This is a genomic window from Streptomyces chryseus, from assembly GCF_014650755.1.
Classification (GTDB): Bacteria; Actinomycetota; Actinomycetes; order Streptomycetales; family Streptomycetaceae; genus Streptomyces; species Streptomyces chryseus.
The window spans coordinates 340,330-397,681 of record NZ_BMVO01000002.1; the positions used below are offsets into that span (position 1 = coordinate 340,330).

Genomic DNA, 57,352 nt, shown 5'->3' on the forward strand with positions numbered 1-57,352 from the left:
ATTACCTCGGCCGGGTGAACAGCTAACCGTGGCTGCCCGGAACACGGCGCGCAAGCGCGCCTTCCAGATCCTCTTCGAGGCCGACCAGCGCGGTGAGTCCGTGCAGACGGTCCTCGCGGACTGGATGCGGCACGCCAGGACCGACACCCGTCAGCCGCCGGTCAGCGAGTACACGATGCAGCTCGTCGAGGGGTACGCGCAGTACGCGGACCGCATCGAGGACCTCATGGCCACGTACGCGGTCGACTGGGAGATCGACAGGATGCCGGTCGTCGACCGGAACATCCTGCGGCTCGGCACGTACGAGCTGGTGTGGATGGACGAGACGCCCGACGCGGTGGTGATCGACGAGGCGGTGCAGCTCGCCAAGGAGTTCTCCACCGACGACTCACCGTCCTTCGTGAACGGTCTCCTCGGCCGTTTCAAGGACCTCAAGCCGAATCTGCGGCGCGAATAGGTCCGTCGCCCGGCCCAAGACGGCTGAAAGGCCCCCGGCACGCCTCACGGCATGCCGGGGGCCCTTTCGTCTTTGCCGGGTCGGTGCCCGGGCAGTGTTCTGAGGGGCAGCGGGGCGGGCAAAGCGGCAAAAGCGACGAGAAAACGCCGGGGCGGACGGAAGTGAAAGCTTCCGCCGACCCCGGCGTTACGTTTCTGCTGGCGCCGCTCGACCTAGATGTCGTCGTGGGAGACCGCGCGGCGCGCGTCCGCGTCGAGCACACCCCAGCTGATGAGCTGCTCGGTCAGGACCGAGGGCGACTGGTCGTAGATGACGGCGAGCGTGCGCAGGTCGTCCTGGCGGATCGACAGCACCTTGCCGTTGTAATCGCCGCGCTGTGACTGGATCGTCGCCGCGTAGCGCTGGAGCGGGCCCGCCTTCTCGGCCGGCACGTGGGCCAGGCGCTCGAGATCCAGGCGGAGCTTCGGCGGCGGCTCGGCGGCGCCGCCGGGCGTCGTGCCCGGCAGCAGCTCCTGCACCGGTACGCCGTAGAAGTCCGCGAGCTCGGCAAGGCGCTGCACGGTCACGGCGCGGTCGCCGCGCTCGTACGAGCCCACCACGACGGCCTTCCAGCGGCCCTGGGACTTCTCCTCGACACCGTGGAGGGAAAGGCCCTGCTGGGTGCGGATGGCGCGGAGCTTGGCCCCGAGCTGTTTTGCGTATTCGCTGGACATATGGCTCCCCGGACGCAGACTGGTAACTCACTGTGAGGTTACGCAGCGTTACTTGGGTGCGTCAAGCCGAATGGGGCCAGACCGCCTACTCGTGGGGTCTCGCAAGGGTTGCCGAATAGTGCTGGTACCGTGGTGACGCAATTTCGACGTCCTTTAAGGTCCGTCCCGTGAGGCGGAGAAGGAGGTCCGTTTCCAATGGACACGGTTGAATCCGATGCTCCGCGCCCCGTACTCGAGGGCCCTGACATCGAGCGGGTACTGACCCGCATCGCCCACGAGATCGTCGAGCGCGCCAAGGGCGCGGACGACGTGGTGCTCCTCGGCATCCCCACCCGCGGTGTCTTCCTGGCCCGCCGGCTGGCCGCCAGGCTCGAACAGATCACCGGCCGGAAGATGCCGGTGGGCTCCCTCGACATCACCATGTACCGCGACGACCTGCGCATGCGCCCCGCGCGGGCCCTCGCCCGCACCGAGATCCCCGGTGACGGCATCGAGGACCGGCTCGTCGTCCTCGTCGACGACGTGCTGTTCTCCGGCCGTACGATCCGCGCCGCGCTCGACGCGCTCGGCGACATCGGCCGCCCGCGCGCCGTGCAGCTCGCCGTCCTCGTCGACCGGGGCCACCGCGAACTGCCGATCCGCGCCGACTACGTCGGCAAGAACCTCCCCACGTCGCTGCGGGAGACGGTCAAGGTCCAGCTCTCCGAGGAGGACGGCCGCGACGCCGTGCTGCTCGGCCTCCAGCAGACCGCTCAGGTCGGCGAGCAGTAGCGCATTCCCGTACGGGCCCGGACCACCCGGGGCCGCGCACCGGTCTGCCCTCCTGCCCGCCTCCCCACACGCCCCTGACGAACCACGGAGCACCAGATGAAGCGTCACCTCATCTCGGCCGCCGACCTCACCCGCGACGACGCCGTGCTGATCCTCGACACCGCCGAGGAGATGGCCCGCGTCGCGGACCGGCCGATCAAGAAGCTGCCGACCCTGCGCGGACGTACGGTCGTCAACCTCTTCTTCGAGGACTCGACCCGCACCCGCATCTCCTTCGAGGCCGCCGCCAAGCGCCTCTCCGCCGACGTCATCAACTTCTCCGCCAAGGGCTCGTCCGTCTCCAAGGGCGAGTCGCTCAAGGACACCGCGCTGACCCTGGAGGCGATGGGCGCCGACGCCGTCGTCATCCGGCACCACGCCTCCGGAGCCCCCTACCGCCTCGCGACGTCCGGCTGGATCGACGGCGCGGTCGTCAACGCGGGCGACGGCACGCACGAGCACCCCACCCAGGCGCTCCTCGACGCCTTCACCATGCGCCGCAGGCTCGTCGGCCCCGACGCCGGAATAGGGCGTGACCTGGACGGACGCCGGATCACCATCGTCGGCGACGTACTGCACAGCCGCGTGGCGCGCTCCAACGTCCACCTGCTGCACACCCTCGGCGCCGAAGTGACCCTGGTGGCCCCGCCCACGCTGGTCCCGATCGGCGTCGAGCACTGGCCGTGCCAGGTTTCGTACCACCTCGACGAGGTGCTGCCGAAGTCGGACGCGGTCATGATGCTGCGTGTGCAGCGCGAGCGGATGAACGCCGCCTTCTTCCCGACCGAGCGCGAGTACTCGCGGCGCTACGGCCTGGACGGCGACCGGATGGCCCGGATGCCCGAGCACGCCATCGTCATGCACCCCGGCCCGATGAACCGCGGCATGGAGATCACCGCGCAGGTCGCCGACTCCGACCGCTGCACGGCCGTCGAGCAGGTCGCCAACGGCGTCTCGACCCGGATGGCCGTGCTGTACCTCCTGTTGGGCGGCAACGAGTCCGCCATCAGCCCTGCCCCCGCACGCACCGAGGAGAACAAGTAACGATGAGCAAGATCCTGATCCGCGGTGCGAAGGTACTGGGCGGCGAGCCGCAGGACGTCCTGATCGACGGCGAGAGCATCGAGGCGGTCGGAACCGGCCTGAGCGCCGAGGGCGCGACCGTCGTCGAGGCCGAGGGCAAGATCCTGCTGCCCGGCCTCGTCGACCTGCACACCCACCTGCGCGAGCCGGGCCGCGAGGACTCCGAGACCGTCCTGACCGGTACGAAGGCCGCCGCCGTCGGCGGCTTCACCGCCGTGCACGCGATGGCCAACACCTTCCCGGTCGCCGACACCGCCGGCGTCGTCGAGCAGGTCTGGCGCCTCGGCAAGGAGTCGGGCTACTGCGACGTGCAGCCCGTCGGCGCCGTCACCGTCGGCCTGGAGGGCAAGAAGCTCGCCGAGCTCGGCGCCATGCACGACTCGGCCGCCGGGGTGAAGGTCTTCTCCGACGACGGCAAGTGCGTCGACGACGCCGTGATCATGCGCCGCGCGCTGGAGTACGTGAAGGCCTTCGACGGCGTCGTGGCCCAGCACGCCCAGGAGCCCCGCCTCACCGAGGGCGCCCAGATGAACGAGGGCGTCGTCTCCTCCGAGCTGGGTCTCGGCGGCTGGCCGGCCGTCGCAGAGGAGTCGATCATCGCCCGCGACGTCCTCCTCGCCGCCCACGTCGGCTCGCGCGTCCACATCTGCCACCTGTCCACGGCCGGCTCGGTGGAGATCGTCCGCTGGGCCAAGTCCAAGGGCTGGAACGTCACCGCCGAGGTCACCCCGCACCATCTCCTGCTCACGGACGAGCTGGTCCGCACGTACAACCCGGTCTACAAGGTGAACCCGCCGCTGCGCACCGAGGCCGACGTCATGGCCCTGCGCGAGGCGCTCGCCGACGGCACCATCGACTGCGTCGCCACCGACCACGCCCCGCACCCGCACGAGGACAAGGACTGCGAGTGGGCCGCGGCCGCCATGGGCATGGTCGGTCTGGAGACCGCCCTGTCCGTCGTCCAGCAGACGATGGTCGACAGCGGCCTCCTCGACTGGGCGGGCGTCGCGGACCGCATGTCGTTCCGCCCGGCGGCCATCGGACGCCTGGAGGGCCACGGCCGTCCCGTCTCGGCAGGCGAGCCCGCCAACCTCACGCTGGTCGATCCGGCTTACCGTGGAGCCGTGGACCCCTCGGGCTTCGCCTCCCGCAGCCGCAACACCCCCTACGAGGGCCGTGAGCTGCCGGGACGCGTCACCCACACCTGGCTGCGGGGCCGCGCAACGGTCGTCGACGGGAATCTGGCGTGACACCTCTCATCCATCTGGCCGCAGGCGCCGTCGCCGCGGAGCGCAAGTCGGCCGAAGTGACCGACTGGGCCGCCCGCATCGGCTGGGTCGTCGGGCTGCTGCTCTTCATCGCGCTCGTGTACTGGCTGATGCGCCAGGGCTGGAAGTGGCGCGCCGTCCTCCAGTCCGACCTGCCGGAGCTCCCCACCGCGCCCGACGCGCCGGGTGAGGCGAAGCTGAGCATGAGCGGCCGGTACCACGGCTCCACGACCGCCGGGCAGTGGCTCGACCGGATCGTGGCCCACGGCCTCGGCACGCGCAGCCGCGCCGAGCTGACCCTGACCGACGCGGGACTGGACGTCGTACGCCCCGGGGCGGCCGACTTCTTCGTACCGGCCGGGCAGCTCCGCGAGGCGCGGCTCGACAAGGGCATCGCGGGCAAGGTCCTCGCCGAGGGCGGCCTGCTGGTCGTCACCTGGCAGCACGGCGACAAGCTGATCGACTCCGGCTTCCGCTCCGACCGCGCGGCCGAGCACACGGCCTGGGTCGAGGCCATCAACTCCATGACACGTATTTCTACGGAAGGCACCGCACGATGACGATCTCCACCCGGGGAGCCGCCAAGGCTCCCGCCGTACTCGTCCTGGAGGACGGCCGCAGCTTCCGCGGCCGTGCCTACGGGGCCGTGGGGGAGACCTTCGGCGAGGCGGTTTTCAACACCGGCATGACCGGCTACCAGGAGACCCTCACCGACCCGTCGTACCACCGCCAGGTCGTCGTCATGACGGCCCCGCACGTCGGCAACACCGGTGTGAACGACGAGGACGACGAGTCGAAGAAGATCTGGGTCGCCGGATACGTCGTACGCGACCCCGCCCGCATCCCGTCCAACTGGCGCTCCAGCCGCTCGCTCGACGAGCAGCTCACCGAGCAGGGCATCGTGGGCATCAGCGGCATCGACACCCGCGCCCTCACCCGCCACCTGCGCGAGCGCGGCGCGATGCGCGTCGGCATCTTCTCCGGCGAGGCCCTGGCCGACGAGCAGACGCTGCTCGCCCGTGTGCAGGAGGCCCCCCAGATGGTGGGCGCCTCGCTCGCCGCCGAGGTCTCCACCGACGAGCCGTACGTCGTCCCCGCCATCGGTGAGAAGAAGTTCACCGTCGCCGCGATCGACCTCGGCATCAAGGGCATGACCCCGCACCGGATGGCCGAGCGCGGCATAGAGGTGCACGTCCTGCCGGCCACCACCACGGTCGAGGAGGTGTACGCCGTCGCCCCCGACGGAGTCTTCCTCTCCAACGGCCCCGGCGACCCGTCCACGGTCGACCTCACCGTCGTCAAGGCCGTCCTGGACCGCAAGACACCGCTCTTCGGCATCTGCTTCGGCAACCAGATCCTCGGCCGGGCGCTCGGCTTCGGCACGTACAAGCTGAAGTACGGCCACCGCGGCATCAACCAGCCCGTGCAGGACCGCACGACCGGCAAGGTCGAGGTCACCGCGCACAACCACGGCTTCGCCGTCGACGCCCCGCTCGACAAGGTCTCCGAGACCCCGTACGGGCGCGCCCAGGTTTCCCACGTCTGCCTGAACGACGACGTGGTCGAGGGCCTCCAGCTCCTCGACCAGCCCGCGTTCAGCGTCCAGTACCACCCCGAAGCAGCAGCGGGCCCGCACGACGCCGCGTACCTGTTCGACCGCTTCGTACAGCTCATGGAGGGCCAGCGTGCCTAAGCGCACCGATATCCAGTCCGTCCTGGTCATCGGCTCCGGTCCGATCGTCATCGGCCAGGCCGCGGAGTTCGACTACTCCGGCACGCAGGCCTGCCGCGTCCTCAAGGCCGAGGGCCTGCGCGTCATCCTGGTCAACTCCAACCCGGCGACGATCATGACCGACCCGGAGATCGCCGACGCCACGTACGTCGAGCCGATCACCCCGGAGTTCGTCGAGAAGATCATCGCCAAGGAGCGCCCCGACGCGCTGCTGCCGACCCTCGGCGGCCAGACCGCGCTCAACACCGCGATCTCCATGCACGAGCAGGGTGTGCTGGAGAAGTACGGCGTCGAGCTCATCGGCGCCAACGTCGAGGCCATCCACAAGGGCGAGGACCGCGACCTCTTCAAGGGCGTCGTGGCGGCCGTCAAGGCCAAGATCGGTTACGGCGAGTCCGCCCGCTCGGTCATCTGCCACTCCATGGACGACGTCCTCGCGGGCGTCGACACGCTCGGCGGCTACCCCGTCGTCGTCCGCCCCTCCTTCACCATGGGCGGCGCCGGCTCCGGCTTCGCCCACAACGAGGACGAGCTGCGCCGCATCGCCGGACAGGGCCTCACGCTCTCGCCGACCACCGAGGTGCTCCTGGAGGAGTCCATCCTCGGCTGGAAGGAGTACGAGCTGGAGCTGATGCGCGACAAGAACGACAACGTCGTGGTCGTCTGCTCCATCGAGAACTTCGACCCGATGGGCGTGCACACCGGCGACTCCATCACCGTCGCCCCGGCGATGACGCTGACCGACCGCGAGTACCAGCGGCTGCGCGACGTCGGCATCGCGATCATCCGCGAGGTCGGCGTCGACACCGGCGGCTGCAACATCCAGTTCGCCGTCAACCCCGACGACGGCCGGATCATCGTCATCGAGATGAACCCGCGCGTCTCGCGTTCGTCCGCACTGGCCTCCAAGGCGACCGGCTTCCCGATCGCGAAGATCGCCGCCCGTCTCGCCGTGGGCTACACGCTCGACGAGATCCCGAACGACATCACCGAGAAGACCCCGGCGTCCTTCGAGCCCACGCTCGACTACGTCGTCGTCAAGGTGCCCCGCTTCGCGTTCGAGAAGTTCCCGCTCGCCGACGCCACCCTCACCACCACCATGAAGTCGGTGGGCGAGGCCATGGCCATCGGCCGCAACTTCACCGAGGCGCTCCAGAAGGCCCTGCGCTCGCTGGAGAAGAAGGGCAGCCAGTTCGCCTTCACCGGCGAGCCGGGCGACAAGGCCGACCTCCTGGAGATCGCCAAGGTCCCCACGGACGGCCGCATCAACACCGTCATGCAGGCCATCCGGGCCGGTGCCACCCCCGAGGAGATCTTCGACGCCACGAAGATCGACCCGTGGTTCGTCGACCAGATGTTCCTGATCAAGGAGCACGCGGACGACCTCGCCGCCGCCGAGAGGCTCGACCCCGAGCTGCTCGCCGAGGCCAAGCGCCACGGCTTCTCCGACGCCCAGATCGCCGGCATCCGCGGCCTGCGCGAGGACGTCGTACGCGAGGTCCGGCACGCGCTCGGCGTGCGCCCGGTCTACAAGACGGTCGACACCTGCGCCGCCGAGTTCGCCGCGAAGACGCCGTACTTCTACTCCTCGTACGACGAGGAGTCCGAGGTCGCGCCCCGCGAGAAGCCCGCCGTGATCATCCTGGGCTCCGGCCCGAACCGCATCGGCCAGGGCATCGAGTTCGACTACTCCTGCGTCCACGCCTCCTTCGCGCTCAGCGACGCGGGCTACGAGACCGTGATGGTCAACTGCAACCCGGAGACCGTCTCCACCGACTACGACACCTCCGACCGCCTGTACTTCGAGCCGCTGACGCTCGAGGACGTGCTGGAGATCGTCCACGCCGAGACCCTCGCGGGCCCGGTCGCCGGCGTCGTCGTGCAGCTCGGCGGCCAGACCCCGCTGGGTCTCGCCCAGGCGCTCAAGGACAACGGCGTACCGGTGGTCGGCACCCCGCCGGAGGCCATCCACGCCGCCGAGGACCGCGGCGCGTTCGGCCGCGTGCTCGCCGAGGCCGGCCTCCCGGCCCCCAAGCACGGCACCGCGACGACCTTCGACGAGGCCAAGGCCATCGCCGACGAGATCGGCTACCCGGTCCTGGTACGCCCGTCGTACGTGCTCGGCGGACGCGGCATGGAGATCGTGTACGACGAGACGCGCCTGTCCTCGTACATCGCGGAGTCCACCGAGATCAGCCCCACCCGCCCGGTCCTCGTCGACCGCTTCCTCGACGACGCGATCGAGATCGACGTCGACGCGCTGTACGACGGCACCGAGCTCTACCTCGGCGGCGTCATGGAGCACATCGAGGAAGCCGGCATCCACTCCGGCGACTCCGCCTGCGCGCTGCCCCCGATCACCCTCGGCGGCTTCGACATCAAGCGGCTGCGGATCTCCACCGAGGCCATCGCCAAGGGCGTCGGCGTACGCGGACTGATCAACATCCAGTTCGCCATGGCCGGGGACATCCTGTACGTCCTCGAAGCCAACCCGCGCGCCTCGCGCACCGTCCCGTTCACCTCCAAGGCGACCGCAGTGCCGCTCGCGAAGGCCGCCGCCCGCATCTCGCTGGGCGCGACCATCGCCGAGCTGCGCGCGGAGGGCATGCTGCCGAAGACCGGCGACGGCGGCACGCTGCCGCTCGACGCGCCGATCTCCGTCAAGGAGGCCGTGATGCCGTGGAGCCGCTTCCGCGACATCCAGGGCCGTGGCGTGGACACCGTCCTCGGCCCGGAGATGCGCTCGACCGGTGAGGTCATGGGCATCGACTCGGTCTTCGGCACGGCGTACGCCAAGTCGCAGGCCGGCGCGTACGGCCCGCTGCCGACGAAGGGCCGGGCGTTCATCTCGGTCGCCAACCGGGACAAGCGCTCGATGATCTTCCCGGCGCGCGAACTCGTCGCCCACGGCTTCGAGCTGCTCGCCACCTCCGGCACGGCCGAGGTGCTCAAGCGCAACGGCATCAACGCCACCGTCGTACGCAAGCAGAGCGAGGGCCAGGGCCCGCAGGGCGAGCGGACGATCGTCCAGCTCATCCACGACGGCGAGGTCGACCTCATCGTCAACACGCCGTACGGCACGGGCGGCCGCCTCGACGGCTACGAGATCCGTACGGCCGCCGTGGCGCGCAGCGTCCCGTGCCTCACGACGGTCCAGGCCCTCGCGGCCGCCGTCCAGGGCATCGACGCGCTCACCCACGGCGACGTGGGCGTGCGTTCCCTCCAGGAACACGCGCGACACCTGACCGCGGCCCGCGAGGTCTAGCGGCCCAGGAGGGGGACACCGGTCGCGGTGTCCCCCTCTTCGTGAGCCCAGCCCGCAGCCGAGCCTCCCGAGGAACGCACCGTGTACACACTCTTCTTCACCCTCGTCTTCAAGCGCATGGACGCCGAACGGGCCCACTACATGGCCTTCCGCTGGATCCGCCTCGCCGCCCGCGTCCCGGTCCTGCGCACCTTCGTCGCCGCACTCCTCGCGCCCCGCCACACCACGCTGCGCACCGAGGCGCTGGGCCTGCGGATGCACGGCCCGTTCGGCCTCGCCGCCGGTTTCGACAAGAACGCGGTCGCCATCGACGGGATGTCGATGCTCGGCTTCGACCACATCGAGATCGGTACGGTCACCGCCCAGCCGCAGCCCGGCAACCCCAAGAAGCGCCTCTTCCGCCTCGTGAAGGACCGCGCGCTCATCAATCGCATGGGCTTCAACAACGAGGGTTCCGAGGCCGTGGCGGCCCGCCTGGCGGCCCGTAACCCCGTCTTCAGGACGGTCGTCGGCGTCAACATCGGCAAGACCAAGATCGTTCCGGAGGAGGAGGCCGTCGCCGACTACGTCGCCTCCACCGAGCGCCTCGCCGCCCACGCCGACTACCTCGTCGTCAACGTCTCGTCCCCGAACACCCCCGGCCTGCGCAACCTCCAGGCCACCGAGTCGCTGCGCCCGCTGCTGACCGCCGTGCGCGAGGCCGTCGACCGTACGGTCACCGGCCGCCGCGTACCGCTGCTGGTCAAGATCGCACCCGACCTGGCGGACGAGGACGTGGACGCCGTCGCCGACCTGGCGCTGGAGCTCGGCCTCGACGGCATCATCGCCACCAACACCACCATCGCCCGCGAGGGCCTCGGCCTGAAGTCCGACCCGGCCCTGGTCAAGGAGACCGGCGGACTGTCCGGAGCGCCCGTCAAAGCGCGCTCCCTGGAGGTCCTGCGCCGCCTGTACGCCCGCGTGGGCGACCGGATCACCCTGATCGGGGTCGGCGGCATCGAGAACGCCGACGACGCCTGGCAGCGGATCCTGGCGGGCGCCACGCTCGTCCAGGGCTACAGCGCCTTCATCTACGAGGGCCCGTTCTGGGCCCGCGCGATCCACCGGGGCCTCGCGGAACGCCTCGCGAACAGCCCGTACGCCACCCTCGCCGACGCGGTCGGCGCCGAGACCCGGGAGACCGCCAAGTGAGCGCCGCCACCGAACCGACCGTCGAACCCTTCGGCGCCCGTCTGCGCCGCGCCATGGACACCCGCGGTCCGCTGTGCGTCGGCATCGACCCGCACGCGTCGCTGCTGAGCGCCTGGGGCCTGAGCGACGACGTCAAGGGCCTGGAGGCGTTCACCCGCACCGTCGTAGAGGCGCTGGCCGACCGGGTCGCCGTGCTCAAGCCGCAGTCGGCGTTCTTCGAGCGCTTCGGCTCGCGCGGCATCGCCGTGCTGGAGAAGGCCGTCGAGGAGGCCAGGGCGGCCGGCGCGCTGGTGCTGATGGACGCCAAGCGCGGCGACATCGGCTCCACCATGGGCGCGTACGCCGAGACGTACCTCCACCAGGGCTCGCCGCTCTTCTCGGACGCGGTCACCGTCTCGCCGTACCTCGGCTTCGGCTCGCTGCGTCCGGCGCTGGACGCGGCCGTGATCAACGGCTGCGGCGTGTTCGTCCTCGCGCTCACGTCCAATCCGGAGGGCGCCGAGGTCCAGCGCGCCACCGCGGCCGGCGGGCGCTCGCTCGCCCAGCTCATGCTCGACCACATGGCGGCCGAGAACGAGGGCGCCGAGCCGCTCGGGTCGGTCGGCGCCGTGGTCGGCGCGACGCTCGGCGACGCGGGCGTCGACCTCGCCATCAACGGTCCGCTGCTGGCTCCGGGCATCGGCGCGCAGGGCGCGACGCCCGCCGATCTCCCCGGCGTCTTCGGGCCGGCCGTCGGCAACGTCGTACCGAGTGTGAGCCGCGGCGTACTGCGCTTCGGCCCCGACGTAGCCGGACTGCGTGAGTCCGCTTCTCGCTTCGCGGACGAGGTCAGAGCGGCGGTCTCGGCGGCCTGACGGTGGGTCGGCGATTCATGTTGACGGAATCCTGACCGAAAAGCGGGGTGGTATGTCTGGTATGTCTGAGTCGACAGAGGCTGACCAGGACTTTTCGCCGCTTCTCGCTGACTGGAGCGGTCCTGGCCGCTAGTCTCCGTCGAGAGAAACGCGCAGCTCGTCGTTCGCGGCCTGCTGTTCGTTGCTCGCCTGGTGTGGGGCGACAAGGTTCCTCACCGGTCCGTATCCGACAGTTCGACATCCGAGGTGACGTAGGCGTGGCTCTTCCGCCCCTTACCCCTGAACAGCGCGCAGCCGCGCTCGAAAAGGCCGCCGCGGCTCGCCGGGAGCGGGCCGAGGTCAAGAATCGACTCAAGCACTCCGGCGCCTCGCTCCACGAGGTCATCAAGCAGGGACAGGAGAATGACGTCGTCGGCAAGATGAAGGTCTCCGCCCTTCTCGAATCTCTGCCAGGCGTCGGCAAGGTCCGTGCCAAGCAGATCATGGAGCGGCTCGGCATCTCCGAGAGCCGTCGTGTGCGCGGTCTCGGCTCCAACCAGATCGCCTCTTTGGAGCGCGAGTTCGGCGGCGGAGCCGCCTGACGTTCTCGGGCACCCCCGAGAACCTGGATAATCGCATCCATGGCTGCAACATCCCGGGGGACGACCCCCGTACCCCCGGACGTACGTCCGCGGCTGACCGTGCTCTCCGGCCCCTCGGGTGTCGGCAAGAGCACGGTCGTCGCCCATATGCGCAAGGTCCACCCCGAGGTATGGCTCTCGGTGTCGGCCACCACACGCAAGCCGCGACCCGGCGAGCGCCACGGTGTCCAGTACTTCTTCGTGAGCGACGAGGAGTTCGACAAGCTCGTCGCCAACGGTGAGCTGCTGGAGTGGGCCGAGTTCGCCGGCAACCGGTACGGCACGCCCCGGCGTGCCGTGGCCGACCGGCTCGAAGCGGGTGAGCCCGTGCTCCTGGAGATCGATCTCCAGGGCGCACGGCTCGTCCGCGAGTCGATGCCCGAGGCTCAACTGGTCTTCCTGGCCCCGCCCAGCTGGGACGAGCTGGTCCGCAGGCTGACCGGCCGCGGTACGGAGGCGCCCGATGTGATCGAGCGCCGTCTGGAGGCGGCGAAGATCGAACTCGCCGCGGAGGCGGAGTTCGACACCACCCTGGTCAACACCTCCGTCGAGGACGTGGCGCGCGAGCTGCTAGCCTTGATGGAAGTTGCTTGATCTCTGTTCACTTATCGGAAGGTAGAGCGTGTCCTCTTCCATTTCCACGCCCGAGGGCATCATCAACCCGCCGATCGACGAGCTGCTCGAGGCCACGGACTCGAAGTACAGCCTCGTGATCTACGCGGCGAAGCGTGCGCGTCAGATCAACGCGTACTACTCGCAGCTCGGTGAGGGCCTGCTCGAGTACGTCGGCCCTCTGGTGGACACCCACGTCCACGAGAAGCCGCTCTCGATCGCCCTGCGCGAGATCAACGCGGGTCTGCTGACCTCCGAGGCCATTGAGGGCCCGGCTCAGTAGTCAGCAGGCGCAGGAATCTTTTCCACCACAGGCCCGGCAGCGAGACTGCCGGGCCTGTGGTGTGTCATAGGGACGTGAACCGTCGGACAACCGGGCAAGCGGGAGACGCAGTGGACAAGCCGAAGGTCGTGCTGGGAGTCAGCGGGGGCATCGCCGCGTACAAGGCGTGCGAGCTGCTGCGCCGGCTGACGGAATCGGGCCACGACGTACGGGTCGTGCCGACCGATTCCTCGCTCCACTTCGTGGGCGCCGCCACCTGGTCGGCGCTTTCCGGCCACCCCGTCTCGGCGCAGGTGTGGGACGCGGTCCACGAGGTCCCGCACGTACGGATCGGGCAGGCCGCCGACCTCGTCGTGGTGGCCCCGGCCACCGCCGACATGCTGGCCAAGGCGGCCCACGGGCTGGCCGACGACCTCCTCACGAACACGCTGCTCACGGCCCGATGTCCGGTGGTCTTCGCTCCCGCCATGCACACCGAGATGTGGGAGCACCCGGCCACCCGGGAGAACGTCGCCACCCTGCGCCGCCGGGGCGCGGTGGTCATCGAGCCCGCGGTCGGCCGGCTGACCGGCACCGACACCGGCAAGGGCCGGCTGCCCGACCCGGACGAGATCTTCGAGGTCTGCCGGCGCGTCCTCGCGCGGGGCGTGGCCGAGCCCGACCTCGCGGGGCGGCACGTGGTGATCAGCGCCGGCGGTACGCGCGAACCGCTCGACCCGGTCCGCTACCTGGGCAACCGCTCCTCGGGCAAGCAGGGCTACGCGCTGGCCCGTACCGCCGTCGCGCGCGGCGCCCGGGTCACGCTCGTCGAGGCCAACACCGGGCTGCCGGACCCGGCGGGCGCCGACGTGGTCCGCGCCGGCACGGCGACGCAGCTGCGCGAGGCGGTGCTGAAGGCGGCGGCGGACGCCGACGTGGTCGTGATGGCGGCCGCGGTGGCCGACTTCCGGCCGGCGGCGTACGCCTCGGGAAAGATCAAGAAGAAGGACGGGCAGGAGCCGGCCGCGGTCGAGCTGGTGCGTAATCCGGACATCCTCGCCGAGCTCGCCGCCGAGCGGCGCGGACGGCCCGGGCAGGTGGTCGTCGGCTTCGCCGCCGAGACCGACGACGTCCTCGCCAACGGCCGGGACAAGCTCCGCCGCAAGGGCTGTGACCTGCTGGTCGTCAACGAGGTGGGGGAGCGCAAGACGTTCGGCTCGGAGGAGAACGAAGCCGTCGTGCTCGACGCCGACGGCGGCGAGACCCCGGTGCCGTACGGCCCCAAGGAGGCCCTCGCCGACACGGTGTGGGACCTGGTGGCACGTCGGCTCGGTTAAATCTCGCCATACTCGGTGCGCCACGCCCGGTGTCGCGAACCGCTGGGAATCGGGCCATTCGCCCTCTGGCGGAGGCCCCCGGCCGTGCTGCACAATGCAGTGCCGCTGGTCACAGGGCTCCCAAGAAGCGAGACGCGTGGTCCGCCGACCGGAAGCGACCGATAAACTGGTGCCGGACCGACGCCGGGCGCAGCTCCCGGTCCGTTCCATCAATGCTCAGCCAGCAGCCGCTGCAACCCCAGGGAGCGATGTGTCCCGCCGCCTGTTCACCTCGGAGTCCGTGACCGAGGGCCACCCCGACAAGATCGCTGACCAGATCAGCGACACGATCCTCGACGCGCTCCTGCGGGAGGACCCGGCTTCCCGGGTCGCCGTGGAGACCTTGATCACCACCGGCCTGGTGCACGTCGCCGGCGAAGTGACGACCAAGGCTTACGCCGACATTCCCACGCTCGTACGCAACAAGATCCTCGACATCGGGTACGACTCCTCGAAGAAGGGCTTCGACGGCGCCTCGTGCGGCGTCTCGGTGTCCATCGGCGCGCAGTCCCCCGACATCGCGCAGGGTGTCGACACGGCGTACGAGACGCGGGTCGAAGGCGATGACGACGAGCTCGACAAGCAGGGCGCGGGCGACCAGGGCCTGATGTTCGGTTACGCGTGCGACGAGACGCCCGAGCTGATGCCGCTGCCGATCCACCTGGCGCACCAGCTCTCGCGCCGGCTGTCCGAGGTCCGCAAGAACGGGACGATCCCGTACCTGCGCCCCGACGGCAAGACTCAGGTCACCATCGAGTACGACGGCGACAAGGCCGTCCGCCTCGACACGGTCGTCGTCTCCTCGCAGCACGCGTCGGACATCGACCTCGACTCGCTGCTCGCTCCCGACATCCGCGAGTTCGTCGTCGAGCACGTCCTGAGCGGGCTGCTCGAGGACGGCATCAAGCTGGACACCGAGGGCTACCGCCTGCTGGTCAACCCGACCGGACGCTTCGAGATCGGCGGCCCGATGGGCGACGCCGGCCTCACCGGCCGCAAGATCATCATCGACACGTACGGCGGCATGGCCCGCCACGGCGGCGGCGCGTTCTCCGGCAAGGACCCCTCCAAGGTCGACCGCTCTGCGGCGTACGCGATGCGCTGGGTCGCCAAGAACGTCGTGGCCGCGGGTCTCGCCGCGCGCTGTGAGGTCCAGGTCGCGTACGCGATCGGCAAGGCCGAACCGGTGGGCCTGTTCGTCGAGACCTTCGGCACCGCCACCGTGGCCACCGAGAAGATCGAGAACGCCATCGCCGAGGTCTTCGACCTCCGCCCGGCCGCGATCATCCGCGACCTCGACCTGCTCCGCCCGATCTACGCCCAGACGGCGGCGTACGGCCACTTCGGCCGCGAGCTGCCCGACTTCACCTGGGAGCGCACGGACCGCGTGGACGCCCTGCGCGCGGCGACGGGTCTCTGAACCGGCCCCACTGTTCGCACGCGAAGGCCCCGGACCGTACTGGTCCGGGGCCTTCGCGCTGGTCGCACTGTCCGTGGTGTCTGGTAGGAATTTGGCTGTGAGCAGGAACGACGAGCGGCCCGAAGAGCCCGCGGGCGGGGCGCCGGAGCAGCTTGCGCTCATCCGGGAGACCGTGCGGAAGGCGAAGGTCCCGAAGGCCAAACCGAGGACCTGGCGCGGCGCGCCGCTGGCCAAGGAGCTGCCCGTCGCGCGGGTGCTGGTCGACAAGGGGGTGCTGCACCTCGACAAGTACTTCGACTACGCCGTGACGGAGGAGCTGGACGCCGTCGCCCAGCCGGGGGTGCGGGTCCGGGTGCGGTTCGGCGCCGGTTCGCACAACGTGCGGGACGGCCGCCGTGAGGGCGGCGGGATGATCGACGGGTTCCTGATCGAGCGGCGGGCCGAGTCGGACTACGCCGGGCCGCTCGCGGCGCTCGCCTATGTGGTGTCCCCGGAGCCCGTGCTGAGCCCCGAGCTGCTCGCCCTGTCGCGGGCGATCGCCGACCGGTACGCGGGCAGCCTCGCCGACGTGCTCCAGCTGGCCGTTCCGCCGCGCAACGGGCCGGCCGAGAAGAAGGCCTCGCCCGAGCCGCTGCCGCCGCCCGGCGCGCCGGCGCCCGGGACCTGGGGGCGGTACGCGCACGGACCCGCGTTCCTGCGGGAGCTGGCGGCGGGCGGGGCGCCGCGCGCCGTGTGGAACGCGCTGCCGGGGCCGCACTGGCCCGAGGAACTGGCCCGCGCCGTGGTGGCGACGCTCGCGTCCGGCCGGGGCGCGCTGGTCGTGCTGCCGGACGGCCGGAGCGCGGCGCGGGTGGACGCGGCGCTCACCGCGCTGGTGGGCAAGGGCCACCACACGCTGCTGACCGCCGACGCCGGGCCGCAGAAGCGGTACGGGCAGTGGCTGGCCGCCCGGCGGGGGTCGGTGCGGGCGGTGATCGGGACACGGGCCGCGATGTTCGCCCCGGTGACGGATCTGGGGCTCGTGGCGGTGTGGGACGACGGGGACTCCAGCCACAGCGACGACCACGCGCCGTTCCCGCACGTGCGGGAGGTGCTGGAGCTGCGGGCGCAGCACAGCAGGTGCGGATTCCTGCTGGGGGCCACGAGCTGCACGGTGGAGGCGGCCCAGCTCGTGGAGAGCCAGTGGGCCGTGCCGCTGCGGCCGGGCCGCGAGCACGTGCGGGCCGCCGCGCCGCTGATCCGTACCGTCGGCGACGAGGAGGTGGCCCGGGACGGGGCCGCGCGGGCGGCCCGGCTGCCCAGCCTGGCGTGGCAGACGGTGCGGGACGGGCTGCGGTCCGGTCCGGTACTGGTGCAGGTGCCCCGGCGCGGGTACGTACCGAGCCTGGCGTGTGAGCGGTGTCGTACGCCCGCGCGGTGCGGCCACTGCGCGGGGCCGCTCGAAGCGGCCGACCAGCGGGAACTGCACTGCGGGTGGTGCGGCCGGGACGCGGCAGGGTGGCGGTGCGGCGAGTGCGGGAGCGTGCGGCTGCGGGCGCAGGTCGTGGGCGCGCGGCGCACGGCGGAGGAGCTGGGGCGGGCGTTCCCGGCCGTGCCGGTGCGCACGTCCGGGCGCGATCACGTGCTGGAGAGCGTGCCGGCGGCGCCCGCGCTCGTGGTGAGTACGCCGGGGGCCGAGCCGGTGGCCGAGGGCGGTTACGCGGCGGCGTTGCTGCTCGACGGCTGGGCGATGCTCGGCCGCCCGGACCTCCGCGCGGGGGAGGAGGCGCTGCGCCGGTGGATCAGCGCGTCGGCCCTGGTGAGGGGGCAGGCGGAGGGCGGGACGGTGGTCGTGGTCGCCGAGCCGTCGCTGCGGCCGGTGCAGGCGCTGGTGCGGTGGGACCCGGTGGGGCACGCGCAGCGGGAGCTGGCAGAGCGGGCGGAGCTGGGCTTCCCGCCGGTGTCGCGGATGGCGGCGGTGAGCGGCCGGCCCGAGGCGATCGCCGCGTTCCTGGCGGCGGCCGAACTGCCGGCCGACGCGGAGGTCCTCGGCCCGGTGCCGCTGCCCGTCGCGGAGCCCGGCCGTCCGCGCCGGCCCGGCGACCCGCCGGTGGGCGAGGTGTGGGAGCGCGCGCTGCTGCGGGTGCCGCCTGGGAGCGGAGCGGCGCTCGCCACCGCGCTGAAGGCGGCCCAGGCGGCGCGGCTGGCCCGGGGCGGCGGCGATCCGGTGCGGATCCGGATCGATCCGCCGGACATCGGCTGAGGGCGGCGGCGGCGGGGCGACTCCCGGAGTGTGCCGTCGCTGGTGTGGCGCGCGGCGGGGTCCGGCCCTGGAGTCCGCAGGTGCCTTGGGGTCGGTGCCGCGCCGGGGCGTCTCCTCGGGTGCCGAACGTGTCGGGGCGACGAGTCGTTCGGGAGGGTTGCGTTCGACACCCTGCGGGGAGCGCCCCGGCGCGTCCCTCCCGGCACCGTGGAGGGTGAGGCGGGGCTCCGCCGGTGCGGGCCCTCGCCGGGCGGAGCTGGGACGGTCGGCGAGGGCCGGTGGCGCGTGGGGCGTCAGGTGCAGGGCCCTGCGGCGGAGACGGGAGGGGCCGGGGAGCCCGGCCGGGACGGGCGAAGAAGGTCAGCCGTTGCGGGGGCCGGGGAGGGCGGTCGGGCGTAGTTCGTCGCGCAGCGACTGGGTCGCGGCTGCCGGCTGCGGCGGCATGGAGCGGGCCGCCGGCACGGAGGGCAGGGGCGGCGGGACCGGCAGGGTGCGGGTGGCGGTCGCCGTCTCGGCGGCCGGCTCGGCCTCCGCCGGTGCGCTGGTCTGCGCAGCGGCCCGCCGCGCGCCGTATCGCCGGTGCACGGCCTGCTTGGTCACTCCGAGGGCCGAGCCCACCGCGTCCCAGGAGAAGCCCAGCGAACGGTCGAAGTCCACGGCGGCGGTCACCAGCGTCTCGACGCTGTCCCGCAGCTCCTGGGCGAGGCGGACGGTGGGCGCCGGGGCCCGGCCGTAGACGACGAAGCCCGTGGAAGGGCCGGAGCGACGCGGGCGGTAGACGTTGCCGAGCTGGGCGGTGAGGGTGCGCAGTGCGTCCACCTGCCGGCGGACCCGCTCGATGTCCCGTACCAACAGATGCAGGCTGGCCCGTGCTTGGGCGTCGTGGGTTGCGTGGTCGGCCATGAACAAGCCTCTCGAACCGGCGTGAAAGAAGGGGCGGAAGAAGGAGGGAAAGGTGCGTGTGGGGGAGCGGGCGGGAAGTCGGGGCCGCTTGCGCGGGCCGTATCGGTCAATCTCACTTGACCAACGCGTCACCCGGCGCCGGGGTCACGCTGCTGGGGGCGTAGACGTGTCCGCGCGGGGCGCGCGGTCGTGCGTACGCCCCCTGAGGCCAAGGACCGTGACGGCCCATAGACTGGTGCGTCCCTTGACGCCGCACCCGTTACCGCCCTTCCTGCCCGAGAGGCCCGCGCCACCGATGAAGCTCGTCTTCGCAGGCACCCCCGAGGTCGCCGTACCCGCCCTGGACGCCCTGATCGCCTCCGGCCGGCACGAGGTCGCCGCCGTGGTCACCCGGCCCGACGCGCCGGCGGGACGCGGCCGCAAACTCGTCGCGAGCCCCGTCGCCGCGCGTGCGGAAGAGGCCGGGATCGAGGTGCTCAAGCCGGTCCACCCGCGTGACGAGGACTTCCTCGCGCGGCTGCGCGAGATCGCGCCGGACTGCTGCCCCGTCGTCGCGTACGGCGCGCTGCTCCCCAGGACCGCCCTCGACGTCCCCGCCAAGGGCTGGGTCAACCTGCACTTCTCGCTGCTGCCGGCATGGCGCGGCGCCGCCCCGGTGCAGCACGCGATCCTCGCGGGCGACGAGGTCACGGGCGCGTCGACCTTCCTGATCGAGGAAGGGCTCGACTCCGGGCCGGTGTACGGCGTGCTCACCGAGCGGGTACGCCCCACCGACACCAGCGGCGACCTGCTCACCCGGCTCGCCTTCGCGGGCTCCGGCCTGCTCGCCGCCACCATGGACGGCATCGAGGACGGCACCCTGCACGCCGTACCGCAGCCCGCCGAGGGCATCACCCTCGCACCCAAGATCACCGTCGAGGACGCGCAGATCGACTGGGCCGCGCCCGCGCTGCGCGTCGACCGTGTCGTACGCGGCTGCACGCCCGCGCCCGGCGCCTGGACGGTGTTCCGGGGCGAGCGGCTCAAGCTCGTCTCCGTGAAGCCGCTGCCCGACCGGACGGACCTGGCCCTGGCCCCCGGTGAGCTGTCGGCGGGGAAGAAGAACGTGTACGCGGGAACCGGATCGCACCCCGTGGAACTCCTGTGGGTGCAGCCGCAGGGCAAGAAGCCGATGCTCGGCGCCGACTGGGCGCGCGGCGTGCGGATCGCCCCGGGCGAGCACGTGGGCGCGGCGGACGTACGCTGAGAGGGTTCGTCCCCCTCTTCAGCGGAGCACCTTTTTCGTGAGTGACCAGCCAAGCAGCCCTCCCGCCAAGCGAACCGGCAAGCGTCCCGCCAAGCCGCACCGGCGCCCCCAGAAGGACCCGGTCCGCTTCCTCGCGTTCGAGGCGCTGCGCGCCGTCGACGAGCGCGACGCGTACGCCAACCTCGTCCTGCCGCCGCTGCTGAAGAAGGCCCGTGCCAAGGGCGACTTCGACGAGCGCGACGCCGCGCTCGCGACCGAGCTGGTGTACGGGACCCTGCGCCGCCAGGGCACGTACGACGCGGTGGTCGCCGCGTGCGTCGACCGGCCGCTGCGCGAGGTGGACCCGCCGGTCCTCGACGTGCTGGCGCTCGGCGCGCACCAGCTCCTGGGCACCCGCATCCCGACGCACGCCGCCGTGTCGGCGAGCGTCGAGCTGGCGCGCGTGGTGCTCGGCGAGGGGCGCGCGAAGTTCGTCAACGCGGTGCTGCGGAAGATCTCCAAGCAGGACCTCGACGCCTGGGTGGAGCAGGTCGCCCCGCCGTACGACGACGACGCCGAGGCGCACCTGGCCGTCGTCCACTCCCACCCGCGCTGGATCGTCTCCGCGCTCTGGGACGCCCTCGGCGGCGGCCGCGCCGGCATCGAGGACCTGCTGGAGGCCGACAACGAGCGGCCCGAGGTGACGCTCGTCGCCCGCCCGGGCCGCTCCACCGCCGACGAACTGCTGGACGCGGTGGGCGAGGACTCCGGGCTGCCGGGCCGCTGGTCCCCCTACGCCGTACGCCTGGCCGAGGGCGGTGAGCCGGGCGCCATCGCGGCGGTCCAGGAGGGCCGGGCCGGGGTCCAGGACGAGGGCAGCCAGCTGGTCGCCGTCGCACTCGCGAACGCTCCCGTCGAGGGGCGCGACGAGCGCTGGCTCGACGGCTGCGCCGGGCCCGGCGGCAAGGCCGCCATGCTGGCCGGACTCGCCGCCGGGCGTGGCGCGGCGCTGCTCGCCTCCGAGAAGCAGCCGCACCGCGCCCGCCTCGTCGAGCGCGCGCTGGCGGGCAACCCGGGCCCGTACCAGGTGATCGCCGCCGACGGCACGCGCCCGCCGTGGCTTCCGGGCTCCTTCGACCGCGTCCTGATGGACGTCCCGTGCTCCGGCCTCGGCGCCCTGCGCCGCCGCCCCGAGGCGCGCTGGCGCCGCCGCGCCGAGGACCTGGAGGGGTTCGCCCCGCTCCAGCGCGGACTGCTGCGCGAGGCGCTGAGCGCGGTACGGGTGGGCGGAGTCGTCGGGTACGCGACCTGCTCCCCGCACCTCGCCGAGACCCGGGTCGTGGTCGACGACGTGCTCAAGGGGCGCGGCGGGCACCAGCCGGTCGAGGCCGAGTGGATCGACGCCCGGCCGCTGCTGCCCGGCGTACCGGCGCTGGGCGACGGCCCCGACGTACAGCTGTGGCCGCATCTGCACGGCACGGACGCGATGTACCTGGCGCTGCTGCGGCGGACCGCCTAGGCAGGGGCGTTCCCGAGTGGGGCGATCGTCGACTGACGGGGAACCTGGGGCGTATGGGAAAGACCGCTCTCATCGTCATCGACATGATCACCACCTACGACCACGACGACGCGGAGCTGCTGCTCCCCTCGGCGCGCGAGGCCGTCCCGGCGATCGTCCGGCTGCTCAAGCGCGCCCGGGAGAGCGGCGTTCCGGTCATCTACGCCAACGACAACTTCGGCGAATGGCGCTCCCACCACGGTGAGATCGTCGACACGGCGCTGTCGGGGCCGCACGCGGAGCTGGTGCGGCCCCTCCAGCCGGACGGCGACTCGCTGTTCGTGGTCAAGGCGCGCCATTCGATCTTCTTCGAGACACCGCTCGGCTACCTGCTCCATTCCCTGCAGGCCGACCACGTGGTGCTGTGCGGCCAGGTCACCGAGCAGTGCGTGCTGTACTCGGCGCTCGACGCGCACATCCGCCACCTGCGGGTGACCGTCCCCCGGGACGCCGTCGCGCACATTCATCCGGAGCTGGCCGAGGCCGCGCTGGAGATGATGCGGCGCAACATGCACGCCGCGATCGTGGCCGGCGACGACATCGAGTGGTGAGCCGGGGCGCGCCCTACCGGTCCTCGCGGGCCATGCGGTGGGGCCACCACACCTTCGGGCCGGCGTCCAGGAACAGTGCCGGCACCAGTACGGACCGTACGACGAGGGTGTCGAGCAGCACGCCCAGCGCGACCGCGAAGCCGATCTCGGCGAAGGCCACCAGCGGCAGCGTGCCCAGGGCGGCGAACGTGCCCGCCAGGACGAGGCCGGCGGACGTGATGACCGCGCCGGTGGTCGCCAGGCCGGTCACCACGCCGGCCCTGGTGCCCGTGCGCCGGGCCTCCTCGCGGATCCGGGTGGACAGGAAGATGTTGTAGTCGATGCCCAGCGCCACCAGGAACACGAAGACGAACAGCGGGAAGTCGGTCGTCTCGCCCGCGTAGTCGAAGACGTACCGGAAGGCGAGCGCGCTCAGGCCGAGGGCGGCGGCGAACGACAGCACGACCGTGCCGATCAGCAGCAGCGGCGCGACCAGCGAGCGCAGCAGCACCATTAGCACCAGCAGCACCACGACCAGCACCAGCGGGATGATCAGGACGTTGTCGTGCGTGGTGGCCTCGTCCATGTCGAGGAGCGCCGCCGTGCCGCCGCCCACCCGGGCGTCGGCGTCCGGGACGGCGTGCACCGCGTCCCGTACCCGCTCCACCGTGTCCTTGGCGGCCGTGCTGTCGGCGCCCTGCGTCATCGTGGCCTCCAGCAGCACCCGGCCGTCGTGCACGGGTTTGGTGCCCGGCGGGACGGTGACCGACCCGGGCACGACCCCGTCGGTGCGCGCCACGGTCTCGCCGACCTGCCTCGCCTGCCCGGCGTTGCTCACGACCACCAGGGGGCTGCCGCTGCCCGCCGGGAAGTACCGGTCCTGCACCTCCTGCCCGGTGATCGCGTCGGGTTTGCCCGTGAAGGCGTCCGCGTTGCTGACGCCCTCGGCCCGCAACTGCGTCAGACCGAGCGCGAAGACGGCGAGGACGAGCGCCGTGACCCCCCACACGGCCCTCGGGCGGCGGGCGATACGCCGTCCGGTACGGGCCCAGATCCCGCGCTCGGTGGGCTCGGGCGAGCCCAGGTGCGGGATCACCGGCCAGAAGATCCAGCGCCCGAAGATCACCAGGAGGGCGGGGAACAGCGTCAGCATGGCCAGCAGGGCGACCGCGACACCGATCGCGGCGACCGGACCGAGCCCGCTGGTCGAGTTCATGTCCGCGAACATCAGCACCAGCATGCCGAGCACCACGGTGGCGCCACTGGCCAGCACGGCCGGCCCGGCCCGGTGCAGGGCGAGCGCCATCGCCTCGTGCCGGTCCTCGTGGCGGCGCAGCTCCTCGCGGTAGCGGGCCACCAGCAGCAGGGCGTAGTCCGTACCGGCGCCGAAGACGAGGACCGTGAGGATGCCCGCGCTCTGCCCGTTGACGGTCAGGTCGGCGTGCTCGGCCAGGAGATAGATCAGCGCCTGCGCGGCGACCAGCGCCCCGATGACGCCGACGACCGGGACCACCAGGAGCGTCGGACTGCGGTAGGTGATCAGCAGCATCACGATCACCACGCCGAGGGCCGCGAGCAGCAGGGTGGAGTCGATGCCCTCGAACGCCTCGGAGAAGGCGGCGGAGGTGCCGCCCGGGCCGGTGACGTAGACCGCGAGCCCGCCTTCGCCGGTGCCGCTCTGCGCGCGCAGGGAGTCGACGGCGGGCGCCAGCCGCTCCCAGCCCTTCTCGTCCATCGTGATCGGTACGAAGACCTCCGCGGCCCGCGGGTCGACGGGCCGGTCCAGCACGGGGCCGCGCGTCTCGGCGCCGCGCAGCCCGTGGTCCCGCAGGTCCTTGAACGCCGCGACGTCCTCGGCGATGCGCGCGCGGTCGGCGGGCGTCAGGCCGCTCGCGCGCGCGTATACGACGACCGCCGGGATGACCTCGGGCCGGAACTCCTCGGCCTCCTGGAGGACGGGGTCGACTCCGCCTTGCCGGGGAGCCAGGAGGCGGAGTCGTTGTCCTGCGCGTCGGTGAGCCTGGCCGCCAGCGGGAAGGCAAGGACGATGACCACCAGCCACAGGACCACCGCGACCCACTTGCTGCGCCGCCCGCAGACCAGCCGGCCGACCCCTCGGCGCGGCGGCGGTGAGAGCTCCTGCGTCTTCGGCACGGCGCCCCCTGAGGCCAGGTGTCGGGTCCGTTGTCGCGGGCCGAATCGCCAGGATTGCGCGGTGTGTGCTGATCCCGGGCACCGCTGGTCCGTACCGATGGGACCACCGGGGCGAGGAAGCGCCCCGGAACGTGGCAGGCTTGGCCCATGGCTGTTCAGATCAATCCCAGTATCCTCTCCGCAGACTTCTCCCGCCTGGCGGAGGAGGCGAAGGCCGTCGAGGGCGCCGACTGGCTCCATGTCGACGTGATGGACAACCACTTCGTGCCCAACCTCACGCTGGGCGTCCCGATCGTGGAGTCCCTCAGCCGCGCGACGGACATCCCGCTGGACTGCCACCTGATGATCGAGGACGCCGATCGCTGGGCCCCGCAGTACGTCGAGGCGGGCGCCGGATCGGTCACCTTCCACGCCGAGGCGTGCGCCGCCCCCGTACGCACGGCGCGTGAGATCCGCGCCAAGGGCGCCCGCGCCTCCATGGCGCTGAAGCCGGCCACGCCCATCGAGCCGTACGAGGACCTGCTCCCCGAGCTCGACATGCTGCTGATCATGACCGTGGAGCCGGGATTCGGCGGCCAGGCGTTCCTCGACATCATGCTGCCGAAGATCCGCCGTACCCGTGAGCTGATCTCCAAGCACGGCCTGGAGCTGTGGCTGCAGGTCGACGGCGGCGTATCGGCGTCGACGATCGAGCGCTGCGCGGAGGCCGGCGCGGACGTCTTCGTCGCCGGTTCGGCCGTGTACGGCACCGACGACCCGGCCGCCGCGGTGCGCATGCTGCGCAACCAGGCGACCGAGACCACGGCCACGGCCGGCTGGGCATGCGACCACTGAGCCACGGCTCGGTGAACGCCGCCCTTCGGGGCTGATCAAGGTCTCGCTGATCTGACAGGATGAACAGCGAGACCAGAGTGTGAACAGCAGTGAGGAGATCGCGGTGTCTGCAATGTCGGCGGGCCGGTCAGCCCTGCGGATGGGACCCGCAGAGCTGGTCCAGGCGGCGGCCATGGCCCGCCGCTTCTACCTGGAGGGCAAGTCCAAGATCCAGATCGCCGAGGAGTTCGGCGTCAGCCGCTTCAAGGTGGCCCGGGTCCTGGAGACCGCCCTGGAGCGCGACCTCGTACGGATCGAGATCAGGGTGCCCGCCGAGCTGGACGCGGAGCGCTCCGACGCGCTGCGTGCCCGCTACGGCCTGCGGCACGCGGTCGTCGTCGAGTCCCCGGCCGACGCCACCGAGGACGCCCTCCCCGGATCTCCCGGCTTCGCCGGCAGCGCGCCCACCGACCCCGAGAACCTGGGAGAGGTCGCGGCCGACCTGCTCGGCGAGCTGGTGAACGAGGGCGACGTACTCGGTCTCGCCTGGGGCCGCTCCACCATCCACATGGCGGCGGCGCTGCACCAGCTGCCGCCGTGCACGGTCGTCCAGCTGACCGGCGTGTACGACGCGGGGACGGCGGAACGCGGCTCGGTGGAGGCGGTGCGCCGCGCGGCGCAGGTCTCCGGCGGCGAGGCGCACCCGATCTACGCCCCGATGCTGCTGCCCGACCCGGCGACCGCGGCGGCGCTGCGCAGCCAGACCGGTATCGCGCGCGCCTTCGAGTACTTCGACAAGGTGACCGTCGCCGCCGTGTCCATCGGCTCGTGGGAGCCGGGCATCTCCACGGTCCACGACATGCTCTCCGACGAGGAGCGCGCGCACTACGCCTCGCTGGGCGTCGCGGCCGAGATGTCCGCGCACCTCTTCGACGCGCAGGGCCGCCGGGTCGGGCGCGACCTGGGCGAGCGGTGCATCACCGTCGAGGCGGACCGGCTGCGGCGCGTCCCCGAGGTGGTGGCCATCGCGGGCGGACTGCGCAAGGCGGCCGCCATCGACGCCGTACTCAGATCCGGGCTGGTCACCAGCCTGGTCACGGACACCGCCGCGGCCGACTACCTGCTGAGCGAGACCGGGTCGGCGCCCCGGCCCGCGCTGGACCGGGCCGACCCGGACGACTGAGGAGAAGGAACGCGGTTCGGAGGATCCGACGAACGCACCCCCCGCGGCCTGGACGATCGGCCCGGAGGGTGTTCCGGCATGGGCATGGGACACTGAAGTACGTGCGTTTTTCCCCGGCTGAAATGCCCGGGGGCCAACTCCGAACGACTGGGATGTTCAGCACGTGCGTTTCCTCAACGATCTGAAGCCGCCGTACGACCTCACGTACGACGACGTATTCATGGTGCCGAGCCGTTCGGCCGTCGGTTCCCGCCAGGGCGTGGACCTCACGGCCCCCGACGGCACCGGCACCACCATCCCGCTGGTCGTCGCGAACATGACCGCGATCGCCGGCCGCCGGATGGCCGAGACCGTGGCCCGCCGCGGCGGGCTCGTGGTCATTCCGCAGGACATCCCGATCGAGGTCGTCACCGAGGTCGTCTCCTGGGTGAAGACGCGGCACCTGGTGCTCGACACCCCGATCGTCCTGGCCCCCTCGCAGACCGTCGCCGACGCGCTGTCGCTGCTGCCCAAGCGGGCACACGGCGCGGGCGTCGTCGTGGACGCCGAGCGCCGCCCCGTCGGCGTCGTCACCGAGCACGACCTGACCGGCGTCGACCGCTTCACGCAGCTGTCCGAGGTCATGTCCCGCGACCTGGTCCTGCTGGACGCGGGCATCGACCCGCGCGAGGCGTTCAACCGGCTCGACCACGCGAACCGCAAGTACGCGCCCGCCGTCGACAAGGACGGCCGCCTCGCCGGCGTCCTGACCCGCAAGGGCGCCCTGCGCGCGACCCTCTACACGCCCGCCACCGACGGCGACGGCAAGCTGCGCATCGCGGCCGCCGTCGGCATCAACGGCGATGTCGCGGGCAAGGCCAAGCTGCTGCTCGACGCCGGTGTGGACACGCTCGTCGTGGACACCGCGCACGGGCACCAGGAGTCGATGATCGCCGCTGTCAAGGCCGTGCGCGCGCTCGACCCGCAGGTCCCGATCGTCGCGGGCAACATCGTCGCAGCCGAAGGCGTGCGCGACCTCATCGAGGCCGGCGCGGACATCATCAAGGTCGGTGTGGGCCCCGGCGCCATGTGCACGACCCGCATGATGACCGGCGTGGGCCGGCCGCAGTTCTCCGCCGTCATGGAGTGCGCCGCCGAGGCGAAGAAGTTCGGCAAGCACGTCTGGGCCGACGGCGGCATCCGTCACCCCCGCGACGTCGCCATGGCGCTCGCCGCCGGCGCGTCCAACGTCATGGTCGGCTCCTGGTTCGCCGGCACGTACGAGTCGCCCGGCGACCTCCAGCACTCGGCCGACGGCCGCGCGTACAAGGAGTCGTTCGGCATGGCCTCGGCCCGCGCCGTCCGCAACCGTACGAGCGAGGAGTCGGCGTACGACCGCGCCCGCAAGGCTCTGTTCGAGGAGGGCATCTCCACTTCGCGCATGTTCCTCGACCCGACCCGTCCGGGCGTCGAGGACCTGATCGACTCGATCATCGCGGGCGTCCGCTCCTCCTGCACCTACGCCGGTGCCAGCTCGCTCGAGGAGTTCGCCGAGAAGGCGATCGTCGGGGTGCAGAGCGCCGCCGGCTACGCCGAGGGCAAGCCCCTGCACGCCAGCTGGAGCTGACGCTCCGGCAGTCGTCGTGTCGCCACTGGCCGGTTCCCGCTCGCGCGGGGACCGGCCAGTGGCCTGTGCGCGCTCAGTACGCCTCGGCCGGGCGCGGCCAGATCGCCCGTACGCGCTTGCCCTCGGGCAGGGGCCGGACCTCGACCCGGCCCGCGAGCCGCTGCACCATGTGCCAGCCGAACCCGCCGCCGCCCCCGAAGTCCGGCTCGCGGGGCACCGGCGGCTGGTCGCTGGAGTCGTCCAGCTCCACCACCAGCTCCTCCCGGCCCGCGTGGAGGGTGAGGCGCCACCACCCGGAGGTGTGCCGCACCGCGTTGGCGACCAGCTCGCTGACGACGAGCAGCACCGCGTCGAGATCGGCCCAGGGGCAGTGCCGGGCCACGTAGTCGGCGGCGGCCTCTCTGGCCGTCGCGGTGTCTTGCCGGGGTGAGTCCAGGACAACCATGGGCGGCTCCTCCGTCATCTAGGACTCACCTACCCGCCCTCCACCGTCCCATGACCCTCCGGCCCCTCCCGTACTCACGCCGTGGGCGAACACGGCGCGGGCCCCGGCCCCCCCGGCGGCGGAACGAATCCGGCCTCCCGGAGCGCGGCGGCGACCGCCTCCGCCATCAGGGCGTGGCCCGCGTCGTTCGGGTGCAGCCCGTCCGCCAGATGCTCCGGGCCGAGGACGGGGAGGCCGGGCAGCAGTGCGAGGCGGTCGTCGCCCTCGGCGGCAAGGGCCCGCGCGGCGTCCTCCAGGGCGGTGCGCAGGTCGGCGAGGGTGGCGCCCAGGGCGTTGCGGGCGCCCTCCGCCTCGGGGCGCAGGACGGGGGAGAGGAGGAGCAGCGGGGTGTCCGGATGGCCCTGGCGTACGAGGCCGACGAACGCCCGCACGGTCTCGTACAGCAGGGGCGCCGAGAACGGCGTGCGGGACCAGCAGTTGGTGCCGAAGGCGAGGGTCAGCAGCTCGGCGGGCAGGCCCGCGATCTGCTGGGCGACGACGAGCTCGCCCCGGCCGGCGCCCGCGTGGCCGAGGTTCACGGCGTCCAGGCCGAGCGCGCGGCCGGCCGCCGCCGGCCAGGCGTGGGCGGGGCGGGTGGACCACCAGCCCTCGGTGATCGAGTCGCCGTGCACCAGCCAGCGGGGCTGGGCCGGGGCCGGTGCGACCGTCCCGCCGACCGGGCGCAGGCCCAGGATCTCGGGACACTGGCTCTCCGGCGGGTGGACCGTGAACCGGCCGCCGCGCTCCGGCAGCCCGATCCGTACGACCGCCTCCCGCTCCGGATCCTCGGTGACCTCAGTGACCAGGGCGCCGTCGTGCCAGAGCGCGAAGGTGTGGGCGAGGTCGCGCAGCGATTGGGCGGGCCCGGGCAGGGCGGCGCGGTAGCGGATGTCGAGGGCGGTGGCGCCCCGCGCCGTGAACTCCAGCCGCACCCCGACCGGCACGGCGGCGCGCTCGGCGGTGTCCCAGGGCAGCCGGTCGAGATCGCCGGGGTCGGCGCGCACCACGCGGCCGCCGTCGCGCCAGGCGACCCCGCGCAGGTAGGGGGACGGGTCCAGCCAGCCCCCGGCGTCCGCGAAGCCGGTCCCGGCCGCTCGGTCCGTCGTCGTCATGATCGCCTCCGGTCGTGGGGTGCGTACGGCGGTCACGGGCCTCCGCCGTACCGGACAAAAGGGATATCGAAAGGTGAGGCGCAACAAAAAGCCAGGTATCGCAGTCGTGCGCAATGATCGTCCGCCGGTACGCAAGGTTGCTGCATTACGGAGGTGAACGCACACCTCGTAGGCTTCGCGCTGTACGTGGAGTGGCGGGGACCGCCTGCTCGGCGGTTCCCGAGCTCCGGGCTGATTCCTGACGCCCCGAGCGGACCGCTGCGGTCGCCGCCTTCCCGATCGGCAGCGATAAGGAGCCACCCCAGTGTTGGACGCAGCGCCACCCGTCACTCCCCAACCGGAATCCGAGCGTCCGAATCTCGGCACCCGGCTGATGCGGCGCAAGCCCGTCGAGCAGCTCGTCGCGGAAGGCGGCCAGGGCGACGGCGGTTCGCTCCGCCGCTCACTCACCATGTGGCAGCTGACGATGATCAGCATTGGCGCCACGCTCGGCACCGGCATCTTCGTCGTGCTCGGTGAGGCAACCCCGCTGGCCGGCCCCGCAGTCGCGATCTCGTTCGTCATCGCCGGTCTCACCGCCCTCTTCTCGGCGCTCTCGTACGCGGAGCTCGCGGGTTCCATACCGGTGTCCGGTTCTTCGTACTCCTACTCGTACGCGACCATGGGCGAAGTCATCGCCTGGATCTGCGGCTGGTGCCTGGTCCTGGAGTACGGCGTGTCCGTCGCGGCCGTCGCCGTCGGCTGGGGCGAGTACCTCAATGAGCTGCTCGACGGCACGATCGGCGTCACGATCCCGGCTTCCGTCTCCGCGCCGCTCGGCGAGGGCGGATTCATCAACCTCCCGGCGCTGATCGTCATCCTGCTGGCCATGGTCTTCCTGATGGGCGGCGCCAAGGAGAGCGCCCGCGTCAACACGATCATGGTCGTCATCAAGATCGCCACGCTGGTCCTCTTCTGCGTCATCGGCTTCATGGGCATCAAGGCCGGCAACTACGCCCCGCTCGCCCCGCTCGGCGTCACCGGGATCAGTGCCGCAGCGGCCACCCTGTTCTTCTCGTACATCGGCTTCGACGCCGCCTCCACCGCCGGTGAGGAAGCCAAGAACCCGAAGAAGGACCTGCCGCGCGCGATCATGCTGTCGCTGCTGATCGTCACCGTGCTCTACTGCCTCGTCGCCCTGGTCGCCGTCGGTGCCATGCCGTGGCAGGACTTCGAGGGCACCGAGGCGGCGCTCGCGCAGATCATGAAGGACGTCACCGGTCACAGCTTCTGGGGCGTCGTCCTCGCCGCCGGCGCGGTCGTGGCCATCGCCAGCGTCGTCTTCGCCGTGCTGTACGGCCAGACCCGCATCCTCTTCGCGATGTCCCGCGACGGCCTCGTCCCCAAGGTGTTCGCCAAGGTCGACGAGCGCACCGGCACGCCGAAGGCCAACGTCGTGATCGTGTCGCTCTTCTGCGGCGTCCTCGCGGCCTTCATCCCGCTCGGCGAGCTGGCCAACGCCACCAGCATCGGCACCCTCTTCGCCTTCGCTCTCGTCAATGTCGCCGTCGTCATCCTGCGGTACAAGCGCCCCGACATGCCGCGTACGTTCCGGGTGGCACTGTTCCCGGTGACGCCGATCCTCGGCTTCGCCTTCTGCGCGTACATGATGTTCAGCCTGCCCAGCAAGACCTGGGTCTACTTCGGTGGCTGGATGATCGCCGGGCTCGTGATCTACTTCTTCTACGGCATGCGCCGCTCCAGTCTGGCCACCGCAGAGAAGTGACCCACCCGCAGTGCGACTGAACGATCTCGACGAACGCATCGTCCACGCCCTCGCCGAGGACGCCCGCCGCAGTTACGCGGACATCGGCTCCGAGGTCGGCCTGTCCGCGCCCGCTGTGAAGCGGCGCGTGGACAGGCTGCGGGCGGAAGGTGCCATCACCGGCTTCACCGTCCGCGTCGACCCGGCCGCGCTGGGCTGGGAGACCGAGGGCTTCATCGAGATGTACTGCCGCCACAACACGTCCCCCGAGGACATCCGTCGTGGCCTGTCGCGCTACCCGGAGGTGGTGTCCGCGTCGACCGTCACCGGCGACGCGGACGCCGTCGTCCAGATCTTCGCCTCCGACATGCGCCACTTCGAGCGCGTCCTGGAGCGGATCGCGGGGGAGCCGTTCGTCGAGCGCACCAAGTCGGTGCTCGTCCTGTCCCCCCTGCTCCGGCGCTTCTCGTCGGGCTCGCCCGCCTAGCCCTTCGGGGCGGCCTGCTCGTACACCGGCTGCCAGGGCAGCACCTTGAAGTCGCCCGAGCCCGCCCTGGTCTTCTCGAACGGGGCGGAGCTCATGCACTTGGGCAGGTTCTGCTTCGCCACGTCACGGCCGATCCAGCTGTAGCCCAGGCGGTCGTTCCGGCCCTGGTCGTGGACCGAGATCCCGACCCGCTTGCCCTTGTTGTCCTGTTCGGTGTCCGTGATGATCCCCGTCACCACCGCCACCTTCCCGCCGGTCACCAGGCAGTCGACCCTTCCCTCGGCCCAGCCGGACGTGCCGTCCGGGAAGACGTGCTCGAAGCGGAACGTGCCGTAAGCCTTCTCGGGGTCCATGGTGTCCTTCGCCGCCAGGTGCGCGTCGAAGGTGAACGTGATGTCGTCCCCGGCCGGCCGGTACAGCTTCGCCGTGCCGGTCAGCGCCGCCGCTTCGCGCGGCTTGCCACGCGGTACGTCGGCGCCGGAGGCGAGCGCGGTGCCGGCGGCCCCGGCGGTGATCAGCAGAGCGGCGCCGAGGGCGGCGATCTTCGTACGACGGTGGGCGAGGCGGTTCATCGGGGCTCCTTCGGCAGGTGATCCGGCGGCTGTCCGGACAGCGATCACTCTTCCGTCGGCGCGCCCCGCGCACATCGCACCGGGGTACGGACGGGACTCCGCCGGGCGGCGGGGACTGCGCCGTACCGGCTACCGCTGGGGGCCCAGGACCGTACGACCTCAGGCTTACCGGCCCGCACGCAACGAATCGCCGCGGACCTCACTTGTTGCGCAACAGATCAACGGTCGGTCCGCAACGGTCGCGCCTTGTCCGGGTGCGAGCGCGGAACGTACCGTCATTACGTCTCCCGCACACCTTCCCCACCAGCCCGAGGTCAGCCATGCCGCCGTTGCGCACCGCACTGCTCCAGAGCTCCGGCCGTCCCGGCTCCGTCGAGGCGAACCTCAAGGTCCTCGACGACGCCGCGGGCCGGGCGGCGGCGGCGGGCGCCGGGCTGCTGGTCTGCCCGGAGATGTTCCTGACCGGCTATGCCATCGGGGCGGACGTGCACCGGCTGGCCGAGCCCGCCGACGGCGAGGCCGCCGACGCCGTCGCGGACATCGCCGTACGCCACGGGCTGGCCGTCCACTACGGCTACCCCGAGCGCGACGGGGACGCCGTCTACAACTCCGCCCAGCTCATCGGCCCCGACGGCACGCGCCTCGCGAACTACCGCAAGACGCACCTGTTCGGCTGCTTCGAGCAGGAGTGGTTCACGCCCGGCGACGACACGGTCGTCCAGGCGGAGCTCGGCGGCCTGACCGTCGGCCTCATGATCTGCTACGACGTCGAGTTCCCGGAGAACGTCCGCGCCCACGCGCTCGCGGGCACCGACCTGCTGCTGGTGCCCACCGCACAGATGCACCCGTTCCAGTTCGTCGCCGAGTCCGTGGTGCCCGTACGGGCCTTCGAGAACCAGATGTACGTCGCCTATGTGAACCGGACCGGCGCCGAGGGCGAGTTCGAGTTCGTCGGGCTGAGCTGCCTGGCCGGTCCCGACGGGGCCTCCCGGGCCCGCGCCGGGCGCGGCGAGGAGCTGGTGTTCGGCGACGCCGACCCCGAGTTCCTGCGGGCGTCGCGCGAGAACAACCCGTACCTGCGCGACCGCCGCCCCGGGCTGTACGCGTCCCTGGCCTGACGCCGCCCCCGCCTCGCCCCCTCACTTCTCGTTTTCGCAAGGAGCCCGACCCCATGACGTCCACGGTGCCCACAGCCGTCCAGCACACCGACGCGCAGCCGCCGATCACCATGTTCGGTCCGGACTTCCCCTACGCGTACGACGACTTCCTCGCGCACCCGGCGGGCCTCGGCCAGATACCGGCGACCGAGCACGGCACCGAGGTCGCGGTCATCGGCGGCGGCCTGTCCGGCATCATCGCGGCGTACGAGCTGATGAAGATGGGCCTCAAGCCCGTCGTGTACGAGGCCGACCAGATCGGCGGCCGGCTGCGCACCGTCGGCTTCGAGGGCTGCGACGAGTCGCTGACGGCCGAGATGGGCGCCATGCGCTTCCCGCCGTCCTCCACCGCGCTCCAGCACTACATCGACCTGGTGGGCCTGGAGACGAAGGCGTTCCCCAACCCGCTGGCCCCCGAGACCCCGTCGACCGTCGTCGACCTCAAGGGCGAGTCGCACTACGCCGTGACCGTCGACGACCTGCCGCAGGTCTACCGCGACGTCATGAACGCCTGGAACGCCTGCCTCGAAGAGGGCGCCGACTTCTCCGACATGAACCAGGCCATGCGGGAGCGCGACGTACCGCGCATCCGTGAGATCTGGGCCAAGCTCGTCGAGAAGCTCGACAACCAGACCTTCTACGGCTTCCTGTGCGAGTCCGAGTCGTTCAAGTCCTTCCGGCACCGCGAGATCTTCGGCCAGGTCGGCTTCGGCACCGGCGGCTGGGACACCGACTTCCCGAACTCCATCCTGGAGATCCTGCGCGTCGTCTACACCGAGGCGGACGACCACCACCGCGGCATCGTCGGCGGCAGCCAGCAGCTCCCCGTCCGGCTCTGGGAGCGCGAGCCGGCCAAGCTCGTGCACTGGCCGCTCGGTACGTCGCTGAAATCCCTCCACGAGGGCGAGCCGAAGCCCGCCGTCACGCGCCTGCACCGTACGGCCGGCAACCGGATCACCGTCACCGACGCCTCCGGCGACATCCGCACGTACCAGGCGGCGATCTTCACCGCGCAGTCCTGGATGCTGCTCTCCAAGATCACGTGCGACGACTCGCTGTTCCCCATCGACCACTGGACGGCGATGGAGCGCACCCACTACATGGAGAGCTCCAAGCTCTTCGTCCCGGTCGACCGGCCGTTCTGGCTGGACAAGGACGAGGAGACCGGCCGCGACGTCATGTCGATGACGCTCACCGACCGGATGACGCGCGGCACGTACCTGCTGGACGACGGCCCGGACAAGCCCGCCACCATCTGCCTTTCGTACACGTGGTGCGACGACAGTCTCAAGTGGCTGCCGCTGTCCGCGAACGAGCGGATGGAGGTCATGCTGAAGTCGCTGGGCGAGATCTACCCGAAGGTCGACATCCGCCGTCACATCATCGGCAACCCGGTGACCGTGTCGTGGGAGAACGAGCCGTACTTCATGGGCGCGTTCAAGGCGAACCTGCCCGGCCACTACCGCTACCAGCGCCGCCTGTTCACCCACTTCATGCAGGACCGCCTCCCCGAGGACAAGCGCGGCATCTTCCTCGCGGGCGACGACATCTCCTGGACGGCCGGCTGGGCCGAGGGCGCCGTGCAGACCGCGCTCAACGCCGTGTGGGGCGTCATGCACCACTTCGGCGGTACGACCGACCCGACGAACCCGGGCCCCGGTGACCTCTACGACGAGATCGCCCCGGTCGAGCTGCCGGAGGACTGACCCCGGACCACCTCCGGGCACCTCCTGGTGCTCACCCAGAAACGTGCCGCTCGGGCCGGCCGCGATCCGGCCGGCCCGAGCGGCCATCAACAGCCCTGTGCCTATCCGGCGCAGGGCTTCGCCGCTTCCGGGGCGGCGCACGGCAGGTGGCCGTGGGTGCGGATGACGTCCTGGCCGCTGCCGCGCGTCAGATAGACGAGGAAGCTGGAGACCAGGGAGTCGGCGGGCGGGCTGCCGTACGTGTAGGCGTACTCGATCTCGTGGTACGGGTAGCCGCCGGCCCCGATGCCCTCGATGCTCGGCTCCCGGCCGTCCAGGCGCAGGCGGTGGACGCCCCCGGGGGTGGTGCCCGAGCGCAGTTCGCTGTAGCCCAGGGCGCCCGGCACTGAGGCGACCTCGGCCAGTACCTGCTCGGTCGAATCGAGCTCGCAGCGGACGACCCCGGGCCGCCCGTCGTCCCGGCGGACGCAGTCCTGCGAGGTGTTCGCGGGCTCGCCCCCGCCCAGCACGCGGCGCTGGAAGACCTGCCGGGTGCCGGAGTTGGCGTCCCGGCTCACGAGGCGGACGGGCAGGTCGGGCCCGTCGAGCTCCTTCCAGTTGCGGACGGTGCCGGCGTACAGGGCGCGTACCTGCGCGGTCGTCAGGCCCTTGAGGGGCACGCGGTCGTTGAGCACCAGGGCGAACGCCGAGACCGCCACCCGGCTCTCGCGCAACCGGGGGTAGCCGTTCGGCTTCGGACCGTCGGACAGGGCGACGACGGCGGGCGAGCCGTCCTCGGCCGCGGCGCCCGCCTCGTCGAGAGCGCGGATGCCGGCGGTACTTCCGTGGGTGTCCACGGTGATCTGCGAACCGGGGCACTCGTCCTCGTACTTCTCGGCCAGCTCCTTCGCGACCGGCGTGAACGCGGTGGAGCCGGTCACGGTCAGCTTCCCGGCGGCGCAGCCCATGGGCGGCGGGTCCGCGTCGTCGCGTACGACGGTGAGGGTGGCCAGGGCGACGACGCAGACGGCGAGCGCGAGGATGAGGGTGCGGGCCGGGCGGCTGAAGAGGGGCGTCTTGTCGTCCGGGGTGGTGCTCTCGTTGGGCATCACCGCGCCGTCCTGGATGCCGCCGGTCACCCGGACCGCGCTGCCGACGCCGCCCCCGCCGAGCAGGACCAGGAGCTTGTAGTGCTGGCCCCGGTTGAGCGGCACCTTCGGCAGGTGGACCCGGTTCCGCTGGTGCCGCATCCCGGCCTCGGGCGTGAAGTGTGCCATCAGGTGGGCGTGTTCGGGATTGGGCTGGGTGACCGCCACACCGCGGACCGTGCGGTCGGTGAAGTGGACGGTCAGGCCGTGCGTGTCCGGGCCGGTGTAGTCGGTGGCCGAGATGCCCTGCGCGCCGTCGTTCTCGATCCGCAGCAGGACGAGGGTGGCGTTGGACATGTCGGGGGAGTCGTCGAACAGGCCGAGGCGCACGGTGTCGTGGCCGTTGCGGGCGTCGCCGCCGATGGGGGTGTCCATCTGCACGCGGTAGCCGATCCGCTTGCGGCGCGGGACCCGGCGCTCGTACCAGAAGGGCCCCACCGCGGCCGCCACGCCGACCACCGCGGTCAGCAGCGCCACCACGTTCTCGGGGTTCAACCACTCCACGCGTTCGCCCTCGCCCCAGCCTGCCGGCGCACGCCCGTTCGCGCGCTTGTGCGGGTCAGGGTAGGGCCGGCAGGGGCGCGGGAACCCGGGCCGGGGCAGTCCGTCGGACGCTGTTCACCCGGGCTTCACCGGCGCGCGGCCGCGGGCGGGTTCAGTCGCCGCCGGGCAGCGGCGTCAGCAGCATCCGCCCGACCAGGCCCACGCCTTCGTCCAGCCGTCGCGTGAAGTCCTCCGCCAGATCGGGCAGTTCGCGCAACCGCCACAGGAGGCGGGCGGCGGACCAGGCGGCGTCACGGGCCCGCTCCAGGCTCCACGAGCCGAGCAGATGGGTCAGCGGGTCGGCGATCTCCAGCAGGTCGGGCCCCGGCATCAGCTCCTCGCGGACGCGCTCCTCCAGCGCCACGAGCGTGTCGCCCACCCGGTCGAAGTCACCCTCCAGATCGGCCGGCCGGCAGCCGAGCACGTCACAGGAGTCGACCACGGCCAGCGCCAGGTCGTGCCCGATGTGCGCGTTGATCCCGGCCAGCGCGAACTGCAGCGGCCGTACGCCCGGATGGCGCCGGTACATCAGCAGCGGCCGCCAGCAGGCGGGCCCGCGCCGCCCCGCCGACGAGGCGTCCACGGCGGAGAGGTAGCGCTCGGCGAAGAGCACGTCGAGCGTGGCGGCGGCGCGGGCGTCGGGGAACAGGCCGCCGTCGATGCGCCGGTCGATCTCCTCGGTGACCGCGAGGTAGAGCCGGTTGAAGACCGCGAGGCCGTCCGACGGCGGCCAGTCGCAGCGGAAGGAACGCATCCGCGCCACCACCGCGTCGACCGAGGTCCGGGAGCGGTCCGTCTGAGCTGGGAAGTGCTCGATCTGCGCCATACGGGCAGCGTCGCAGCCCTAGGCTTTTCCCCGGGCGCCGTAGACACGGGCTTCCCCGGAACGGGGGAACGAACCGTGTCGCGGGCGCCGGGGGACGGCCGAGCGGGGGAGAGCCAGGGTGCCGGGTGTACGTGCACAGCGCCGGACGGAGCGCGCGCGGAGGCGTCGCGCCAGGCGGCGCGACGCGATGGCCGTCGCGGCTTCGGCGGTCGTCGCCGTCGGCGCGGTGACGGGGGTGATGTCCGCGTCGGCGGGCGAGGGGGACCACCGGAACGCGGCGCGGCCGACGACGACCGCGACGCCGGTTCCGGGGCCGCTGCCCGCGCGCCCGACGGCTTCGGCGACGCCGACCGTCAAGGCTTCGGCCCCGGCCTCGCGTCCGGCGGCGCTCCCGTCCACGGAGCCGCCCCGGGCTTCCCGTCCCGCGCCGCCGGCCTCGTCGCCCACGCGGGCCCCGGGGAAGCCGGAAGCGGACCGGGGGGAGGAGCCCGGCGGCGCCGCCCTCTACCGGCACCCGGAGTCCCAGGTGCTCGACTGGGTCAGGGCCAACGGCGACGACCCCCGGCACGCGCTGATCGCGTCCCGGATCGCGGAGCGGCCCGCCGCCGTGTGGTTCGCGGCGTACGACCCGGGCGCCGTCACCGCGCGGGTGAGGTCCGTGACCTCGGCCGCGGAGGCGGCGGGCCGAGTGCCCGTCCTGGTGCCGTACGCGATCCCCGACCGGGACTGCGGCGGCGCCTCCCAGGGCGGCGCGCCGGACCTCGCGGCGTACGACGACTGGATCGGGGACTTCGCGGCCGGACTCGGCGGCGGCGAGGTCGTCGTCGTCCTGGAACCCGACTCGATCGCCCTGTCCGACTGCCTCTCCACCGCGCAGCGGCAGGCGCGTTTCGCGTCGCTGGCCCGCGCGGGCCGCACCCTGCACGCCGCGAACCCCCGGGCGAAGGTCTACTTCGACGCCGGGCACTCCGGCTGGCACTCGGCCGGGAAGCAGGCCGCCGCCCTGCGCGCGGCGGGCGCCCGGTCGAGCGGCGACGGGATCTTCACCAACGTCGCCAACTTCCACCGCACCGCCGACGAGGCCGCCTACGCGCGCCGGGTGCTCGCCGCGCTCGGCGGCCCGCCGGGGCTCGGCGCGGTCATCGACACCAGCAGGAACGGCAACGGCCCGCCGGCCGAGGGCCAGTGGTGCGACCCGGCGGGCCGCGCCCTCGGCCGGGCGCCGACGACCCGGACCGGGGAGGACCGGATCGACGCGTACCTGTGGGTCAAGCTGCCGGGGGAGTCCGACGGCTGCAAGGGCGCGGCGGGTACCTTCGCACCGGACTACGCCTACCAGCTGGCGCGCGGCGACTGAGCAAAACACTAGCCATGTACATAGTAGCTATGTACTGTATCTGTCATGAGCGCAGCCACCGAAGGCCCGACGCCCGGCTTCCTGGTCTGGCGACTGTCGACGAGATGGCGCGTGGCCGTCGACCGGGCCCTCGGGCCGCTGGGCCTGACCCACGCGCAGTACTCGCTGCTCGCCTCGCTGCTCGGCATGGAACACGCCGGACGCCGGCCGAGTCAGCGAGAACTCGCCGACCACACCGGCCTGGAGGCCCTGTACGTCTCGAAGCTGGCCCGCGCGCTGGAGACCGCGGGTCTCGTCGAGCGCACCCGGGACGCCGCCGACACCCGGGCGGTCCGGCTGGAGCTCACCGACCGGGGCCGGGAGGCCACCGGCCGCGCTATCACGGTCGTACAGCGGCTCGTCGACCAGCTCCTGGCGCCGCTCGGCGGCCTGGAGGGGCGGCGCACCGAGGTACTGGTCCGTGAGCTGACCGCCCTGATCGACGTACCGCTGGACGCGTCGTCCGGCGTACCGCCCGAAGCACCGACCGAGGAGTAGCCATGTCCGCAACCCCGAACGTCAACGGCCAGATCATCGGCCAGGCCCACTACGCCACCCGCGCCGTACTGGAGCGGTACCTGGCCCGCACCGGCACCACCTTCCACCAGTCCGTGGCGCTCAACGTCGCGGCGGACAGCGGCACCGGCGTCGACCGCGGCCACCTCGTCAGCCGCATGACGGGCAGCCTGAAGACCGACGACGCGACGGCGCTGGCGACGATCGCCGAACTGACCGGCGCGGCGCTGGTGGAGGCGGTACCCGGCGACGAGTGCCGCATCCGGCTCACGGACGCGGGCCGGGAGCTGCACCGTTCGATCCGTACCGAGGTCGGCGAGATCACGGCGCGGCTGTACGACGGTTTCGAGCCGGACGAGCTGGCGGTCGCCGGCCGCCTGCTAACCGTCCTGACCGCCCGCGCCAACGCCGAACTGGCCGACGCCTAGTCCTTGGTGGTGTCGTACGTCGAGGTGCCCGCGTCCAGCAGGGGCTCCTGCTCCTTGAGGTGGGCGGGGGCCAGGGCGCGCAGGACGTGATAGCCGGTGATCACGACGATCGTGCCGAGCGCGATGCCGCTCAGCTCGAAGTTGTCGGTGATCTTCAGGCTGACGCCGCCGACGCCGATGATGATGCCCGCGGCGGCCGGCACCAGATTGAGTGGATTGCGCAGGTCCACGCGGGCGTTGAGCCAGATCTGGGCGCCGAGCAGGCCGATCATGCCGTACAGGATGACGGTGATGCCGCCGAGCACACCGCCGGGGATCGCCGCGACGACCGCGCCGAACTTGGGGCAGAGCCCGAAGAGCAGCGCGAAACCGGCGGCGGCCCAGTACGCGGCCGTGGAGTAGACGCGGGTGGCCGCCATGACGCCGATGTTCTCGGAGTACGTCGTGTTGGGCGGCCCTCCGACGGCGGTGGACAGCATGGACGCCGCGCCGTCGGCGGCGATGGCGGTGCCGAGCCTGTCGTCCAGGGAGTCGCCGGTCATCTCGCCGACGGCCTTGACGTGCCCGGCGTTCTCGGCGATCAGCGCGATGACGACGGGCAGCGCGACGAGGATCGCCGACCACTCGAAGCTCGGCGCGTGGAAGGACGGGAGGCCGATCCAGTCGGCCCGGCCGACCGCCGAGAGGTCCAGCCGCCAGTGGTCGACGGCCTCCGGGCCGCCCACGGGCGAGTGGATCTTCCCGAAGAGCCGGTCGAAGACCCAGGAGATCGCGTACCCGAAGAGCAGGCCGAGGAAGATCGCGACGCGGGAGAAGAAGCCGCGCAGGCAGACGACCGCCAGCCCGGTGAAGAGCATCACCAGCAGGGCCGTCCACTGGTCCTGCGGCCAGTACGTCGAGGCCGTGACCGGGGCCAGGTTGAAGCCGATCAGCATGACGACCGCGCCCGTGACGACCGGCGGCATCGCGGCGTGGATGATGCGGGCGCCGAACCTCTGGACGGCGAGACCGGCGACGAAGAGCGCCGCGCCGACGACCAGGACCGCGCCGGTGACCGTGGCGCTGTCGCCGCCGGACGCGCGGATCGTGGCCGCCACGCCGACGAAGGAGAGCGAACAGCCGAGGTAACTCGGCACGCGGCCGCGGGTGGCCAGCAGGAAGATGACCGTCGCGACGCCGGACATCATGATGGCCAGATTGGGATCCAGTCCCATGAGCACCGGGGCGACGAACGACGCCCCGAACATGGCCACCACGTGCTGGGCGCCGAGCCCCGCTGTACGGGGCCAGGAGAGGCGCTCGTCGGGCCGTACGACGGCTCCGGGGGCGGGGGTCCGCCCGTCGCCGTGCAGGGTCCAGCGCACCCCGAGGTCCATGGTGGCTCCCGTGCAGATTCGGTCAGAGATGATCCCAGCCATGCTACGGGCGGAAACTCGCGCCGGTGTCCGCCGGGTTCAGCCGTACGCCCCGCCGGGCCCTCGGGCGACGGTGAACGGGCGAGCGCCGACCGCGCCCTAGTCCTTGACCGCTGTGGCCGGGGACGGCGAAACGCCGCCGCGATCGCGGTCCGGCGCGCGGCCCGCTCCGCGCAGTACCCCGGCGCCCACCACCAGCCCGAACGCCAGCGCCGTCACCACGCCGAAGGACACCACCAGCGAGGTCGCGTCCGCCACCGCGCCGATCGCCGACGGGGCGATCAGGCCGGACGTGTACGTGATCGTCGCGACTCCCGCGATCGCCTGGCTCGGACTCGGCCCCGAGCGGCCGGCCGCGGCGAAGGCCAGCGGTACGACCACCGCGACCCCGAGTCCGATCAGCGCGAAGCCGGACAGGGCGAGCACCGGACCGGGCGCCGACACCACGAGCAGGCCGCCGGCCGTCGCCGCGACGCCGCCCACCCGGACCGTACGCACCGGCCCGAACCGGTCGATCACCCGGTCCCCGGCCAGCCGGGCCACCGCCATCGTCAGGGCGAACGCGGTCGTGGAGGCGGCGGCGAGGCCCGGCGAGGTGTCCAGCACGTCCCGCAGATACACCGCCGACCAGTCCAGGCTGGCCCCCTCCGCGAACACCGCGCAGAACCCGATCGCGCCGATCACCAGCGCCGATCTCGGCGGCAGCGCGAAACGCGGCGGGGCCTGCGCGTCCGGCGCGCTGCGCAGGTCGAGCACACCCCGGCAGGCGACGAGGCCCAGTACGGTCAGGGCGGCGGCGGCCAGCGCGTGGTGCAGGCGCGCGTCGCTTCCCAGGTGGGCGGCGAGCGTTCCGGCGGCCGAGCCGATCAGCGCGCCCGCGCTCCACATGCCGTGCAGGCCGGACATGATCGACTTGTCCAGCCGGTTCTCGACCTCGACGCCGAGCGCGTTCATGGCCACGTCCGACATCCCCGCCGTCGCGCCGTACACGAACAGCGCGGCGCACAGCGCCGGCATGTTCGGCGCCAGCGCGGGCAGCGTGAGCGAGAGGGTCCACAGGACCAGCAGGCCGCGCAGCGCGGTCCGCGCCCCCAGCCGGTGACTGACCGCCCCGGCCAGCGGCATCGCCACCGAGGCGCCGATCGCGGGGAAGGCGAGGGCGAGGCCGAGCTGGCCCGCGCCGACGCCGGTGTGGTCCGCGATCCACGGGATGCGGGTGGCGAAGCTGCCAGTGACCGCTCCGTGCACGCAGAAGACAGCGGCCACGGCGTACCGCGCCCGCTTCAACCGCGTCCGGCTGAAGACCATTTCGCCCGACATCGCATCCTCCCCGTGGCCCGTCTCTCCAGCGTGCCGGAGTAAACTATCAGGAACCCTGCCTGATAAATAGGGGCGGACGCGTCTGAGAGGATCCGTGGCATGCCCGCATCACCGAGCACCGCCCGGGCCATCAACGACCGGTCCGCCCTCAAGCTGCTCCAGGACGAGGGCCCGTTGACGGCCGGACAGCTCAAGACGCTGACCGGGCTGTCCCGCCCCTCCGTCGCCGACCTGGTCGAACGACTCCAGGGCGCGGGCCTGATCGCCGTGGTGGGGGAGGCCGGGGAGCGGCGCCGGGGCCCCAACGCCCGGCTGTACGGCATCGTCGCGGACCGCGCCCACCTCGCCGCGCTCGACGTACGGACCCAGGGGGTCTCCGTCGTCGTGGCCGATCTGCTCGGTACGACGCTCGCCGAGGCCACGCTGCCGATCGACGGCGACGCGACGGGCACCGGACCGGCCGTCGAACAGGCCGTCGCCCTCCTGGAGCACACCGCCCGCGAGGCCGGCGCCGAGCGGCTGCACAGCGTCGGGATCGGGGCCCCCGGCCTGATCGACCCCGCCACCGGGGAACTGCGCGCCACCACCGGGCTCCCCGCGTGGCACCGCCGGCTGGTCGCCGCCCTCCAGGAACGCCTGCCCGCCACCGTGCTCGTGGAGAACGAGACCAACCTCGCCGCCGTCGCGGAACAGCGGCTCGGCGCGGCCCGCGACCGCGACACCTTCGTCCTGCTGTGGCTCGGCCACGGCGTCGGCGCGGCGCTCGTGCTCGACGGCAGGCTGCGCCGGGGCGCGTCGGGCGGCGCGGGCGAGATCGGGTTCCTGCCGGTGCCGGGCACCGAGGGCCTGCCCTCGGCCACGGACTGCGGCGGCGGGTTCCACTCACTGGTCGGCGGCGCCGCCATCGGCACCCTTGCCGCGCGGCACGGCATCGCGACAGCCGGTGACCCCTCCGCCGCCGCCGGGGTACGGGCGGCCCTCGCGGCGGGGACGCGCGGTGAGCCGTTCCTGGACGCCCTGGCCACCCACCTGGCCGTCGGCGCGGCGGCCGTCACCGCCGTACTCGACCCGGGCTGCGTCGTCCTCGGCGGCGAGAGCGGCCACGCGGGCGGGGCGGCGCTCGCCGCCCGCGTCGCCGGAAAGCTCGCCGCGATGTCACCGCTGCGCACCCAGGTGCGGGCCGGGGAACTGGGCGACGCGGCGGTGCTCCAGGGCGCCCTGCTCGCGGCCAGGGACGCGGCCCAGGACGACCTGTTCGCCCCGAGGGCCTGACGGCCCGTACACCTCCGGGGCCTGACGCCCCGTACGCGCCGGAAGCCCCGGAGCCGGTGCTCCGGGGCTTCCGGGAGGGGTGGACCCGGCGGCGGGAAGGGCCGGTCACCGCCGCCGGGCGTCTTGCCGGGGGTCAGCAGGCTCCGAGGCCCTGCCAGACACCCCACTCACCGGTAGTACCCGGCTCCTCGCCCTTCGTCCACCACTTGGACTTCCACTGGTGCGACTTGTGGGCGACGGTCGTACCGCTGCCGTACTCGGACGAGGCGCTCCACGCGGGCGCCGCGCACGGCCCGCCCGGGCTCGGCGTGGGGCTCGGGTCCGGCCCCGGCCCGGGGCCCGTTCCCGGCTCCACCACCGTCGTACCGCGCGCCAGGTCGCCCGCCAGGGCGTAGGACCGGCCGCCGAAGGTCACCGTCCAGTTGGACGGGGTGGAGGTCGGCAGGTAGTAGACGAAGTCCAGCTCGACCGAGGCGCCGGGCGCGAGCGTCTGCCAGGCCGGCAGCTTCAGCGAGACGCGGTTGTAGTCACCCTTCAGCCCGCCGATGTTGTGGGCGGCCGTGTGGTCGCTGCGCACGATCTTCGTGTTGAAGCCGGACTGGTCCTTGGCGTTGGCGGGCGCGGAGGTCGCGTAGTCGAACTGGAACTCCGTGCCGCCGGGCAGTGTCGCCTTCGTGTTGTTCGTGATCTTCAGCTGGGGGCTGATGGGGTAGTTGGAGTCGCCGAGCGGGAACTGCCCGAAGTCCACGCCGATGTCGAGCGCCTTCGCCGGCAGCTCGACGGTGGAGCGCTGCGCGCCGTACGGCGAGGCCGACTTGAACTTCTCGTACATCGCCGTCGTCAGCGAGTCGCCGATCTCGTACTGGCCCTTCGCCGCGTTCCAGTCGTAGTCGCCCGCGAGCTCCCAGACCATGGTGCCGCCGATGCCCTTGTCGACGACGTAGTCGGCCTTGGCCTTGACGGACTGCTCGTCCTCGGTCGACAGGAAGACCTTCTTCTCCGCGTTCCACAGCCAGGGCGCGACGAGCGTCGGGTCGTACTTGCGGGCGTACGTGCCGGTCAGCTTCGTGCCGGCGGGGAAGCCGTACTGAGTGACGTAGTCCCCGACGACGCCCTTCTCCAGGTTCTTCGCGTGCCACATCGGGTTGGACCCGGCCGGGGACTCCTTGCCCGCCGTGTCCTTGTCGTGCCACAGGTTGTCGATGCCGGAGGCCCCGTCACCGCACTTGGTCAGGCCCGCGCCGGCCGGGCAGTTGGCCGAAGGCGCCTTGCCCCACAGCCCGTCCGTGCCGCCCTGCACGTTCTTGTGCCCGCGGGTGTAGTACGGCAGGCCGATGTTGATGCGGCCGGCCGGCATCGAGCCGCGGAAGTAGTGATACGCCCAGTCGGTGTTCAGGTAACCGACCCCGCCGTACTGCGCCGTCGAATACACACCCGCGGCCGCCAGTTCGGCGTCCTTGCCGTCGTCGAAGAGTGAGGCGTTCGGGCCGACGTACTCGTTCCACGCGCCGTGCAGGTCGTACGACATGATGTTGACGTAGTCCAGGTACTTCTGGACCTGGAACGTCTCCATGCCGCGCAGCAGATACCCCGACGAGGGCGCGGCCACCGTCAGCAGGTAGTGCTTCCCGTCCGCGGCGCCCGCCCGGTCGAGCTTCTCGCGCAGCGACTTCATCAGCGCCGCGTATCCCTTGACCAGCCCGGCCCGGCGGGCGTTGGAGTACGAGAAGTCCAGCGGATTGCCCGCGTCCTTCATCGTCGTCGGGTACTCGTAGTCGATGTCGACACCGTTGAAGCCGTACTTCTTGATGAACGCGACCGTCGAGTCCGCGAACGTGTCGATGCCCGCCTGGTTGACCGAACCGTCCGCGTGGGTCGCCATCGAGTAGAAGCCGCCGGAGTTCACCCGGTCGCCGTTGTCCGCGAAGTACCCGCCGGTCTCGGCCCAGCCGCCCACCGACACCAGCGTCTTCACGTCCGGGTGCTGCTTCTTGAACTTGCTCAGCAGGTTGAAGTGGCCCTTGTAGCCGTACGCCGGGTCCATCTCCGCACCGGCCACGCCCGGCCAGGTCATCCCGGTCGCGGCGTTCTTCTCGCCGTCGGAGCCGACCGAGATCTTGTTGTCGCTCCCGATGTGCGCGAAGGCGTAGTTGAGGTGGGTGACCTTGTCCCACGGGATGTCGGAGGCGAGGTAGGCGGGCTCGCCGTTCTTGCCCGTACGCCAGCCGGTGAAGTAGCCGATGACGCGGCGCTTGTGGTCGGCGCCCATCTTCTCGCGGCCTTCGGCGTCGTAGACCGAGCAGTACGGCACGTCGACGCCCGGGGTCTTGTACAGGCCGTCGGGACGACAGGACTCGTTGTCGGCGGCGTGCGAAACGCCTCCGGCGAGCGAACTGAGCAGGAGTCCGGCGACGGCCGCGCCGGCGGCGAGCAGGGCGGGTCTCGCTCGGGTGGGGGACAGCACGGTCTGTTCCTCCTGGGGAGGTCGGCCTGGCACAACAACGGTGGGTGATCGTCTTGTTGCGCAGACGTTAAGAGGACTAGACCAGGGTGGTCAATAGGTATGGACCAATCCTCTGTGAGCCGGGCCACAGGAAATCGGATGAGTGGCACTGTGTCCGGCGTGGCACACTGACCTTGTACCAGCAGCAGCGCACTCCGGGGTCGGTGTAATTCCGAACCGGCGGTTACAGTCCGCGACCCGGTCACCTCCAGTGACCGGTTGAACAGGTGAAATTCCTGTACCGACGGTGAAAGTCCGGATGGGAGGCAGTGCGCGGCGGGCCGTCACAGGTCATCGGTACGCCGCTGTCGGCGGTTCGGCTCGTCCTCCAGGGGCGATCCCTCATTCCGGCCAGGGCGTCCCGTCGTTACCCGTTGGCGTTTTCCCGCTCTCTGTCGTCCTCGACAGCCCCGGAGTCCGTGCCCGAAGAGGCAGGAGGACCCGGTGGCCACCGCAGCCGAAGCCACGACCGACGCGAACGCCATGCGCCGGGCCATCACGCTGGCCGCCCGCGGACTCGGCTCCACCAGCCCCAACCCGGTCGTCGGATGCGTCGTCCTCGACGCCGCCGGACAGCCCGCAGGCGCCGGATTCCACCAGCGCGCGGGCGGCCCGCACGCCGAGGTGCACGCCCTGCGGGAAGCGGGGGAGCGGGCGCGCGGCGGTACGGCGTACGTCACCCTCGAACCCTGCAACCACACCGGTCGCACCGGCCCCTGCGCCCAGGCCCTCGTCGCCGCCGGCGTCGCCCGCGTCGTCTACGCCGTCGCCGACCCGAACCCGCAGGCCACCGGTGGCGCCGGCACCCTGCGCGCGGCCGGCGTCCAGGTGGAGCAGGGCCTGCTCGTGGACGAGGCGCGGGCGGGCAACATCGCCTGGCTCACGTCCGTACGCCTCGGCCGCCCGTACGTCCGCTGGAAGTACGCCGCGACGCTCGACGGCCGCATCGCCGCGGCCGACTCCACCAGCCGCTGGATCAGCTCCGCCGAGTCCCGCGCCGACGTCCACCGGCTGCGCGCCGAGGCGGACGCCGTGATCGTCGGCTCCGGCACCATGCGCGCCGACGACCCCCACCTCGCCGTACGCGGCGCAGGGACCACCGAGGCCGTCACCCAGCCCCTGCGCGTCGTCGTCGACACCAACGCCACCGCCGTCAAGCCCGGCGCCCGCGTCCTCGACGACGCGGCGCCGACGCTGGTCGCGGTCGCCGAGGACGCCGACGCCGCGCACCTGGACGGGACAGCGGCGGAGGTCGTACGGCTGCCCCGCGCCGCCGGCGGCCTCGACGTCCACGCGCTGCTCGCCGCCCTGCACACCCGGGGCGTGCGTTCCGTACTCCTCGAAGGCGGTCCCACGCTCGCCGGCGCGTTCGTCGCCGCGGGCGCCGTCCACGCCGTCACCGGCTACCTCGCCCCCGTCCTGCTCGGCGCGGGCCCCGCCGCCCTCGCCGACGCCGGAATCACCACCCTCACCGAAGCGTTGCGGCTCGACGTCACCGAGACCGTGCGTGTCGGCCCCGATCTGCGCATCACCGCCGTCCCCGCCACTCCCGTACCGAAGGAGACCTGAGTGTTCACCGGAATCGTCGAAGAGCTGGGTGAGGTCACCGCCGTCGAGAACCTCGGTGACGCCTCCCGTTTCCGCCTGCGCGGCCCGCTCGTCACCGAGGACGCGAAGCACGGCGACTCCATCGCCGTCAACGGCGTCTGCCTCACCGTCGTGGAGTGCGGGGACGGTGAGTTCACCGCCGACGTGATGGCCGAGACGCTGAAGCGCTCCAGCCTCGGCGCCCTCACCACCGGCTCCCGCGTGAACCTGGAGCGCCCCATGGCGCTCGGCGGCCGCCTCGGCGGACACCTCGTCCAGGGACACGTCGACGGGACCGGCACGATCACCGGCCGCGAGCCGTCCGAGCACTGGGAGATCGTCAAGGTCTCGCTCCCCCCGGACCTCGCCCGGTACGTCGTCGAGAAGGGCTCCATCACCGTCGACGGCGTGAGCCTCACCGTCGTCGAGGCCGGGGACGACTACTTCACCATCAGCCTCATCCCCACCACGCTCGACCTCACGACCCTCGGCATCAAGCAGGCCGGCGACCCGGTCAACCTGGAAGTGGACGTCCTCGCCAAGTACGTCGAGAGGCTGCTGGGCGCGGACCGGAAGGAGAGCGTCAGGTGAGCGCCGTGTCCTGGCTGAACAGCGAGGCGTTCACCGCCTTCGACCAGCACATCCTGTGGTCCGACATGATCGGCAACACCATCGGCCTGATCGCCCTCGCGCTCGGCTGGCGGCGCTCCATATGGACCTGGCCCGCCCAGTTCCTGTCCGGCGTCATCCTCGTCGCCGCCTACTCCTCCGCGAACCTCAGCGGCGGCGTCGGCAAGCAGCTGCTGGTCATCGGCGTCGCCCTGTGGGGCTGGCGGCAGTGGCAGCTCGGCAAGCAGCAGGCCCAGGACGGCTCGATCGCCGTCCGCTTCGCCACCGGGCGCGAGCGCGCACTGCTGGCGGCCGGAGCGGTCGTCGGCACGCTGGCCGTCGGGGGCCTGTTCACCCTGTACCCGTCGCTGTCCTGGAGCCCCTGGGCCGACGCGTACATCTTCGTCGGCACGCTCGTCGCGATGGTCGCCCAGGCGCGCGGCCTGGTCGAGTTCTGGTTCGCCTGGCTGCTGGTCGACCTGGTGGGCGTACCGCTCGCCTTCAGCAGCGGCCTCGCCTTCTCCGGTCTCGTGTACGTCGTCTACTTCGCCCTCGTCCTGTGGGGCGCCTACGACTGGTGGCAGCGTTCGCGCACCAGCGTGAAGCCCGCCATCGAAGGAGCAGCAGCATGAGTGGTGCCCTGCCCACCTGGTACAGCACCGACAACGCCGAGGACCTGGCCCTCGACCCCGTCGAGCAGGCCATCCGCGACATCGCGGCCGGCCGCCCCGTGGTCGTCGTCGACGACGAGAACCGGGAGAACGAGGGCGACCTCGTCATCGCCGCCGAGATGGCGACGCCCGAGATCGTCGCCTTCATGATGAGCGAGTGCCGCGGCCTGATCTGCGCGCCCATGGAGGGCGACGAGCTGGAGCGGCTCGAACTCCCGCAGATGGTCGAGAACAACACCGAGTCGATGAGCACCGCCTTCACCGTCTCCGTGGACGCCTCCGCCGCGCACGGCGTCACCACCGGCATCTCGGCCGCCGACCGCGCCGCGACCCTGCGGCTCCTGGCGAGCGGCCGCTCCACCGCGGGCGACTTCGTCCGCCCCGGCCACGTCTTCCCGCTGCGCGCCAAGCCCGGCGGCGTACTCGTCCGCAACGGCCACACCGAGGCCGCGGTCGACCTCGCCCGGCTCGCCGGCCTGCGCCCGGCCGGCGCGATCGTCGAGATCGCCGGCGAGGACGGCGTGATGCTGCGGCTGCCCGAGCTGATCCCGTTCGCCCGCAAGCACGGCCTGACGATCATCTCCATCGAGGACCTGATCGCGTACCGCCGCACCTCCGACCCCAAGGTCCGCCGCGAGGCCACCGTCCAGCTCCCCACGACCTTCGGGGACTTCACCGCGTACGGCTACCGCTCGACCGTCGACGGCGTCGAGCACGTCGCGCTCGTCCACGGCGAGATCGGTGACGGCGAGGACGTCCTCGCGCGGGTCCACTCCGAGTGCCTGACCGGCGACATCTTCCACTCCCAGCGCTGCGACTGCGGCCCCCAGCTGGAAACATCCATGCAGCGCATCACCGAGGAGGGCCGGGGCGTCGTCGTCTACCTGCGCGGCCACGAGGGGCGCGGCATCGGGCTGCTGTCCAAGCTGCGCGCGTACGAACTCCAGGAGCTCGGCCGCGACACCCTCGACGCCAACCTGGAACTCGGCCTGCCCGCCGACGCCCGCGACTACGCGGCCGGCGCGCAGATCCTCGAAGACCTCGGCGTGCACAGCCTCAGGCTGATGACGAACAACCCCGAGAAGACCGACGCGCTCGTACGGCACGGCCTGACCGTCCTCGAACGCGAGCCGATGCCCGTCAAGGCGGGCGAGCACAACCTCCGCTACCTGCGCACCAAGCGGGACCGGATGGGGCACGACCTTCCGTGGCTGGACGGCGCCTCCGCCTCCACCTGCGGCAACCAGTAAACCCGTACACAACCTCGAAGGAGACCACGCGTGAGCGGCAAGGGCGCACCCGAACTGAGTGTGAAGAACTGCGGCGACCTCCGGGTGGCGGTGATCGCGGCCCAGTGGCACGAGAAGGTCATGGACGGCCTCGTCGACGGCGCGCTGCGCGCCCTGCACGAGCTGGGCATCGACGAGCCGACCGTGCTGCGGGTCCCCGGCAGCTTCGAGCTGCCGGTCGTCGCCAAGGTCCTCGCGGGCCGGGGTTACGACGCGATCGTCGCACTCGGCGTCGTCATCCGCGGCGGAACGCCCCACTTCGAGTACGTGTGCCAGGGCGTCGCCAACGGCCTCACGCAGGTCTCCGTCGACACCGGTGTTCCCATCGGCTTCGGCGTCCTGACCTGCGACACCGAGGAGCAGGCGCTCGACCGGGCCGGCATCGAGGGCTCCCACGAGGACAAGGGCCACGAGGCCGTCACCGCCGCCGTCGCCACCGCCGCCACGCTGCGCACGGTCGCCGAACCCTGGCGCTGAGTGGCACCGGGCCACCCCGTACTCTTAGGACCATCATGGCCAACAAACCCGCCAAGAGCTTCGAAGAGCTCTTCACCGAGCTCCAGCACAAGGCCGCCACCGGCGACCCCTCCACCTCCCGCACCGCCGAGCTGGTGGGCAAGGGGGTGCATGCCATCGGCAAGAAGGTCGTCGAAGAGGCCGCCGAGGTCTGGATGGCCGCCGAGTACGAGGGCAAGGAAGCCGCCGCCGAGGAGATCTCGCAGCTGCTGTACCACGTCCAGGTGATGATGGTCGCCCGCGGGATCTCGCTCGACGACGTCTACGCCCACCTCTGAGCCGCACCGCTCTCCGCACGCCCGCACCACCACGACTCCCACCGCACAGAAGGACCTGACCTCATGCTGCGCATCGCCATCCCCAACAAGGGCTCCCTCTCCGGACCTGCGTCGGAGATGCTCCATGAGGCCGGGTACCAGCAGCGCAAGGAGTCGAAGGAGCTGCGCCTCGTCGACCCGGAGAACGAGGTCGAGTTCTTCTACCTGCGGCCCCGCGACATCGCGATCTACGTGAGCTCCGGCCGTCTCGACATCGGCATCACCGGGCGCGACCTGCTGCTGGACTCCGGGGCCAACGCCGAGGAGATCCTCCAGCTCGGCTTCGCCCGCTCGACCTTCCGTTATGCCACGAAGCCCGGCACCGCGACCGGTGTCAAGGACTTCGGCGGCATGACGGTCGCCACCTCGTACGAGGGCATCGTCGCCAAGCACCTGGCCGACGAGGGCATCGACGCGTCGGTCGTCCACCTGGACGGAGCGGTCGAGACGGCCATCGAGCTGGGCGTCGCCCAGATCATCGCCGATGTCGTCGAGACCGGCACGAGCCTGCGCAACGCGGGCCTCGAAGTGATCGGCGAGCCGATCATGAAGTCCGAGGCGGTCGTGATCCGCCGCACCGGCGTCTCCGCCGAGGAGGCCGTCGACCCGAAGGTGGCCCAGTTCCTGCGCCGCCTGCAGGGCGTCCTGGTCGCCCGCAGCTACGTGATGATGGACTACGACTGCCGCGCCGAACACCTCGAAGCAGCCGTGGCCCTCACCCCGGGCCTGGAGTCGCCGACCATCTCACCGCTGCACAACGAGGGCTGGGTCGCGGTCCGCTCCATGGTCCCGGCCAAGGAGTCCCAGCGCGTCATGGACGACCTGTACGAGCTCGGCGCCCGCGCCATCCTCACCACGGCCATCCACGCCTGCCGCCTCTGACCGCCCCGCAGCCGCCCCCACCCTCGAAGGAACGCGAGCGCCGTGTCACAGCCCGAACTCCCCGCCCTGCCGGTCACCTTCCGGCCGACCCGCACCCGGGCCGTCCTCCTGACCGTCGGGGCGGCGATGTTCGCCGTCATCACCGCCATCGCGCTGATGCTGAAGACGCTGAGCGGTGGGGAGCGGGTGGCGTTCGTCTTCACCGCGCTGCTCCTGTCCGGCGTACTCGTCCTGCTCAGCCGCCCGAAGGTCGTCGCCGACGAGGGCGGCGTCACCGTGGTCAACCTGACGACCAAGCGCCGCCTGGAGTGGGCCGAGATCGTACGGGTCAACCTGCGCCCCGGCGACGCCTGGGTCTTCCTCGACCTCAGCGACGGCACCAGCCTGCCGGCCCTCGGCATCCAGCCCGGCGTCGCCAAGCAGCAGGCCGTCCGCGACGCCCGCGCCCTGCGCGACCTGGCGGAATCCCGGGGCACCGGAACACACGGCGGCTGAGCCCCTGCCCCGGGGCGGCCCGGTCCCGTTTACTCTGGTGCGGGCGGCGCCGCGTGGCGCCCCGCTCCGCAGCACAGGGCGCGCACCACCGGCCCGCGGAGCACCTGCGACCCGAGGAGTGACTCCCTCCAGCAATGGACGGATCGTCCGCCAGTACGTGCGCCGCCCCTTCTTCCGAGGCGGCGGCATGACCATCCCCCTCCTGCTGCTCGCCGCGGCATTCCTCCTGATCCTCGCCAACGGGTTCTTCGTGGCCGCCGAGTTCGGCCTCGTGACCGTCGAGAAGCAGGACGCCGAGCGCGCCGCCGCCGAAGGCGACCGGCGCGCCCTCACCGTCGTCGCGGCCCTGCGCGAGCTGTCGTTCCAGCTCTCGGGCACCCAGCTCGGCATCACCATCACCTCGCTGGTGGTCGGCATGCTCGCCCAGCCCGCGCTCGCCCACCTGCTGTCCGGCCCCTTCACCGCCGCCGGCATACCGCGTGGAGCCGTCCCCGGCGTCTCCGTCGTGGTCGGCATGCTGCTGGCCTCGGCCGTCCAGATGGTGATCGGCGAGCTGGTACCGAAGAACTGGGCCGTGTCCCGGCCGTTGCAGGTCGCGCGGTTCGTCGCCGGACCGCAGCACCTCTTCTCCACCGTCTTCCGCCCCGTGATCTCCCTGCTGAACGCGGTGGCCAACCGGCTCGTACGGATGCTGGGCGTCGAGCCCACCGACGAGCTGGCCTCCGCCCGCACCCCCGGCGAACTCGTCTCCCTCGCCCGCCACTCGGCGCGGGCCGGCGCCCTCGAACAGGACACCGCCGACCTGTTCGTACGGACCCTCTCCCTCGGCGGCCTCACCGCGCAGCACGTGCTGACGCCGCGCGTGAAGGTCAGCGCCCTGCAGTCCTCGGCGACCGCGGCGGACGTCCTCAACCTCACCCGCGCCACCGGCCTCTCGCGCTTCCCCGTGTACCGGGAGCGCATCGACGAGATCGTCGGCATGGTCCATCTCAAGGACGCCCTCGCCGTGCCGGTGCACGAGCGGCTGCGGACCCCCGTGGCCCGGGCCGCCGTACCTCCGCTGCTGGTCCCGGAGACCCTTCCCGTACAGCAGCTCCTCGTCAGGCTGCGCGGCGAGCAGCCGATCGCCGTCGTCGTCGACGAGTACGGCGGCACGGCCGGTGTCGTCACCCTGGAGGACATCGTCGAGGAACTCGTCGGAGAGGTCAGGGACGAGCACGACGACGAGGGCGCCGAACCGCCGGAACTGGCCCCGGCCCCCGCCGAGGACGGCCGGCCGGCCTGGGAGGCGGACGGCAGCTGCCGGGTCATGACCCTGCGGCGCATAGGTCTCGACGTACCCGAGGGGCCGTACGAGACCGTGGCCGGCCTGGTCGCGGACCTGCTCGGGCGCATCCCCGCCCCCGGTGACCGGGCCGAACTGCCCGGCTGGCGGCTCTCCGTGCGACAGGTGGACCGCTACCGCGCGGGACGGGTGCGGTTCGTCCGTACCGCGAAGGTTCCGGAGGCCGTGCGATGAGCGTGGTCCACCTGCTGTTCGCCGGACTGCTGGTGCTCGCGAACGGATTCTTCGTCGGCGCCGAGTTCGCGCTGGTCTCCGTACGCCGCAGCCAGATCGAACCGCTGGCGGCCGACGGCTCGGCCCGTGCCCGGCAGGTCATGCACGGTCTGGAGAACCTGCCGCAGATGATGGCGGCGGCCCAGTTCGGGATCACCGTCTGCTCGCTGACCCTCGGCGCGGTCGCCGAGCCGACCGTGGCGCACCTGCTGGAGCCGGTCTTCCACGCCGTGCACCTGCCGCAGGGGCTGATCCACCCCCTCGGGTACGTGATCGCGCTCGCCGTGGTCGTCTTCCTGCACCTGGTCATCGGCGAGATGGTCCCGAAGAACCTCGCCATGGCCGCGCCCGAGAAGACCGCGCTGTGGCTGAGCCCCGGGCTCGTCGGCTTCGCCCGGCTGTGCCGCCCGGTGACGGCCGGACTCGGCGCCTGCGCGCGGGTGGTGCTGCGGCTGTTCGGGGTCGAGGCCCGGGACGAGGTCGAGGCGGTGTTCACCAGTGAGCAGCTCAACCGCCTCGTCGAGGACTCGGGCCAGGCGGGGCTCCTGGAGCCCGGCGAGCAGGAGCGCCTGGAGGACGCCCTGGAGCTCGGCAGCCTGCCGGTCACCGACGTGCTGCTCGACCGGGCGTCGCTGGTCACCGTCCAGCCCTCGGTCACCCCGCGCGAGATCGAGGAGCTGACGGTACGGACCGGCTACTCGCGCTTCCCGGTGTGCGTCGGCGGCGGGGCCTTCATGGGATACGTCCACGTCAAGGACGTACTCGACCTGGAGGAGCGGGAGCGGGCGGTGCCGCAGCAGGTCTGGCGGCCGATGGCGACGCTCGGAGCCGAACTGCCGCTCGACGACGCCCTGTCGGTGATGCGCCGCGCCGCGACGCACCTGGCGCAGGTGGCCGACGGGGCGGGGCGGGTGCTCGGGCTCGTCGCGCTGGAGGACGTGCTGGAGATGCTGGTGGGGGAGGTACGCGATCCCGCCCACCGGGTCGCGGCGCCCCGGCCGTCCCCGGACCCGGCGGCCGCAGACGAGACGGCGGCGCTGGTCGGGTGACCCGCGGAGCCGTCCGCGCCGTTCAGAGTGCGGGCGGCTCCTGCCGCCCCCGGTTCGCCGGGCCGCGCCCCGACAGGACCTCGCCGTACGCCTGCATCAGGTCGGGGAGGCGCAGCGTCGCCAGGTCGTCGCGGGTGGGCGTCGCGGCGTAACCGGAGAGCCTGAGGTCGCGGTACGCGCAGCTCTTCTCGTACAGCGTGCGCAGGAAACGGCCGTTGCCCAGCTCGTCGATCCAGCCCTGGTCGACGACGTGCCCGCTGATGCTGCGCAGCTCCTCCAGTGCCTCCTCGTCCCAGGCGTCCCCGTTCTCCGCCGCCAGCACCTCGCCGATGGCCGTGAGCTCCAGCGGACGGTAGCTGGGGAAGTCCACCCGGGTCGTGAAGCGGGAGGAGAGGCCGGGGTTGACGGCGAGCAGTCGGTCCATGCCCTCCGGATAGCCGGCCAGGATCACGACGAGGTGGTCCCGGTTGTCCTCGGCGCGCTTGAGGAGCACCTGGAGGGCCTCGTCGCCGTACGCGTCCCCCTTGCTGTAACCGGAGTTGGAGAGGGAGTACGCCTCGTCGACGAACAGGACGCCGCCGATCGCCGAGTCGATGAGCTCGTTGGCCTTGACGGCGGTCTGGCCGAGGAACTCACCGACCAGATCGGCCCGCTGCGCCTCCACCAAGTGGTCCCCGCCGAGCAGCCCGAGCGCGTAGAACACCCGGCCGAGAATGCGGGCGACGGTGGTCTTGCCGGTGCCGGAGGGGCCCGAGAAGACGAAGTGGCGCTTGGGGGGCTGGACGGGCAGGCCCTGCCCCGCTCGAAGCCTGGCCATGTTCAGCTGCGCCGACAACGCCTTGACCTGGCGTTTCACCGGTTCGAGGCCGACCATGCGCTCCAGCTCCGCGAGCGCCTCGGCGAGCAGCGCGGGATCGGAGGGCCCTGCCGGAAAGGACCGTGCCGCTCCGGGCCGCGGCGGCACCCGATCCTTCTCCCGTACGCCGCCGTCCCCGGCCGGCCCGCCGCCGAACGGCGGCTTCCCCCCGCCGCCGAGCAGCAGGTCCCGGCCCTCCGGGAGCTCCGGGCCCGCCAGGGTCTCGGTGTCGCCGGCGGCGTCCGCCGCGTCCTGGCCGATCCCCGCCAGCGACACGGCGGCGAAGCCCGCGGAGTCCTCGTAACCGTCCCCCTCGGCGATCGCGGCGAGCCGCGCCGAGGTGTCCATGAAGGCGGGGTCCACCCGGTGCACGGCCCGGTACAGCGGCAGCGCCGCCGCGCTGCGCCCGGTGCCCTCGTGCGCGCGGGCCAGCCAGTAGCGCAGCTCCTTGCGCTGCGGCTGCTCGCTGCGGCAGCGCATCAGGGCCGCCGACAGCATCGGCTCGGCCTGCCCGTACATCTCCAGCCGCACCCGTGCCATGCCGCCGAACAGCCCGGTCTCGATGCCGAGCAGCGGGTCGTCGACGAGCGGATCGGTGTGCCGTACCAGCTGCTCCCAGTCCTTGACCAGGTACGCGCGGCAGGCGTGCAGGAACCGCACCTGCGGATCGGCGTCCACCGGCGGCAGCCCGGCCAGTGCCCGGTCGAGCTCGGGCACATGGCGCCCGTCGAGCCAGTGGGAGGCGTGCGCGAGGAGCAGGTCGCGCGGCTTCTCCAGGACGGGCTGCACCCACCACCCGAGCCAGTACCAGGAGTTGAGCGTCCGGCGGTGCCGGGCGCGCTGCTCGCCGAAGCGCTCGCGGTGGCGGTACATGCGCAGCAGCGCGGTGGTGGTGTCGACGCGCAGTGCGTGGAGGCCGAGCCAGCCGTCGGCCATGCCGGGGTCCATCCGTACGGCGGCCCGGAACTCCTCCTCGGCCTGTGGATACGCGCCCATCGTGTACGCGTCGACACCGCGCAGCCAGGCGAGGTCGGCCGG

Annotated in this window: 51 protein-coding genes, 1 pseudogene and 1 riboswitch (2 of these 53 running past the window's edge); of the genes and pseudogenes, 40 read left to right on the top strand and 12 right to left on the bottom strand. The window is 72.0% G+C overall.

Annotation, left to right across the window (positions count from 1 at the left end):
* Together efp and nusB are read left to right on the top strand one after the other, a co-directional pair.
* Window positions 1–26, top strand: partial view of an elongation factor P gene (efp, locus tag IE185_RS06235; RefSeq protein WP_138894955.1) — the end only. It extends 541 nt beyond the left edge of the window; only the last 26 of its 567 coding nucleotides appear in the window; its start codon lies beyond the left edge, outside the window; it ends in the stop codon at window positions 24–26.
* A 2-nt stretch (window positions 27–28) separates the two neighbouring features.
* The gene (gene nusB, locus IE185_RS06240) at window positions 29–457 is read left to right on the top strand and encodes a transcription antitermination factor NusB (RefSeq protein WP_069929707.1); all 429 of its coding nucleotides are present in this window, start codon (window positions 29–31) and stop codon (window positions 455–457) included.
* A gap of 212 nt (window positions 458–669) precedes the next feature.
* On the opposite strand, the gene bldD is transcribed toward nusB, so the two are convergent.
* Window positions 670–1,170, bottom strand: coding sequence for a transcriptional regulator BldD (bldD, locus tag IE185_RS06245; RefSeq protein WP_138894954.1), 501 nt, complete (start codon window positions 1,168–1,170; stop codon window positions 670–672).
* 195 nt (window positions 1,171–1,365) lie between these two features.
* Here bldD and pyrR point away from each other — a divergent pair, with 195 nt between their 5' ends.
* From pyrR to IE185_RS06315, 14 genes are all read left to right on the top strand, one after another.
* A complete protein-coding gene (gene pyrR / locus IE185_RS06250; protein WP_138894953.1) occupies window positions 1,366–1,941 on the top strand; it encodes a bifunctional pyr operon transcriptional regulator/uracil phosphoribosyltransferase PyrR in 576 nt (191 codons plus the stop codon).
* A 96-nt stretch (window positions 1,942–2,037) separates the two neighbouring features.
* The gene (locus IE185_RS06255) at window positions 2,038–3,024 is read left to right on the top strand and encodes an aspartate carbamoyltransferase catalytic subunit (RefSeq protein WP_138894952.1); all 987 of its coding nucleotides are present in this window, start codon (window positions 2,038–2,040) and stop codon (window positions 3,022–3,024) included.
* Between the two features lie 2 nt (window positions 3,025–3,026).
* Window positions 3,027–4,313 carry a dihydroorotase gene (locus IE185_RS06260; protein WP_138894951.1) on the top strand — a complete coding sequence of 429 codons (1,287 nt, stop codon included), beginning with the start codon at window positions 3,027–3,029 and terminating at the stop codon, window positions 4,311–4,313.
* The gene (locus tag IE185_RS06265) at window positions 4,310–4,891 is read left to right on the top strand and encodes a PH-like domain-containing protein (protein WP_138894950.1); all 582 of its coding nucleotides are present in this window, start codon (window positions 4,310–4,312) and stop codon (window positions 4,889–4,891) included. Before IE185_RS06260 ends, IE185_RS06265 begins: the two co-directional genes overlap by 4 nt.
* On the top strand, window positions 4,888–6,024 hold the full coding sequence (gene carA, locus IE185_RS06270; RefSeq protein WP_138894949.1) for a glutamine-hydrolyzing carbamoyl-phosphate synthase small subunit: 1,137 nt from the start codon (window positions 4,888–4,890) through the stop codon (window positions 6,022–6,024). Before IE185_RS06265 ends, carA begins: the two co-directional genes overlap by 4 nt.
* On the top strand, window positions 6,017–9,328 hold the full coding sequence (gene carB, locus IE185_RS06275) for a carbamoyl-phosphate synthase large subunit (protein ID WP_138894948.1): 3,312 nt from the start codon (window positions 6,017–6,019) through the stop codon (window positions 9,326–9,328). The genes carA and carB overlap by 8 nt, the downstream gene beginning before the upstream one ends.
* An 81-nt stretch (window positions 9,329–9,409) precedes the next feature.
* Window positions 9,410–10,519 carry a quinone-dependent dihydroorotate dehydrogenase gene (locus tag IE185_RS06280; protein WP_138894947.1) on the top strand — a complete coding sequence of 370 codons (1,110 nt, stop codon included), beginning with the start codon at window positions 9,410–9,412 and terminating at the stop codon, window positions 10,517–10,519.
* Window positions 10,516–11,373, top strand: coding sequence for an orotidine-5'-phosphate decarboxylase (gene pyrF, locus IE185_RS06285; RefSeq protein WP_268246656.1), 858 nt, complete (start codon window positions 10,516–10,518; stop codon window positions 11,371–11,373). Before IE185_RS06280 ends, pyrF begins: the two co-directional genes overlap by 4 nt.
* A gap of 257 nt (window positions 11,374–11,630) precedes the next feature.
* The gene (locus tag IE185_RS06290) at window positions 11,631–11,954 is read left to right on the top strand and encodes an integration host factor (RefSeq protein WP_028814066.1); all 324 of its coding nucleotides are present in this window, start codon (window positions 11,631–11,633) and stop codon (window positions 11,952–11,954) included.
* 39 nt (window positions 11,955–11,993) lie between these two features.
* Window positions 11,994–12,587: a guanylate kinase gene (gene gmk, locus IE185_RS06295; protein ID WP_069929716.1), complete on the top strand. Its 594-nt coding sequence runs from the start codon at window positions 11,994–11,996 to the stop codon at window positions 12,585–12,587.
* Between the two features lie 28 nt (window positions 12,588–12,615).
* Entirely contained in the window at window positions 12,616–12,888 is a 273-nt protein-coding gene (gene rpoZ, locus IE185_RS06300) for a DNA-directed RNA polymerase subunit omega (RefSeq protein WP_028814064.1), read from the top strand.
* Window positions 12,889–12,998: 110 nt separating this feature from the next.
* Window positions 12,999–14,204 (top strand): bifunctional phosphopantothenoylcysteine decarboxylase/phosphopantothenate--cysteine ligase CoaBC, encoded by a 1,206-nt coding sequence (coaBC, locus tag IE185_RS06305; RefSeq protein ID WP_138894946.1) that lies wholly within the window; start codon window positions 12,999–13,001, stop codon window positions 14,202–14,204.
* A gap of 250 nt (window positions 14,205–14,454) precedes the next feature.
* A complete protein-coding gene (gene metK / locus IE185_RS06310; RefSeq protein ID WP_138894945.1) occupies window positions 14,455–15,663 on the top strand; it encodes a methionine adenosyltransferase in 1,209 nt (402 codons plus the stop codon).
* A gap of 97 nt (window positions 15,664–15,760) precedes the next feature.
* The gene (locus tag IE185_RS06315; protein ID WP_189714776.1) at window positions 15,761–17,905 is read left to right on the top strand and encodes a primosomal protein N'; all 2,145 of its coding nucleotides are present in this window, start codon (window positions 15,761–15,763) and stop codon (window positions 17,903–17,905) included.
* A gap of 360 nt (window positions 17,906–18,265) precedes the next feature.
* Here IE185_RS06315 and IE185_RS06320 read toward each other — a convergent pair whose 3' ends face one another.
* The gene (locus tag IE185_RS06320) at window positions 18,266–18,808 is read right to left on the bottom strand and encodes a hypothetical protein (RefSeq protein WP_138906080.1); all 543 of its coding nucleotides are present in this window, start codon (window positions 18,806–18,808) and stop codon (window positions 18,266–18,268) included.
* Window positions 18,809–19,103: 295 nt separating this feature from the next.
* Between IE185_RS06320 and fmt the strand changes: the two genes are divergently transcribed.
* From fmt to IE185_RS06335, 3 genes are read left to right on the top strand one after another with little or no spacing between them, the layout of a single operon-like run.
* Window positions 19,104–20,054, top strand: coding sequence for a methionyl-tRNA formyltransferase (fmt, locus tag IE185_RS06325; RefSeq protein ID WP_138896810.1), 951 nt, complete (start codon window positions 19,104–19,106; stop codon window positions 20,052–20,054).
* Window positions 20,055–20,091: 37 nt separating this feature from the next.
* Window positions 20,092–21,552, top strand: coding sequence for an RsmB/NOP family class I SAM-dependent RNA methyltransferase (locus IE185_RS06330; protein WP_138896809.1), 1,461 nt, complete (start codon window positions 20,092–20,094; stop codon window positions 21,550–21,552).
* Window positions 21,553–21,605: 53 nt separating this feature from the next.
* On the top strand, window positions 21,606–22,142 hold the full coding sequence (locus IE185_RS06335; protein WP_138896808.1) for a cysteine hydrolase family protein: 537 nt from the start codon (window positions 21,606–21,608) through the stop codon (window positions 22,140–22,142).
* Between the two features lie 13 nt (window positions 22,143–22,155).
* Here IE185_RS06335 and IE185_RS06340 read toward each other — a convergent pair.
* Window positions 22,156–24,275, bottom strand: a pseudogene (locus IE185_RS06340) (MMPL family transporter).
* 147 nt (window positions 24,276–24,422) lie between these two features.
* Here IE185_RS06340 and rpe point away from each other — a divergent pair.
* The 3 genes from rpe to IE185_RS06355 all read left to right on the top strand — a co-directional run bounded on the left by rpe (window position 24,423) and on the right by IE185_RS06355 (window position 27,877).
* Complete coding sequence (gene rpe, locus IE185_RS06345; RefSeq protein ID WP_138896807.1) at window positions 24,423–25,109, top strand: ribulose-phosphate 3-epimerase; 687 nt, start codon at window positions 24,423–24,425, stop codon at window positions 25,107–25,109.
* A 79-nt stretch (window positions 25,110–25,188) separates the two neighbouring features.
* The gene (locus IE185_RS06350) at window positions 25,189–26,271 is read left to right on the top strand and encodes a sugar-binding transcriptional regulator (protein WP_138896806.1); all 1,083 of its coding nucleotides are present in this window, start codon (window positions 25,189–25,191) and stop codon (window positions 26,269–26,271) included.
* 163 nt (window positions 26,272–26,434) lie between these two features.
* On the top strand, window positions 26,435–27,877 hold the full coding sequence (locus IE185_RS06355; protein WP_138896805.1) for a GuaB1 family IMP dehydrogenase-related protein: 1,443 nt from the start codon (window positions 26,435–26,437) through the stop codon (window positions 27,875–27,877).
* A 73-nt stretch (window positions 27,878–27,950) separates the two neighbouring features.
* Here IE185_RS06355 and IE185_RS06360 read toward each other — a convergent pair whose 3' ends face one another.
* Window positions 27,951–28,322: an ATP-binding protein gene (locus tag IE185_RS06360; RefSeq protein ID WP_229843364.1), complete on the bottom strand. Its 372-nt coding sequence runs from the start codon at window positions 28,320–28,322 to the stop codon at window positions 27,951–27,953.
* 74 nt (window positions 28,323–28,396) lie between these two features.
* The gene (locus tag IE185_RS06365) at window positions 28,397–29,473 is read right to left on the bottom strand and encodes a GDSL-type esterase/lipase family protein (protein ID WP_138898231.1); all 1,077 of its coding nucleotides are present in this window, start codon (window positions 29,471–29,473) and stop codon (window positions 28,397–28,399) included.
* Between the two features lie 373 nt (window positions 29,474–29,846).
* On the opposite strand from IE185_RS06365, the gene IE185_RS06370 reads away from it, so the two are divergent.
* Both IE185_RS06370 and IE185_RS06375 read left to right on the top strand, forming a co-directional pair.
* A complete protein-coding gene (locus IE185_RS06370) occupies window positions 29,847–31,238 on the top strand; it encodes an amino acid permease (RefSeq protein WP_373303694.1) in 1,392 nt (463 codons plus the stop codon).
* 10 nt (window positions 31,239–31,248) lie between these two features.
* Window positions 31,249–31,704 (top strand): Lrp/AsnC family transcriptional regulator, encoded by a 456-nt coding sequence (locus IE185_RS06375; protein ID WP_069929730.1) that lies wholly within the window; start codon window positions 31,249–31,251, stop codon window positions 31,702–31,704.
* Here IE185_RS06375 and IE185_RS06380 read toward each other — a convergent pair.
* Complete coding sequence (locus tag IE185_RS06380; RefSeq protein ID WP_138898233.1) at window positions 31,701–32,276, bottom strand: Repetin; 576 nt, start codon at window positions 32,274–32,276, stop codon at window positions 31,701–31,703. The two genes, IE185_RS06375 and IE185_RS06380, sit on opposite strands and share 4 nt — an antisense overlap.
* A 320-nt stretch (window positions 32,277–32,596) precedes the next feature.
* On the opposite strand from IE185_RS06380, the gene IE185_RS06385 reads away from it, so the two are divergent.
* Together IE185_RS06385 and IE185_RS06390 are read left to right on the top strand one after the other, a co-directional pair.
* The gene (locus IE185_RS06385; protein WP_138898234.1) at window positions 32,597–33,394 is read left to right on the top strand and encodes a carbon-nitrogen hydrolase family protein; all 798 of its coding nucleotides are present in this window, start codon (window positions 32,597–32,599) and stop codon (window positions 33,392–33,394) included.
* A 53-nt stretch (window positions 33,395–33,447) separates the two neighbouring features.
* Window positions 33,448–35,139 (top strand): flavin monoamine oxidase family protein, encoded by a 1,692-nt coding sequence (locus IE185_RS06390; RefSeq protein ID WP_189714778.1) that lies wholly within the window; start codon window positions 33,448–33,450, stop codon window positions 35,137–35,139.
* 101 nt (window positions 35,140–35,240) lie between these two features.
* Here the strand turns inward: IE185_RS06390 and IE185_RS06395 are convergent, their stop codons facing one another.
* Complete coding sequence (locus tag IE185_RS06395) at window positions 35,241–36,770, bottom strand: substrate-binding domain-containing protein (RefSeq protein WP_138894656.1); 1,530 nt, start codon at window positions 36,768–36,770, stop codon at window positions 35,241–35,243.
* Between the two features lie 151 nt (window positions 36,771–36,921).
* Window positions 36,922–37,635, bottom strand: a complete 714-nt coding sequence (locus tag IE185_RS06400; RefSeq protein WP_138894657.1) for a DUF5995 family protein — start codon at window positions 37,633–37,635, stop codon at window positions 36,922–36,924.
* A gap of 187 nt (window positions 37,636–37,822) precedes the next feature.
* On the opposite strand from IE185_RS06400, the gene IE185_RS06405 reads away from it, so the two are divergent.
* Genes IE185_RS06405 through IE185_RS06415 form a run of 3 tightly spaced genes read left to right on the top strand, consistent with a single transcriptional unit; the run spans window position 37,823 to window position 39,975 of the window.
* Window positions 37,823–38,992 (top strand): glycoside hydrolase family 6 protein, encoded by a 1,170-nt coding sequence (locus IE185_RS06405; RefSeq protein WP_138894658.1) that lies wholly within the window; start codon window positions 37,823–37,825, stop codon window positions 38,990–38,992.
* A gap of 45 nt (window positions 38,993–39,037) precedes the next feature.
* Window positions 39,038–39,529, top strand: coding sequence for a MarR family winged helix-turn-helix transcriptional regulator (locus IE185_RS06410; protein ID WP_138894659.1), 492 nt, complete (start codon window positions 39,038–39,040; stop codon window positions 39,527–39,529).
* 2 nt (window positions 39,530–39,531) lie between these two features.
* Entirely contained in the window at window positions 39,532–39,975 is a 444-nt protein-coding gene (locus IE185_RS06415; RefSeq protein ID WP_138894660.1) for a winged helix DNA-binding protein, read from the top strand.
* Here IE185_RS06415 and IE185_RS06420 read toward each other — a convergent pair.
* Both IE185_RS06420 and IE185_RS06425 read right to left on the bottom strand, forming a co-directional pair.
* The gene (locus IE185_RS06420; protein ID WP_138894661.1) at window positions 39,972–41,351 is read right to left on the bottom strand and encodes a uracil-xanthine permease family protein; all 1,380 of its coding nucleotides are present in this window, start codon (window positions 41,349–41,351) and stop codon (window positions 39,972–39,974) included. The genes IE185_RS06415 and IE185_RS06420 overlap by 4 nt on opposite strands.
* Before the next feature lie 138 nt (window positions 41,352–41,489).
* Window positions 41,490–42,710 (bottom strand): MFS transporter, encoded by a 1,221-nt coding sequence (locus IE185_RS06425; protein WP_138894662.1) that lies wholly within the window; start codon window positions 42,708–42,710, stop codon window positions 41,490–41,492.
* A gap of 99 nt (window positions 42,711–42,809) precedes the next feature.
* On the opposite strand from IE185_RS06425, the gene IE185_RS06430 reads away from it, so the two are divergent.
* On the top strand, window positions 42,810–43,982 hold the full coding sequence (locus IE185_RS06430) for an ROK family transcriptional regulator (protein WP_138894663.1): 1,173 nt from the start codon (window positions 42,810–42,812) through the stop codon (window positions 43,980–43,982).
* Between the two features lie 133 nt (window positions 43,983–44,115).
* Here IE185_RS06430 and IE185_RS06435 read toward each other — a convergent pair whose 3' ends face one another.
* Window positions 44,116–46,446: a chitinase C-terminal domain-containing protein gene (locus IE185_RS06435; protein ID WP_138894664.1), complete on the bottom strand. Its 2,331-nt coding sequence runs from the start codon at window positions 46,444–46,446 to the stop codon at window positions 44,116–44,118.
* Window positions 46,447–46,631: 185 nt separating this feature from the next.
* Window positions 46,632–46,762: riboswitch (FMN riboswitch) on the top strand.
* 167 nt (window positions 46,763–46,929) lie between these two features.
* On the opposite strand from IE185_RS06435, the gene ribD reads away from it, so the two are divergent.
* From ribD to IE185_RS06485, 10 genes are all read left to right on the top strand, one after another.
* Complete coding sequence (gene ribD, locus IE185_RS06440; RefSeq protein WP_229843365.1) at window positions 46,930–48,054, top strand: bifunctional diaminohydroxyphosphoribosylaminopyrimidine deaminase/5-amino-6-(5-phosphoribosylamino)uracil reductase RibD; 1,125 nt, start codon at window positions 46,930–46,932, stop codon at window positions 48,052–48,054.
* Window positions 48,055–48,663: a riboflavin synthase gene (locus IE185_RS06445; protein ID WP_138894665.1), complete on the top strand. Its 609-nt coding sequence runs from the start codon at window positions 48,055–48,057 to the stop codon at window positions 48,661–48,663.
* The gene (locus IE185_RS06450) at window positions 48,660–49,313 is read left to right on the top strand and encodes a nicotinamide mononucleotide transporter family protein (RefSeq protein ID WP_138894666.1); all 654 of its coding nucleotides are present in this window, start codon (window positions 48,660–48,662) and stop codon (window positions 49,311–49,313) included. The genes IE185_RS06445 and IE185_RS06450 overlap by 4 nt, the downstream gene beginning before the upstream one ends.
* Entirely contained in the window at window positions 49,310–50,602 is a 1,293-nt protein-coding gene (locus IE185_RS06455; RefSeq protein WP_138894667.1) for a bifunctional 3,4-dihydroxy-2-butanone-4-phosphate synthase/GTP cyclohydrolase II, read from the top strand. The genes IE185_RS06450 and IE185_RS06455 overlap by 4 nt, the downstream gene beginning before the upstream one ends.
* 30 nt (window positions 50,603–50,632) lie before the next feature.
* Window positions 50,633–51,118, top strand: coding sequence for a 6,7-dimethyl-8-ribityllumazine synthase (ribH, locus tag IE185_RS06460; protein ID WP_138894668.1), 486 nt, complete (start codon window positions 50,633–50,635; stop codon window positions 51,116–51,118).
* 35 nt (window positions 51,119–51,153) lie between these two features.
* Complete coding sequence (locus IE185_RS06465) at window positions 51,154–51,435, top strand: phosphoribosyl-ATP diphosphatase (protein WP_069929747.1); 282 nt, start codon at window positions 51,154–51,156, stop codon at window positions 51,433–51,435.
* 63 nt (window positions 51,436–51,498) lie between these two features.
* Window positions 51,499–52,356: an ATP phosphoribosyltransferase gene (gene hisG / locus IE185_RS06470; protein ID WP_138894669.1), complete on the top strand. Its 858-nt coding sequence runs from the start codon at window positions 51,499–51,501 to the stop codon at window positions 52,354–52,356.
* Window positions 52,357–52,398: 42 nt separating this feature from the next.
* Window positions 52,399–52,851, top strand: a complete 453-nt coding sequence (locus IE185_RS06475; protein WP_138894670.1) for a PH domain-containing protein — start codon at window positions 52,399–52,401, stop codon at window positions 52,849–52,851.
* A gap of 187 nt (window positions 52,852–53,038) precedes the next feature.
* Window positions 53,039–54,370, top strand: coding sequence for a hemolysin family protein (locus tag IE185_RS06480; protein WP_138894671.1), 1,332 nt, complete (start codon window positions 53,039–53,041; stop codon window positions 54,368–54,370).
* Window positions 54,367–55,458, top strand: a complete 1,092-nt coding sequence (locus IE185_RS06485) for a hemolysin family protein (protein WP_138894672.1) — start codon at window positions 54,367–54,369, stop codon at window positions 55,456–55,458. The genes IE185_RS06480 and IE185_RS06485 overlap by 4 nt, the downstream gene beginning before the upstream one ends.
* A 22-nt stretch (window positions 55,459–55,480) precedes the next feature.
* Here IE185_RS06485 and IE185_RS06490 read toward each other — a convergent pair whose 3' ends face one another.
* On the bottom strand, window positions 55,481–57,352 hold the 3' portion of the coding sequence (locus tag IE185_RS06490) for an AAA family ATPase (protein ID WP_138906098.1). The gene runs 42 nt beyond the window's last position; only the last 1,872 of its 1,914 coding nucleotides appear in the window; the start codon falls outside the window, past its right edge; its stop codon occupies window positions 55,481–55,483.

What these genes read in the sequence shown, in the direction of transcription:
- bldD (WP_138894954.1), bottom strand. Translation starts at nt 1,170, where the DNA reads ATGTCCAGCGAATACGCAAAACAGCTCGGGGCCAAGCTCCGCGCCATC.
- pyrR (WP_138894953.1), top strand. Translation starts at nt 1,366, where the DNA reads ATGGACACGGTTGAATCCGATGCTCCGCGCCCCGTACTCGAGGGCCCT.
- IE185_RS06255 (WP_138894952.1), top strand. Translation starts at nt 2,038, where the DNA reads ATGAAGCGTCACCTCATCTCGGCCGCCGACCTCACCCGCGACGACGCC.
- IE185_RS06260 (WP_138894951.1), top strand. Translation starts at nt 3,027, where the DNA reads ATGAGCAAGATCCTGATCCGCGGTGCGAAGGTACTGGGCGGCGAGCCG.
- carA (WP_138894949.1), top strand. Translation starts at nt 4,888, where the DNA reads ATGACGATCTCCACCCGGGGAGCCGCCAAGGCTCCCGCCGTACTCGTC.
- gmk (WP_069929716.1), top strand. Translation starts at nt 11,994, where the DNA reads ATGGCTGCAACATCCCGGGGGACGACCCCCGTACCCCCGGACGTACGT.
- IE185_RS06320 (WP_138906080.1), bottom strand. Translation starts at nt 18,808, where the DNA reads ATGGCCGACCACGCAACCCACGACGCCCAAGCACGGGCCAGCCTGCAT.
- fmt (WP_138896810.1), top strand. Translation starts at nt 19,104, where the DNA reads ATGAAGCTCGTCTTCGCAGGCACCCCCGAGGTCGCCGTACCCGCCCTG.
- IE185_RS06335 (WP_138896808.1), top strand. Translation starts at nt 21,606, where the DNA reads ATGGGAAAGACCGCTCTCATCGTCATCGACATGATCACCACCTACGAC.
- rpe (WP_138896807.1), top strand. Translation starts at nt 24,423, where the DNA reads ATGGCTGTTCAGATCAATCCCAGTATCCTCTCCGCAGACTTCTCCCGC.
- IE185_RS06360 (WP_229843364.1), bottom strand. Translation starts at nt 28,322, where the DNA reads ATGGTTGTCCTGGACTCACCCCGGCAAGACACCGCGACGGCCAGAGAG.
- IE185_RS06365 (WP_138898231.1), bottom strand. Translation starts at nt 29,473, where the DNA reads ATGACGACGACGGACCGAGCGGCCGGGACCGGCTTCGCGGACGCCGGG.
- IE185_RS06370 (WP_373303694.1), top strand. Translation starts at nt 29,847, where the DNA reads ATGCGGCGCAAGCCCGTCGAGCAGCTCGTCGCGGAAGGCGGCCAGGGC.
- IE185_RS06380 (WP_138898233.1), bottom strand. Translation starts at nt 32,276, where the DNA reads ATGAACCGCCTCGCCCACCGTCGTACGAAGATCGCCGCCCTCGGCGCC.
- IE185_RS06385 (WP_138898234.1), top strand. Translation starts at nt 32,597, where the DNA reads ATGCCGCCGTTGCGCACCGCACTGCTCCAGAGCTCCGGCCGTCCCGGC.
- IE185_RS06390 (WP_189714778.1), top strand. Translation starts at nt 33,448, where the DNA reads ATGACGTCCACGGTGCCCACAGCCGTCCAGCACACCGACGCGCAGCCG.
- IE185_RS06400 (WP_138894657.1), bottom strand. Translation starts at nt 37,635, where the DNA reads ATGGCGCAGATCGAGCACTTCCCAGCTCAGACGGACCGCTCCCGGACC.
- IE185_RS06405 (WP_138894658.1), top strand. Translation starts at nt 37,823, where the DNA reads ATGGCCGTCGCGGCTTCGGCGGTCGTCGCCGTCGGCGCGGTGACGGGG.
- IE185_RS06410 (WP_138894659.1), top strand. Translation starts at nt 39,038, where the DNA reads ATGAGCGCAGCCACCGAAGGCCCGACGCCCGGCTTCCTGGTCTGGCGA.
- IE185_RS06415 (WP_138894660.1), top strand. Translation starts at nt 39,532, where the DNA reads ATGTCCGCAACCCCGAACGTCAACGGCCAGATCATCGGCCAGGCCCAC.
- IE185_RS06420 (WP_138894661.1), bottom strand. Translation starts at nt 41,351, where the DNA reads ATGGACCTCGGGGTGCGCTGGACCCTGCACGGCGACGGGCGGACCCCC.
- IE185_RS06425 (WP_138894662.1), bottom strand. Translation starts at nt 42,710, where the DNA reads ATGTCGGGCGAAATGGTCTTCAGCCGGACGCGGTTGAAGCGGGCGCGG.
- IE185_RS06430 (WP_138894663.1), top strand. Translation starts at nt 42,810, where the DNA reads ATGCCCGCATCACCGAGCACCGCCCGGGCCATCAACGACCGGTCCGCC.
- IE185_RS06455 (WP_138894667.1), top strand. Translation starts at nt 49,310, where the DNA reads ATGAGTGGTGCCCTGCCCACCTGGTACAGCACCGACAACGCCGAGGAC.
- IE185_RS06465 (WP_069929747.1), top strand. Translation starts at nt 51,154, where the DNA reads ATGGCCAACAAACCCGCCAAGAGCTTCGAAGAGCTCTTCACCGAGCTC.
- hisG (WP_138894669.1), top strand. Translation starts at nt 51,499, where the DNA reads ATGCTGCGCATCGCCATCCCCAACAAGGGCTCCCTCTCCGGACCTGCG.
- IE185_RS06480 (WP_138894671.1), top strand. Translation starts at nt 53,039, where the DNA reads ATGACCATCCCCCTCCTGCTGCTCGCCGCGGCATTCCTCCTGATCCTC.
- IE185_RS06485 (WP_138894672.1), top strand. Translation starts at nt 54,367, where the DNA reads ATGAGCGTGGTCCACCTGCTGTTCGCCGGACTGCTGGTGCTCGCGAAC.